This window comes from Martinezella lusitana (assembly GCF_016901135.1).
Lineage (GTDB): Bacteria > Pseudomonadota > Alphaproteobacteria > Rhizobiales > Rhizobiaceae > Rhizobium > Rhizobium lusitanum_D.
Genome location: NZ_JAFEVL010000025.1, coordinates 57672 through 115342, shown reverse-complemented (window position 1 = coordinate 115342; position 57671 = coordinate 57672). Strand labels below are relative to the sequence as shown.

41 protein-coding genes and 2 pseudogenes (1 of these 43 only partly in view) are annotated in these 57671 nt (G+C 60.0%); 31 read left to right on the top strand and 12 right to left on the bottom strand.

Annotated elements, in window-relative coordinates; translation table 11 throughout:
- Positions 1–4953, top strand: partial view of a helicase-related protein gene (locus JTP94_RS10895; RefSeq protein WP_204850504.1) — the 3' portion only. 135 nt of this gene lie to the left of the window's left edge; only the last 4953 of its 5088 coding nucleotides appear in the window; its start codon lies beyond the left edge, outside the window; its stop codon occupies positions 4951–4953.
- Between the two features lie 152 nt (positions 4954–5105).
- On the opposite strand, the gene JTP94_RS10890 is transcribed toward JTP94_RS10895, so the two are convergent.
- Positions 5106–6560: an ATP-binding protein gene (locus JTP94_RS10890; protein WP_204850503.1), complete on the bottom strand. Its 1455-nt coding sequence runs from the start codon at positions 6558–6560 to the stop codon at positions 5106–5108.
- A 542-nt stretch (positions 6561–7102) separates the two neighbouring features.
- Between JTP94_RS10890 and JTP94_RS10885 the strand changes: the two genes are divergently transcribed.
- From JTP94_RS10885 to JTP94_RS10875, 3 genes are all read left to right on the top strand, one after another.
- Positions 7103–8818, top strand: coding sequence for a ParB N-terminal domain-containing protein (locus tag JTP94_RS10885; RefSeq protein ID WP_204850502.1), 1716 nt, complete (start codon positions 7103–7105; stop codon positions 8816–8818).
- A 230-nt stretch (positions 8819–9048) separates the two neighbouring features.
- Complete coding sequence (locus JTP94_RS36030) at positions 9049–9552, top strand: DUF7007 domain-containing protein (RefSeq protein WP_409456601.1); 504 nt, start codon at positions 9049–9051, stop codon at positions 9550–9552.
- A 691-nt stretch (positions 9553–10243) separates the two neighbouring features.
- On the top strand, positions 10244–10828 hold the full coding sequence (locus JTP94_RS10875) for a hypothetical protein (RefSeq protein ID WP_204850501.1): 585 nt from the start codon (positions 10244–10246) through the stop codon (positions 10826–10828).
- A 64-nt stretch (positions 10829–10892) separates the two neighbouring features.
- Here JTP94_RS10875 and JTP94_RS10870 read toward each other — a convergent pair.
- Positions 10893–11328 (bottom strand): annotated as a pseudogene (locus JTP94_RS10870) (VOC family protein).
- Between the two features lie 783 nt (positions 11329–12111).
- Between JTP94_RS10870 and JTP94_RS10865 the strand changes: the two are divergent.
- The gene (locus tag JTP94_RS10865) at positions 12112–12420 is read left to right on the top strand and encodes a DUF736 domain-containing protein (RefSeq protein ID WP_204850500.1); all 309 of its coding nucleotides are present in this window, start codon (positions 12112–12114) and stop codon (positions 12418–12420) included.
- A gap of 46 nt (positions 12421–12466) precedes the next feature.
- On the opposite strand, the gene JTP94_RS10860 is transcribed toward JTP94_RS10865, so the two are convergent.
- Positions 12467–12745 (bottom strand): HU family DNA-binding protein, encoded by a 279-nt coding sequence (locus tag JTP94_RS10860; RefSeq protein ID WP_204850499.1) that lies wholly within the window; start codon positions 12743–12745, stop codon positions 12467–12469.
- 38 nt (positions 12746–12783) lie between these two features.
- Positions 12784–13095, bottom strand: a complete 312-nt coding sequence (locus JTP94_RS10855; RefSeq protein WP_204850498.1) for a WGR domain-containing protein — start codon at positions 13093–13095, stop codon at positions 12784–12786.
- Positions 13096–13349: 254 nt separating this feature from the next.
- Here JTP94_RS10855 and JTP94_RS10850 point away from each other — a divergent pair, with 254 nt between their 5' ends.
- Positions 13350–13775: a hypothetical protein gene (locus JTP94_RS10850; protein ID WP_204850497.1), complete on the top strand. Its 426-nt coding sequence runs from the start codon at positions 13350–13352 to the stop codon at positions 13773–13775.
- A 190-nt stretch (positions 13776–13965) separates the two neighbouring features.
- Positions 13966–14310 (top strand): hypothetical protein, encoded by a 345-nt coding sequence (locus tag JTP94_RS10845; protein ID WP_204850496.1) that lies wholly within the window; start codon positions 13966–13968, stop codon positions 14308–14310.
- A gap of 403 nt (positions 14311–14713) precedes the next feature.
- Here JTP94_RS10845 and JTP94_RS10840 read toward each other — a convergent pair whose 3' ends face one another.
- Genes JTP94_RS10840 through traC form a run of 4 tightly spaced genes read right to left on the bottom strand, consistent with a single transcriptional unit; the run spans position 14714 to position 17599 of the window.
- Positions 14714–15115: a hypothetical protein gene (locus tag JTP94_RS10840; RefSeq protein ID WP_204850495.1), complete on the bottom strand. Its 402-nt coding sequence runs from the start codon at positions 15113–15115 to the stop codon at positions 14714–14716.
- 19 nt (positions 15116–15134) lie between these two features.
- Positions 15135–17096 (bottom strand): Ti-type conjugative transfer system protein TraG, encoded by a 1962-nt coding sequence (gene traG, locus JTP94_RS10835; RefSeq protein WP_204850494.1) that lies wholly within the window; start codon positions 17094–17096, stop codon positions 15135–15137.
- Entirely contained in the window at positions 17083–17298 is a 216-nt protein-coding gene (traD, locus tag JTP94_RS10830) for a type IV conjugative transfer system coupling protein TraD (protein WP_204850493.1), read from the bottom strand. Before traD ends, traG begins: the two co-directional genes overlap by 14 nt.
- 4 nt (positions 17299–17302) lie before the next feature.
- Positions 17303–17599 carry a conjugal transfer protein TraC gene (traC, locus tag JTP94_RS10825; protein ID WP_204850492.1) on the bottom strand — a complete coding sequence of 99 codons (297 nt, stop codon included), beginning with the start codon at positions 17597–17599 and terminating at the stop codon, positions 17303–17305.
- Positions 17600–17844: 245 nt separating this feature from the next.
- Between traC and traA the strand changes: the two genes are divergently transcribed.
- The 19 genes from traA (at position 17845) to JTP94_RS10720 (ending at position 48918) form a co-directional block, all read left to right on the top strand.
- The gene (gene traA, locus JTP94_RS10820; protein ID WP_204850491.1) at positions 17845–21147 is read left to right on the top strand and encodes a Ti-type conjugative transfer relaxase TraA; all 3303 of its coding nucleotides are present in this window, start codon (positions 17845–17847) and stop codon (positions 21145–21147) included.
- Positions 21144–21674 carry a conjugative transfer signal peptidase TraF gene (traF, locus tag JTP94_RS10815; protein WP_204850490.1) on the top strand — a complete coding sequence of 177 codons (531 nt, stop codon included), beginning with the start codon at positions 21144–21146 and terminating at the stop codon, positions 21672–21674. Before traA ends, traF begins: the two co-directional genes overlap by 4 nt.
- Positions 21595–22842, top strand: coding sequence for a conjugal transfer protein TraB (locus JTP94_RS10810; protein WP_204850489.1), 1248 nt, complete (start codon positions 21595–21597; stop codon positions 22840–22842). Before traF ends, JTP94_RS10810 begins: the two co-directional genes overlap by 80 nt.
- Before the next feature lie 5 nt (positions 22843–22847).
- On the top strand, positions 22848–23465 hold the full coding sequence (locus JTP94_RS10805) for a TraH family protein (RefSeq protein WP_204850488.1): 618 nt from the start codon (positions 22848–22850) through the stop codon (positions 23463–23465).
- 201 nt (positions 23466–23666) lie between these two features.
- Positions 23667–24332 (top strand): LuxR family transcriptional regulator, encoded by a 666-nt coding sequence (locus JTP94_RS10800; protein WP_246754805.1) that lies wholly within the window; start codon positions 23667–23669, stop codon positions 24330–24332.
- A gap of 182 nt (positions 24333–24514) precedes the next feature.
- The gene (locus JTP94_RS10795; protein ID WP_204850486.1) at positions 24515–24814 is read left to right on the top strand and encodes a DUF1778 domain-containing protein; all 300 of its coding nucleotides are present in this window, start codon (positions 24515–24517) and stop codon (positions 24812–24814) included.
- A 3-nt stretch (positions 24815–24817) separates the two neighbouring features.
- On the top strand, positions 24818–25321 hold the full coding sequence (locus JTP94_RS10790) for a GNAT family N-acetyltransferase (RefSeq protein WP_204850485.1): 504 nt from the start codon (positions 24818–24820) through the stop codon (positions 25319–25321).
- A 332-nt stretch (positions 25322–25653) separates the two neighbouring features.
- On the top strand, positions 25654–26703 hold the full coding sequence (locus JTP94_RS10785; protein WP_204850484.1) for a class I SAM-dependent methyltransferase: 1050 nt from the start codon (positions 25654–25656) through the stop codon (positions 26701–26703).
- Positions 26704–26734: 31 nt separating this feature from the next.
- Positions 26735–28141 carry a hypothetical protein gene (locus JTP94_RS10780; protein WP_204850483.1) on the top strand — a complete coding sequence of 469 codons (1407 nt, stop codon included), beginning with the start codon at positions 26735–26737 and terminating at the stop codon, positions 28139–28141.
- Between the two features lie 128 nt (positions 28142–28269).
- Positions 28270–28776 carry a GNAT family N-acetyltransferase gene (locus JTP94_RS10775; protein WP_204850482.1) on the top strand — a complete coding sequence of 169 codons (507 nt, stop codon included), beginning with the start codon at positions 28270–28272 and terminating at the stop codon, positions 28774–28776.
- Positions 28777–28916: 140 nt separating this feature from the next.
- Positions 28917–29294, top strand: coding sequence for a helix-turn-helix domain-containing protein (locus JTP94_RS10770; RefSeq protein ID WP_204850481.1), 378 nt, complete (start codon positions 28917–28919; stop codon positions 29292–29294).
- Positions 29294–30526: a type II toxin-antitoxin system HipA family toxin gene (locus JTP94_RS10765; RefSeq protein ID WP_204850480.1), complete on the top strand. Its 1233-nt coding sequence runs from the start codon at positions 29294–29296 to the stop codon at positions 30524–30526. The genes JTP94_RS10770 and JTP94_RS10765 overlap by 1 nt, the downstream gene beginning before the upstream one ends.
- A gap of 424 nt (positions 30527–30950) precedes the next feature.
- Complete coding sequence (locus JTP94_RS10760) at positions 30951–31616, top strand: invasion associated locus B family protein (protein ID WP_204850479.1); 666 nt, start codon at positions 30951–30953, stop codon at positions 31614–31616.
- A 19-nt stretch (positions 31617–31635) separates the two neighbouring features.
- Complete coding sequence (locus JTP94_RS10755; RefSeq protein WP_204850478.1) at positions 31636–33384, top strand: ShlB/FhaC/HecB family hemolysin secretion/activation protein; 1749 nt, start codon at positions 31636–31638, stop codon at positions 33382–33384.
- Positions 33381–34001, top strand: a complete 621-nt coding sequence (locus tag JTP94_RS10750; RefSeq protein WP_312038149.1) for a hypothetical protein — start codon at positions 33381–33383, stop codon at positions 33999–34001. Before JTP94_RS10755 ends, JTP94_RS10750 begins: the two co-directional genes overlap by 4 nt.
- Before the next feature lie 309 nt (positions 34002–34310).
- The gene (locus JTP94_RS35440; RefSeq protein ID WP_246754814.1) at positions 34311–47966 is read left to right on the top strand and encodes a hemagglutinin repeat-containing protein; all 13656 of its coding nucleotides are present in this window, start codon (positions 34311–34313) and stop codon (positions 47964–47966) included.
- Between the two features lie 10 nt (positions 47967–47976).
- Positions 47977–48264: a barstar family protein gene (locus JTP94_RS10730; protein WP_204850477.1), complete on the top strand. Its 288-nt coding sequence runs from the start codon at positions 47977–47979 to the stop codon at positions 48262–48264.
- Between the two features lie 22 nt (positions 48265–48286).
- Positions 48287–48649 (top strand): hypothetical protein, encoded by a 363-nt coding sequence (locus JTP94_RS10725; protein WP_246754804.1) that lies wholly within the window; start codon positions 48287–48289, stop codon positions 48647–48649.
- Positions 48650–48714: 65 nt separating this feature from the next.
- Positions 48715–48918 carry a hypothetical protein gene (locus JTP94_RS10720; RefSeq protein WP_204850476.1) on the top strand — a complete coding sequence of 68 codons (204 nt, stop codon included), beginning with the start codon at positions 48715–48717 and terminating at the stop codon, positions 48916–48918.
- Between the two features lie 137 nt (positions 48919–49055).
- Here the strand turns inward: JTP94_RS10720 and JTP94_RS35435 are convergent.
- From JTP94_RS35435 to JTP94_RS10700, 4 genes and pseudogenes are all read right to left on the bottom strand, one after another.
- Positions 49056–49421: pseudogene (locus tag JTP94_RS35435) on the bottom strand (transposase); the annotation flags it as partial.
- Between the two features lie 115 nt (positions 49422–49536).
- On the bottom strand, positions 49537–49845 hold the full coding sequence (locus JTP94_RS10710; RefSeq protein ID WP_204850475.1) for a helix-turn-helix transcriptional regulator: 309 nt from the start codon (positions 49843–49845) through the stop codon (positions 49537–49539).
- 21 nt (positions 49846–49866) lie between these two features.
- Positions 49867–51189: a type II toxin-antitoxin system HipA family toxin gene (locus JTP94_RS10705; protein ID WP_204850474.1), complete on the bottom strand. Its 1323-nt coding sequence runs from the start codon at positions 51187–51189 to the stop codon at positions 49867–49869.
- Positions 51190–51412: 223 nt separating this feature from the next.
- A complete protein-coding gene (locus tag JTP94_RS10700; RefSeq protein WP_204850473.1) occupies positions 51413–51658 on the bottom strand; it encodes a helix-turn-helix domain-containing protein in 246 nt (81 codons plus the stop codon).
- Positions 51659–51781: 123 nt separating this feature from the next.
- On the opposite strand from JTP94_RS10700, the gene JTP94_RS10695 reads away from it, so the two are divergent.
- The 5 genes from JTP94_RS10695 to JTP94_RS10675 all read left to right on the top strand — a co-directional run bounded on the left by JTP94_RS10695 (position 51782) and on the right by JTP94_RS10675 (position 57609).
- Positions 51782–52321, top strand: a complete 540-nt coding sequence (locus JTP94_RS10695) for a hypothetical protein (RefSeq protein ID WP_204850472.1) — start codon at positions 51782–51784, stop codon at positions 52319–52321.
- A gap of 163 nt (positions 52322–52484) precedes the next feature.
- Complete coding sequence (locus tag JTP94_RS10690; protein WP_204850471.1) at positions 52485–54077, top strand: ABC transporter substrate-binding protein; 1593 nt, start codon at positions 52485–52487, stop codon at positions 54075–54077.
- 6 nt (positions 54078–54083) lie between these two features.
- A complete protein-coding gene (locus JTP94_RS10685; RefSeq protein ID WP_204850470.1) occupies positions 54084–55061 on the top strand; it encodes an ABC transporter permease in 978 nt (325 codons plus the stop codon).
- An 11-nt stretch (positions 55062–55072) separates the two neighbouring features.
- Positions 55073–55948 (top strand): ABC transporter permease, encoded by an 876-nt coding sequence (locus tag JTP94_RS10680; RefSeq protein ID WP_204850469.1) that lies wholly within the window; start codon positions 55073–55075, stop codon positions 55946–55948.
- A complete protein-coding gene (locus tag JTP94_RS10675; protein WP_204850468.1) occupies positions 55945–57609 on the top strand; it encodes an ABC transporter ATP-binding protein in 1665 nt (554 codons plus the stop codon). The genes JTP94_RS10680 and JTP94_RS10675 overlap by 4 nt, the downstream gene beginning before the upstream one ends.
- Positions 57610–57671: the final 62 nt, after the last annotated feature.

Genomic DNA, 57671 nt, shown 5'->3' with positions numbered 1-57671 from the left:
GCGCCGGCCGTCCCTGTTTTGAAGATCCCAGAGGCCAAACCGCAGATGCGCGCGAAGGTCGATTTCCGACTGCAGGGTTCACGCGGTCTCGCCAAATCCTGGCGCGACCGGGCACGAGACAATATCGCCGCCATCCTGCTTGCAAACGAGATCGAGCGTCATGGTCTGGCGGCCCGGCCTGACCAGCAGGCCAAGCTGATCCGCTTTACCGGCTTCGGCGCGTCCGATCTGGCCAACGGCATATTCCGGCGTCCCGGCGACGAGACGTTTCGCAAGGGCTGGGAGGATCTCGGCGGCAATCTCGAGAGCGCCGTCGCGCCGGGTGACTACGCGTCTCTGGCACGTTGCACGCAATATGCCCACTTCACGCCGGAGTTTATCGTTCGTGCCATTTGGGCAGGATTGGTCCGCATGGGCTTCAAGGGCGGACGGATCCTGGAGCCGGGGATCGGCACGGGCATGTTTCCGGCACTAATGCCGGATGCGCTCTCCCGCACCAGCCACGTCACCGGCGTCGAGCTCGATCCGGTCACCGCCCGCATTGTCCGGTTGCTGCAACCACGGGCCAAGATCATCAACGGCGATTTCGCGCGGACAGAGTTGCCTGATCATTTCGACCTGGCGATTGGCAACCCGCCGTTTTCGGATCGCACAGTGCGCAGCGATCCGGCTTTCCGCTCTTTCGGTTTTAGGCTGCATGACTATTTCATCGCCAAGTCCATTGACCGGTTGAAGCCCGGCGGGCTTGCCGCCTTTGTCACCTCGTCCGGCACGATGAACAAGGCCGACGCCCGTGCCCGCGAGCACATCGCCGGCATGGCCGATCTCATTGATGCCATCCGGTTGCCCGAAGGCAGCTTTCGCGCTGACGCAGGCACGGATGTCGTCGTCGATATCCTCTTCTTCCGGAAGCGCCATGCCGACGAGCAGGCTGGCAACGACAGCTGGCTCGATCTCGCGGATGTTCAGGCCGAAGGCGAGGACAGTAGCGTCCGTATCAACAGGTGGTTCGTTGATCACCCGGACACAGTGCTGGGACGCCATGCAATCATGTCCGGTCCATTCGGCGAGACCTATACCTGCCTCCCGATCGGTGCCGACCTCGATGAGGTTTTGAGCGTGGCGATCAGTCAGCTACCCACTGATATCTACGACGGCGAAGCCACGCCGATCGATTTGGAACTTGAAAATGAGGTTGCGGAAGCCGCTGTCGATCGGCCCGACGATCCGAAGTTGCGCGAGGGCAGCTATTTCATCGGCAAGGGTACGGCGCTGATGCAGGTGGTGGGCGGCGTTGCTGTTTCGGTAGGTGTCAGGAAGAACAAGAGCACCGATGGCATCTTTGCCAAGCACGCCCTGATTATCCGCAAGCTCATCCCGATCCGAGATGCGGTGCGTCTGGTGCTAGCTTTCCAAGAGCGCGATCAGCCGTGGACCCAGGCGCAGGTGTCGCTGCGCATCGCCTGGTCGAGCTTCGTGCGCGAGTTCGGCCCGATCAACTTCACCACCGTCTTCACATCGGATGATCCGGAAACCGGTGAGGTCAGGGAGGTCCATCGTCGACCGAACCTCGCGCCTTTTCTTGACGATCCCGATTGCTGGCTGGTCGCTTCGATCGAGGACTACGATCTTGAGACCAACACCGCCAAGCCCGGGCCGATCTTTACCGAACGGGTGATCGCGCCGCCGCCGGCACCCATCATAACCTCGGCATCAGACACGCTCGCCGTCGTCTTGAATGAACGCGGGCATGTCGATCCCGATCATATCGCCGAGCTGCTGCACCACGATGTCGATGGTGTGGTTGATGAACTGGGTGAGGCTATCTTCCGCGATCCATCAAACGGCTCCTGGCAGATGGCCGATGCCTATCTGTCCGGTCCAGTCCGGTCGAAGCTGCTGACCGCGCGCGCGGCGGCGGACCTCGACCCCGCTTTTCAGCGCAACGTCGCGGCGCTGGAGCGTGTCCAGCCGGCAGATCTCCGGCCCTCGGACATCACCGCGCGCCTCGGGGCGCCGTGGATCCCGGCCGATGATGTCGTCGCCTTTGTCAAGGAGAGCATGGACGCGGAAATCTCAATCCACCATCTGCCGGAACTGGCGACCTGGACGGTCATTGCCCGGCAGCTGGAATGGTCGGCTGCCGGCACCACCGAATGGGGCACCCATCGCCGCCATGCCGGCCAGCTGCTGTCCGACGCCCTGAACTCGTCCGTGCCGCAAATCTTCGACACGGTCCGCGATGGCGAAACCGAGCGCCGGGTCCTGAATACCGTGGAAACTGAAGCCGCCAAGGAGAAACTGTCCAAGATCAAGACCGCCTTCCAGTCCTGGATCTGGTCGGATCCGGATCGCACCGACCGCCTGGCGCGGGTCTATAACGACACCTTCAACAACATCGCGCCACGAGCCTTCAATGGCGATCATCTCCAGCTCCCCGGCGCCTCTGGCGCCTTTTCTTTGTATGGGCACCAGAAGCGCGGCATCTGGAGGATCATCTCAGCCGGCGCCACCTATCTGGCCCATGCCGTCGGCGCTGGAAAGACGCTGACGATGGCCGCTGCCATCATGGAACAGCGCAGGCTCGGGCTGATCAACAAGGCGATGCTCGTCGTGCCCGGCCATTGCCTGGCCCAGGCAGCGCGTGAGTTTCTGGCGCTCTATCCCAATGCCCGCATCCTGGTTGCCGACGAGACCAATTTCGTCAAGGAGAAACGCCACCGCTTTCTGTCTCGGGCGGCGACTGCCAACTGGGACGCGATCATCATTACCCATTCGGCCTTCCGCTTCATCTCCGTGCCCTCTGCTTTCGAAGCGCAGATGATCCAGGACGAGCTCGAACTCTATGAAGACCTGCTCGTCAAGGTCGAGCGCGACGACCGGCTGTCACGCAAGCGCATCGAGCGCATGAAGGAGGGCCACAAGGAACGGCTCGAAGCACTGGCGACGCGAAAGGACGATCTGCTCACCATCTCCGAGCTTGGCATCGACCAGATCATCGTCGATGAGGCGCAGGAGTTCCGCAAGCTGTCCTTTGCCACCAACATGTCGACGCTGCGCGGTGTCGATCCGAACGGTTCGCAGCGTGCCTGGGACCTGTTCGTCAAATCCCGCTTCATCGAGACGAAGAACCCGGGCAGGGCGCTGGTGCTGGCTTCGGGCACGCCGATCACCAACACGCTCGGCGAGATGTTTTCCGTTCAGCGCATGATGGGCCCAGTGGCCCTGTCTGAGCGCGGTCTGCACGAGTTCGACGCCTGGGCCTCGACCTTCGGCGACACCTCGACCGAACTCGAACTACAGCCATCCGGCAAGTACAAGCCGGTCACGCGGTTCTCGCAATTCGTCAACGTCCCGGAACTGATCGCCATGTTCCGGTCGTTTGCCGATGTCGTGCTGCCGGTCGATCTGAGAACCTATGTGAAGGTTCCCGAGATATCCGGCGGCAAGCGCCAGATCGTCACCGCGGAGCCAACGCCGGCCTTCAAGACCTATCAAAAGTGGCTGGACGCTCGGATCAAGGCGATCGAGACGCGCGAGGGGCCGGCAAAGTCCGGTGACGACATTCTGCTCTCCGTCATCACCGACGGCCGCCACGCCGCGATCGATCTGCGGCTGGTCGATCAGGCTATGGAGAATGAGGCGGCCAACAAGTTGAATGCGCTGGTCGCCAACGCCTATCGGATCTGGAAAGAGACCGGCGGTACCGGATATCGCCGCAAGGATGGCAAACCGTTCGACCGGCCGGGCGCAGGCCAGCTGATCTTTTCCGATCTCGGCACGATCTCGGTGGAAGCCACGCGCGGCTTTTCCGCCTATCGCTGGATCCGCGATGAGCTGGTCCGAATGGGTGTGCCGGCTTCCGAAATCGCCTTCATGCAGGACTACAAGAAGTCGGACGCCAAGCAGCGGCTGTTCAACGACTTCAATGCCGGCAAGGTCCGCGTGCTGATCGGCTCGTCCGAGACCATGGGCACCGGCGTCAATGTCCAGGCGCGCCTCAAAGCCCTGCATCACCTCGATGTGCCTTGGTTGCCATCACAGATCGAGCAGCGCGAAGGCCGGATTATCCGCCAGGGCAACCAGCATGACGAGGTCGATGTCTTCGCCTATGCGACGCTTGGTAGTCTCGATGCCACCATGTGGCAGAACAACGAGCGCAAGGCCCGGTTCATCGCAGCCGCCCTGTCAGGCGACACCAGCGTCAGGCGGCTGGAGGATATGGGCGAAGGGCAGGCGAACCAGTTCGCGATGGCCAAGGCGATCGCGTCAGGCGACGAGCGGCTGATGCAGAAGGCGGGGCTCGAGGCCGAGATCGCCCGTCTCGATCGCCTGCGTGCCGCCCATATTGACGATCAGCATGCGATCCGGCGGCAGATCCGTGACGCCGAACGGGATATCGAGTTCTCCAGCCGCCGGATCGAGGATGTAGGCAAGGACATCGACCGTCTGGTCCCGACCATGGGGGACGCATTCTCGATGCAGGTCGGAAGCGCGGAGTTCGATGAGCGCAAGCTCGCCGGCCGAGCGCTGATGAAGGAGATCCTGACGCTCGTGCAATTGCAGCAGGAAAAAGAGGTGATCATCGCCACGATCGGGGGCTTCGATCTCGCCTATCAGGGTGAACGGTTCGGCAAGGATGGCTACCGCTACGACACGCTGCTTCAGCGCAAAGGTGGCGACTACGAGATCGACTTAGCCGTGACCACGACGCCGATCGGCGCCATCTCCCGGCTCGAGCATGCGCTCGGCGGTTTTGAACAGGAACGAGAGAACCATCGCATTCGGCTAGTCGACGCGAAACGCCGCCTCGCCTCATATACGCCGCGTCTCGGAGAACGCTTCTCTTTGGAAGCCGAGCTCGAACTCAAGCTGAGCCAACTGGACGAGATCGAAAGGGATCTAGCGGCGACCGCCGATGAACCGCCTGAAGATCGCCAGGAAGCGGCGTGAATGGCAGAACTTCTCCGCTCATTTGAAACGGGGTCGGGATACACATCTACCGGTCATCCCCGTTTCGATGGCTCCCCGCGATGGCGATCGTCGCGCGTAGCTGTCCGGGTCGGAAAGGGCGCTCCCCGAAAGGGTCGAGCGCCCTTTCGTTTTCAGACGGCCCAGTATGGCACGTAGCGGGCATTTCTCTTTCCCTGATCGGGGTCGGCCGGCGCGATCCGACCGAGCTTGATGGATTCCGCAATAATGGCGGAGACGGCCTGATACTCCTCAGGCGCCAGCGAAAAGCGCTCCCGCAGGGTGGCGTTGCTCATATAGTCATGCGTCAACCAGCGAAGCACGCAGTGGAAAAAGCAGGCTCGCATCTTTTCGGCCTTCGACATCTGGCCAAACGCTCGCGGTGCAAACAGAACCACCCGCATCGAGTTTTCCGAGGAGAGAAAGTCCGGCGCCGGCAGGTGATCAGCCTCGATTTCGATCAGGGTCTTGTCCAGGCCGCCGCCGCGCTCTTCACAAAGACCGAACGCGCGCATGGTCGATGCGAGCTTCTCGTTGCGCGATCGTCTTTCATCGAGGATCCGATCCGTGCTGATCAGTGAGTTTCCGGGGTTCGTCACTTCAATCCGGTTCTCATAGATTTCGACCACCGGCCCGACGCCGCCCACGATGAAATCCTGGTGGATCAAGGCATTCGCAATCACTTCCCGGATCGCGGTTTCGGGGAAATGTGGCACCATCCGCCGAACGCCGCCGATGTATCGTTCTTCCTTTGGCAGCCGATCCATCAGGAATTTCATTATGCTGGTGAAGCCGACGGCGTATCCTTCCTTGGCCTCCTGCTCGAAGTCCGACTTTGACTTGTCTCGCCCTGCATATTTGACGATGCGGACAGCTTTGCCGGCGATCGACGGAAACATCGTGACATCGCGTGCAAGCAGTATCGCGCCGAGATTGGTGATGTCATAGCGTCCTTCGAGATTGTCGAGCAGGAAGCCGTACTCAATCATCTTGCGAATGATCTCATCGGGGTTTTTCGGGCGGGGATCACCGGTCAGTTGGAAAAGAGGGTCCGGATCGAGTTTGGCGAACACATCGTCGGTGGTGACGTTCGAAACCGCAACCGCGCTTTCGAAACGCCTGTGCCCTGTCGCGATCCACAGGGACCTTTCGTGTTCGGGGAAGTCGGCAAGCTTCTTCTTGTTTTCGCCAATACGGATGAATTCCGAACCGCTGAATTTTACGGGTCGCTCATAGGATGGCTCGACGGCGATGATGGAATAGGCCAATCCGCCACATTCGAAATCGAGCACATCCAGCATGATCCGCGGCTCGATCATACGACTTAGCCAGTTGGTGAAATCTTCATTGCCGTTCTTGAGCTGCTGCAGGCGCACATCGGTGCCCACGCGATCCCTTGTCCCGTCCCTGACGCCGAAGACCATGAAGGCCCTGTCGCGACCCGCCAGCATTGCCGCATTTGCAAGCGCGGAGATATATTCGCCGATCTCGCGCGGATCCTTGTTGTTGACCTTGAATTCGAGCCATGTGCTTTCATTCGGCTCCTGCAACAAGCGGTCAAGCAGGGCACAAGGATTGTGGATCGGCATTCAAGATCTCCTTTTATCCCCCTTATATCAGATTCGTCGTGCTTTGCAGCTTCTATGGTCGTGATGGATCCGAATTATGAAGCAAAAACAGTGGCATCAGAGAGCGGTTGCTCGCCCGTGTTTTATCACGGTTTTATCCGGCGGCAGGTTGCGGGTCGTCGAATTCGACCGTTCATAGGAGCCGGATTTTATATCCCCTTTTTGTCGGAAAGATAAATACTAGAGGGGCGAAACTAGAAGAAAAATAAGTAGAAACAATGGATTAAAAAATGGAATGAACAGGGGTTTATATCAAGGCTCTTTAAAAAATTGCGAAAAACTAGTCGCAGGACGGTCCAACGGCCGCCGGTTCCCTCAATCGCGCCGGTCGCCAGACCGGGCCAGCTTGGCTCGCAAGGCAGGTGTGCTTCGCTCTCCCGCAAGCCAGGTCTGCTCCGGCGCAATTGCAGCCGCCGGCCCGTCCTGCGGTTCGGAAGGTGTCTTCGAAAAGAAGATGAGGAGGCAAGGACAGTCCGTCCGCCCGAAACCGAAAGGTCATTCCCATGCAGTTGATTACAGCCGATCCGCGCAGCCTGAAGGACAATCCCGACCGGTCCCGCCAGTCTAAATCCTCACCTCAGTCCGACGCGCTGTTGTGCGCATCGATCAGGGCCATCGGCGTCGTACAGCCGCCCGTCGTCAAACTCGATCCAAAGGGCGGCAACTGCTACATCATCGTCTTCGGTCATCGCCGCGCCGCACAGGCGGTCGCCGCGGACCTTCCGGAAATCCCGCTCTTGCTGGCCGATCCCTCCGACGATCTGGGCGCCATGCAGTCCTTTGCGGAAAACATCGCCCGTGAACCGCTCAACCCGGTCGACCAGTGGCGAGCTATCGAGCGTCTGGTGGCTCTGGGATGGACCGAAGAGTCAATCGCCATGGCGTTGGCGCTCCCGAGCCGGCAGATCCGCAAGCTGCGGCTGCTTGCCAACATCCTGCCATCCATGCTCGACCAGATGGCGCGTGGCGATATGCCGAACGAGCAGCAGCTGCGCACGATCGCCGCCGCGGGTCAGGACGAGCAGGCCGAAGTCTGGAAAAAGTACAAGCCGAAGAAGCAGGACCCGCAGGTGTCATGGTGGGAGGTTGCCCGCGCACTGACCACGACCCGGATGCTGGCCAAGCATGCAAGCTTCGGTGACGAGCTAGCGCAGGCTTATGGCATCATCTGGGTTGAGGACCTGTTTGCACCCGCTGACGAGGACAGCCGCTACACCACGGATGTCGAGGCGTTTCTCGGGGCGCAACAGGAGTGGTTGGCCAACAACCTGCCGAAGCGCGGCTCGATCATCGAGGCCAATGAATATGGCCAGGCAAAGCTACCGTCCAAGGCACAACAGGTCTACGGCAAGCCGGGCAAGGGTGACCTGACCGGCTGGTACATCAACGCGCGCGACGGCTCGGTGCAGTCGGTTGCCTATCGCATGCCTGAAGTGAAGAAGCCGAAACTGGTCAAGGATGCCGATGGTGTCGAAACCCTCGTCGAGGAGGTCGAGGCACCGAAAGTGCGGCCCGATGTGACTCAGAAGGGTCTCGACATGATCGGTGATCTGCGCACCGATGCTTTGCATGAGGCGCTTGGCCGTGCGCCGATCGAGGGCGACACGCTGATGGCTCTGCTCATTCTGGCCTTCACCGGCACGAACGTGACGGTCGCCAGCGGCGCATCGGACAATCCCTATGGTCACGCCAAATGCGGCCCGCACGCCGCCCGCTTGATCGGCGAGGACGGTAAGCTCTCATTCGATCGCGAGACGCTGATGCAGGCTGCGCGGTCGGTTCTGATCGAAGTCCTGTCTCTTCGGCGCAATCGCTCCGATAGCGGTTTTATCGCCCGCATCGCCGGCGACGCCATCGGCGCTGATCAATTCCTGCCCAACATGGCGACGGAAGACTTCCTCTCATGCCTGTCGCGCAATGCGCTGGAGGCTGCAGCCGAAACAGCAGGCGTGCCCGGCCGGATCAAGGTGAAGGATACCCGTGCGGCTCTGGTCGAGCATTTTGCCGAGGGCAAACTGGTGCATCCGGCAGCGCTGCTCGCGCCCTCCGCCGAGGACGTGCGGTCGTGGGTAGGACGCTACACCAGCGCCGATAGCGGATTGGAGGATACCGCCGATCAGCCGGCCCGACGGGAGGAGGGGCACTCCGATGGAGACCTTGGCGACCATTCCGCCGCTGATGACGAAACCGGCGAGGAATTCCGCGAGGCCGCCGAATAACGCCAAACGACAGGAAACTGAACCGACGCCGCTGGCTCATGCCGGCGGCGTCTTTGTTTCGAGCAATCAGAAGGAGTTTGTCATGGCAGAAATCCATGATGAGATGACTGCCAAAAAAGCGGCGCATGAGACTGAACTTCGGGCGTTGTCCCGGCCGACGGTACGAGCTGGAGCGACAACCCCCTTGGGGCGAGGCACAGATCTCGTGGTAGTATGCTGATGGGGTCGTTCTGCATTCGACCGCCGCCCACGGCGGTTTCCATCTCGATGAGAACGCCAATGCGGCCGTCCACGCTCTTTTCCGAAATGACCACGGATTCTACGAGGAAGATTGTGAATGGGCGAAGGTCGCCCAGGCCTTTTCGCAGTTGTTCACCGTCCATGAGCGCCGGTTAGCTGATCGCACACTTCGCGACTATGACCCGGACACCTACGAGCGCGTCATGGGCGTCGCTCTCCTGGAGGGCCAGTCCCATGCCCGTGACCGACAGGAATTCGAAAGGCGACATCGCAACGACTGGGTGGTCATCGCAGCCCTCAATTCCGATCACAAGCCCGGTTTCGTCGAGTGCATCGCGACGCTGGGTGGGATCCGGAGCGAGAGCGGCGAACGGCGGTTTCTGGTTCCAGGCTCCGACTACGTGATCGGCCGCCATGGCTTCGTCATCGATCCAGTCAAGCACGAGTCACATGATGGTCCGTCCAGCTTTGAGACCTGGGCGGTGCGGCGATGACTGTCGCGTTCACTGACAGCGACCCTCCCCGAAATCAGGCAGTCGATCTCATCGAGCTCTATCGCAGGATCTCGGTATGGCAGCAGGATTGCCGCTCCCGGCGGGCAAAGCAGACACGACAAACGAAGGCGCGGTGGAAGTGCAAATTACAGCATAGCCCACCTACCAGTCGCACCCCGCATATCAATGGAGCAGCGTGAGAGCGGAACGCCTGGCCAAGGCGAGGGTGCGGTAAAGCGTTGAACGAATTGTGGAAGCTAGGGCACGGAGGCAACCGGCTTGCACTGGAGTGTGATGGAATCGAGATTTGTCAGTGCCCTCTGTGGGTGAAGCGGCGATACCAGGATCGGATTCCGATCGGCGACTGCATCATGCTGCCGAAACAGTTTGTCCGCCCGGCACAGCACCTCGGTTTTGCTGCGGTCTGACATGGGCGCATCCCGGTCAAAGGCCGCTTTCGCGCCGCGTTGCGGCGGGATCATCGCCTCGTCGCAAGGCAGGCCCGCGTCTGTCGCAGCCCGCTGAAGCGGACAGCACCATCCGCAAACCTTCCTCTCTCCTCCTGGCAATGCCCTGACCTTGGGCCGGGCCGCTGACGCCCATGTCCTTTTGCCCGCACCCGAGGGGATGAGCCGGACGAACAACCGGCACCCCGGGCTTCGCTGAAACATCGCTTTAAAAGGATCCGATCATGGCATCGCTCAACCGCTCCACCCAGAAGAACCGTCCTGCAAAATCCCAACGCGCTACCACCCTCGAAATGGTCAGGCACGCCTGCCCCGACAGTCCCCAAGCGCTGCGCATCTCCGAAAGCTTCGGCCTTGCCATCATCGACAGTGACGGGATCCGCGATCTCCACCGCAGCCAGTTGATCGAAAGCGCAGAGGCGCTCAAAGATGGCCTCGCCGAAAAGGCCATGCAGATCCACATGCAGCGCATCGTCGGCTCCTTCGTCGGATCTGCCTACGGGGCTGGGCAATTCTACAGCCGCGCGGTCACCGAGGCCCGCGATCTCACCACGAAGCTCTCCAACGATGCTAGAGACGAAGATCTCGACGGCCCGGTTGGCTTCGATAGCCGCGCCCAGCGCAAGCGCGAGTTCGCAGCCGACATGGGCCTGCAGGCCCACGTGCTTCGCATGGCAGCCGAAGGCGCCGTCTCGGCCTATGAGGACATCACCGGCGAAACCTGGAAGCCATACGAGCGCGCGGTCGAACAGCCTTCCAACTCCGTCGATAGACAAGCCGCGACTGCCCAGATGTCAGCCTTCGAATAGTATCACTGCGGGGCTTCGGCCCCGCTTTTTCATTCTCAACTGAAGCGGTCTGCCCCTATTGCGCTCATCCAAGTTCTTGGGCGAGTCCGATGAGAATCCCTTCGGGCCCGCGGATGTAGCAAAGTCGATATGCGTCCTTGTACTGAACTACTTCGCCCACAAGCTCCGCGCCGCGCGCGGAGCTTTTCAAGAGTCTCGTCGATGTCATCAACAGTGAACATGACGCGGAGGTAGCCGAGCGCGTTGACCGGAGCGTTCCGGTGATCGGCGACGACAGGCGGCGTGAGAAAGCGGGAGAGCTCGAGCCGGCTGTGGCCGTCCGGTGTGCGCATCATGGCAATCTCGACATGCTGATCGCCCAGTCCAGTGACACGTCCGGCCCATTCTCCTTCGATCGTGGCCCGTCCTTCAAGCTCAAGGCCGAGTTCGCGAAAGAAATCAATCGCCCCGCCGAGGTCTTCGACGACGATACCTACATTGTCCATCCGCTTGAGCGCCATGTTTTCAAACTCCAAGGTGTTGTTTCAATCTACAAGGTGTCGCCTCGTCTAACAAAGGACGTTTGAGGCACCTCAATGCCGACAAGTCCTCCGGGCTCGGTACGCTGCTATCCACATCAGAGGCTTGAAGAAGGACGGCAAGGCGCTCAAGCTAAAACCCACCTCGCTCGCCCGGTGAACCCCGTGCTGGGACCGTGACTATAAGTATCCAGGCATAATCAAGGACCGTGAGTTCTTTTCTCCTTGAGCCAAGTGGCCCCGGGCTTCCTTCAGTCGGGCGCGAGGTTTTGGAAGGTTGATCGAAACGGACTATTCCCTGGCCGTCTGCGGCAGCGGCCAGGCATTGCCGGCATACGTTGCCACTCCTGTCGGCTACCCAGGCTCCTTCTCCCTGGAATCATCGCGTCAATTGACGATGTGCCATATGCGTAACCTCAGGTTCGCGGGAAACCCGGCGGGGCGTTCCCAACCTGTCGCCGCCAGATGACGCCATTGTCCTATTCCTTCCAATTTGCGAACTGGCACGTCCACTGCGGTCTCGATGGGGCATGTCTGACCGAAGACCGCCTCGCCATGCTCGGCTCGACCGGCATCCGCAACGGCCGGATCGTTTTCTTCCCCTGCGCGCAAGCGCCCATTCCTTGCGAGCCAAGAAAGCCTCTCCTTTGGCCGTCCTCCACTGGCGTTTCGGCCTTTCAGGTGCGGGCCGATCGTCTCCAGTCCTATCGACTGCCATCGAGGCCGCGATGGACGCGGCCCGAACAACCGAAAAGGAATACGACAATGGCAACCATCGGCTCTTTCACCGCTTCCGGCAACGGCTTCTCCGGCACCATCAAGACCCTCAACCTCAACGTCAAGGCAACCGTCCGCGCAGTCGAGCGCGCCACCGGAAAGGGTCCGGACTTCCGCATCCTCTCAGGTAATGTCGAGTTCGGCGCAGCCTGGAAGAAGACCTCGAATGAAGGCCGCGACTACCTCTCGGTCAAGCTCGACGACCCGAGCTTCCCGGCTCCGATCTACGCAACCCTGATCGAGGTCGAAGGCGAAGAAGGCCTCTCCCTCATCTGGTCCCGGTCGAACCGGGACTGATAGCAACGAAGGCCCCGCCGAAAGGCGGGGCTCTCCACCATCGGAATCACTTGTTCAGTACATCCTTGAGCGCCTTTGCAGGCGCAAATGTCAGCTTCTTCGAAGCAGCGATTTTCACGGTCGCGCCGGTGGACGGGTTGCGGCCCTCGCGCTCTGGCGACGCCTTGACCTTGAATCTCCCGAAGCCTGGGATGGAGCTTTCAGCGCCGGAGCCGGCGGCATCAGCGATCGCCTTGAACACGGCCTCGACGATACCTTTGGCCTGGACCTTCGTCAGGCTGTTGTCGGCCGCGATCTTGTCGGCAATTTCATTTGTGGTGGTCATTGAATTCCCTCGCATCATCTAAGAAGACGCAATTCCTGTCAGCTTGCGATGAGCTTGTCATTGACGCGGTGCGGCGAGGAATGCCGGATAGCCGGGATTTCCACAGGTGGTTTCGGTCTATAGCCTCTATTTCGCTTTTGGCGGAGGAGTTCGAGGAACAGACCGATGGCCTGCTTCTCTTCATTGAAGATGTGCACCTTCTGCTGGCCGTGTGTCCCAATCCTTCCCCAGCGACGCACCAGCGACACTTCCCCGAACAATGTCGGCTGGACAGCGAGCACGTAGAACCGTGCCATGTTCTTCTCAGGCTCGATACGCTCGACATAGAGGTGATAGGGCTGAACGATCATCCAACGAGAATCGCGCGTTCAGATTCTGGCGTCCAATGAGAGTTTTGAATCGGATAGGCAACATCGATTCACAACAGTGATCCGTCCGCGCTCGGATCATTCTTACCAACTCCGGCGCGATCGTTGCCACTTCCGGCCAACTCTTCGCCGATGAGGACACCACCGACCGAACGCCGATCGCGGTAGACGATACGGAGCTTCCGACCGAAGCGATCTTCATCTCTGGCAGCCACTTTAAACGATAGAGGACCCGAATGGAGGACGTCGAGCAGATGTTGTTTCGCCGCAAGGCCCAGGTCGCGTTCGCGGCGGCATCTCGGCGGGCTGAGCTCGGGCGCGTCGATGTCGGCGATCCTGATTTTCCCGCCTCGGAACCAGAAGGTATCGCCATCCACCACGCAGGTAATCCTTTCCCGCTTCCGCAAACAGAAAACGCTCCGCTGCTGCTATTTGATGGCTGGGCTGACACCCCGGACGTGAAGTGGCAGACGGCCACGGCGGCGATGGCCGACGAAACTCTCAATCTCATTCCTCCTCAGCTCCTGGTGTCGGAGCGGCCTTATGGCTTTTGGCACCTTCTGTGGCTTGCCTATGAAAATGGCGGAGAGAGCACATGGAGCCGGCTTGTCGCCGGGCACGGACGCGGCCCCCGACCGGGGCCGCGGGCTATCTCTCTCTGACGTCGAATTTTGCACCCGCCACTCCGGCGTCAAGGACGAGCGGTGCCCCCAATTTTCAGCCGCCGCCCCGCAGGGCGCCGCCAGAAAATCGGCACCCCCACTCGCCGCCCTGCGGCCGCGTTCCGCGGTCCCTGACCCCTCGCGCCTACGGTGCAGACCCCTTCCGTCAGAAAGACGAAAGGAGACTTCCATGACAAATCGGAAAATCATCACTATCGATGGCGGCAGCGCCGAATATTGGAGGCAGCGCAAGGAGGGCTTTCGCCTCATCTACGCGGCGGAACGTGCCGCAAAGCGGCTGGAAACCGCGCCGATGTACCTTCACGGCGGCTACGACGAAGATGGCGACGTCATCGCCATCGAGAACCTCGGACCCTACGACGACATGGACGATGCGATCCGGGCAATCAAGGGCAACGAGACAGCGGTGAGCATCCTCGTCGCGCAACGTTGCACGCAGATCGGCAACTATCCGATCAACGCGGTCATCGACGCGCTGCTGCCGGAGCACGGAGGTTTCGAGGACCCTGACTGAAATCCGGTCCGGGAACCCGACACCGATTGAGGTCAAGACGGGAGGCGGTCACGGCCGCCTCTCGTTTTTGCTTCGACGTCGGGAGCCAGGCCAGCCGGATCGACCGGCCGTCCTGACTGTTGAAAGATGGCGAGCCCCCTCTCAACACTCACCCCATGAAGGAAGGGCAAGCCCCTCCTTCAAACATCCTCCCATGGGGAAAGGGGACGGTTCCCTCCACCCTTTCCCCAAACCCCTATCCCTCTCCCGGACGGCGGCCTTCGGCCAGCTTTGAAGAGTGCAAACTCGCCATCGCCCATTCGCGATGTCCCGTGCGAGTGTCATTCGCGCGACCCGATCCGGCAGATCTGCCGAGTGGGTGGCTGCAAGTCCAGTCCGGTATCCCAGGAAGCCGTCATGGGCATCAGGCAGTGGACGATTTCGCATCGCTGTCTGTCGCGCTTTCCGTCCATTCCTGCCGCTTTCGTTTTCCGGTCGTGGACCGAATGCGGTTCAGGACCGGTGGCAGAAACGGAACATCTTTCCAGGTGACTTCTCCTTCGAAGAGCATCTTGCTGTTTCTATTGCGCCAGTTCACCTCGCGCCTTGTGACAAAGGGCGGTGCGATTTCGGCAAGAGCTCCGAGCGAGCCGAGCACCAACGTGCAGAAGATGCCAGCGGTTTTGATTACGGCGTCACCAAGAGGCGGCAGCACCTGTAGGCTGACGATCGTAATCGCTCCCAGAAACGGTGTGACGACGATGAAGACAACCCAAATCATCAAGGGGCCGATGAGTGGGTACCAGGCTCTTCGCCAATGGTGCATCTGTATTCCTCTCGTTTAGTTACGGCTGCGACGGCGATTCTTCCGTCGATGCGGTGCGAATTTCTGATTTCGATCGGTGGAACCGATTCACGCCGACGCACGCCTTCATGTCGTCGCGCCGGAACCAGATTGCCCGGCCGCAGCGCAAAGGCGCGTTGCCGGCGGTAAAGACGATCTGCTCGTCGGCTCGCATGCGCATGACCTCATGCGGCAGGATCAGACGCCGGCTCGAAAGCTGCTTCGACCGCGAGCGCGACGACCCCTTCATTCCGGTCGACCGGTTCGTCTGGTCGACCTCGATCGTGGTGTCGCCACAGCGCTTCGAGATGTAGTCGGCTGTATCAGGATCGTTGATCGCCGCAAACGAGATCCATGATGCCGACTCGAACCATTTCGATGTGGCGTCCCGACCGCCATAGGCCTCACGCATCTGCCCGAGACTCTGGAAGATCAGCGTCAGCGAGATGCCGTATTTGCGACCGGCATCTCGCGCGGTTTCAAGGATGCGCAGATAGCCGAGACGAGCGACCTCATCGAGCAGAAACAGCGTCCTGCCGGACACCTCACCATTGCGATTATAGATCGCATTCAGTAACGCGCCGATCACGACGCGGGCAAGGCCCGGATGGGCCTCCAGCACCTTCAGGTCGAGCGCAATGAAGATGTCAGTATCACCCCTGGCGAGATCGTCGGTCGAGAAGCTGTCACCCGATACCAGAGCGGCATAGTTCGGATAGGAAAGCCAGTGCGTTTCCTTCACGGCGTTGGCATAGACGCCGGAGAAAGTCTCCGGCGTCATGTTGACGAAGACGGCGACGTTTTCGCGAACGAAATCTGATTCCGACTGTTCGTAAATCCGTGTCAGCCGCTCGCGCAGCTTTGGTTCCGGCTCGGAGAGGTTGGCCCGGACGCGGCGCAGCGTCTGATCCTTATCTTCCGTATGCCCTGACAGGCAGACGTCGGCGATCAAAGCGGTCAGGAGCTGCATGGCGGAAGCCCGGAAAAAGTCGTCACGGGCGGACGCAGCCCGCGCGTTGTCGGTCATGATCCATGTCGCGACCGCGACGATGTCCTCCTCCTTCGTGCCGCCGAAGCGGCCGATCCAATCGAGCGCGTTGAAGCCGATGGCGGGCGTGGCGGGATCGAGCACGATGACCTTGCGGCCCGCCTTGCGCCTGTGCTTGACGACCATCGGCGCGACCTCGCTCGACGGATCGAGCACGATCAGGCCGCCGCCCCATTTGAGCGCGGTCGGGATCGTCACCGACGTTGTCTTGAAACCGCCGGAGCCGGCAAAAATGATGCCATGCGACGAGCCGAACGAGCCGTCGAAGCACAGCAGCGGAGACTTGCCGCCCACCCCCCATGTCTCGCGCCGATCGGCCCGGAAGGACATGGCCGCAACGCTGTCCCGGTCGACGCGGTAGCGCTCGCCGACGACGATGCCGCCCGCATCCGGAAACAGTCTTCCGGCCTCGGCCACGCCCATCCAGTCCGCCTCGCCATGGACGGCCCGCTTGCCGCGAATACGCCGCGGCGCCGGACTGGCAAAAGCCGCGTTGCCGCGAAGCCCGACGCGCAGCGCGAAGACGCCGGCGAGGACGGTGACGGACGCGCCAAGCATCGTCGCCGGGTCCGCGTAAGCAAGTACGGATTGTCCGCACGGCACGTTGGCTGCGATGTCGGAAAGGCGGAGCGCCTCGCGGATCACCGCGACGATGACAGCCGCCACGCTTCCGCTGACGACGCTCCATCCGGCCAGCTTGATGTTGGCAGTGCCATTGGCCGCGAACAGGAAGATCGTGCCGATCGCAGCTGCCGTCGCATAGGGCAGTGCGAGGCCGGTCCGCCCCAGCATCAGCTTTGCCTGCGCCGTCTTTCCGAACGCAGCCAACCACTGCTCGATCCCAGGCATGAGGATCACCGCGACGATCATGATCGTCACCGGGACGACGGCGAGGAGAACTCTATTCGCCGTCACGACCGAAAACCTCCGCACCGATCGCGGCCAGACGCGATCGCTCCGTATCGTCGCCCTTGATGCGGCGACTTGCGTCGATCAGCAAGCCGAGCAGCAGCGCCCTTTTCTCGTAGCGCAGTCCGGCCTTGACGATCAGGCCGCCGAGCTCGATTTTCTCGCGGGTGTCCTTCTTTCGGGCGTCGGTCGTTGAGGTCCGGCGCATTCGCTCAAGCCTCACTACTGTTGCCCGTAATCGCGCAAGACGCGAGCGTTGCGGCCATCTCGCCGGCGGTCCTGCCGTCACCGGCATTTTTCCTTCCGGAAGTGCTTCCCTTGCTTCCGCGAAAGCGTCCGGCAATGTTCTCGAATGCCGCCTGAAGTTCTGCCTCCTCGATCTCGATTTCGCCGAGACCCGCTTTCAGCGCGATCCGGCCGATCCGCTCGGCCTCGCGGGTCTCGGCCTGCCTGAGTTGGTCCTGCAGGCGGGCGATTTCTTCGCGTATCTTCGATGACGGTTTTTTCATTCCGGTCGCATCTCCGTGAAGTCTTGCGGCGTAGTTGTCGCTGCAAGACTTCCTCAAAAGCACGGCCGAAGGAACGTGCAGATTTGCACGTCGGCAAAGCCGACACTTTGGAAGATGATCCCGCCGTTCCGAAGGAGCGGATCCAAGCGCGCAATTATACGTCGCTGACGCGACGCCTTGCTCAGAGGCCGACCATGGCCTAACCGCTCCCGCCGAACGACGTTCAAACGGGAGCTTTTACCGCCGTGGCCATCGCCCACTTCTCAGCCAGTATCGTCAGCCGCGGCGACGGCCGCAGCGTGGTGCTGTCCGCGGCCTACCGGCACTGCGCCAAGATGGAATACGAGCGCGAGGCCCGCACCATCGACTACACCCGGAAAGAGGGGCTCCTGCACGAGGAGTTCGTCCTCCCCGCAGTTGCGCCGCAATGGGTGAAAGCGCTCATTGCGGACCGTGCGGTTTCGGGCGCCGTCGAAGCCTTCTGGAACAAGGTGGAGGCTTTCGAGAAGCGCGCCGACGCGCAGCTTGCCCGGGATTTGACCATTGCACTTCCGCTGGAGCTTTCGCCCGATCAGAACATCGCACTCGTGCGGGATTTCGTCGAAAAACACATCCTCGCAAAAGGCATGGTCGCCGATTGGGTCTATCACGACAATCCGGGCAATCCGCATATCCATCTGATGACGACTTTACGGCCGCTGACCGAAGACGGTTTCGGGGCCAAGAAGGTGGCGGTCATCGGCGAGGACGGCCAGCCGGTTCGCACGAAATCAGGAAAAATCCTCTATGAGCTCTGGGCCGGTTCGACTGATGATTTCAACGTCCTGCGCGATGGATGGTTCGAACGCCTGAACCATCATCTGGCGCTGAACGGTGTCGATCTGCGCATCGATGGCCGGTCGTACGAAAAGCAGGGCATCGACCTGGAGCCGACGATCCATCTCGGCGTCGGCGCGAAAGCGATCGAGCGAAAGGCGGAGAAGCAAGGCGTTCGGCCGGAGCTCGAGCGGCTCGAACTCAACGAGGAGCGGCGCGGGGAAAACACGCGCCGGATTTTGCGCCGGCCAGAGATAGTGCTCGACCTCGTGACCCGCGAGAAGAGCGTCTTCGATGAACGCGATGTCGCTAGGGTGCTGTACCGCTATGTCGACGATCCTGCTCTCTTCCAGCAGCTTCTGGCGCGCATCATCCAGAGTCCGGAAGCACTTCGCCTGCAGCGCGAGGCGATCGCGTTCGCGACCGGGGAGAGGGTGCCTGCCCGCTACACCACGCGCGAGCTGATCCGGCTCGAAGCCGGGATGGCGCGGCGGTCGGTCTGGCTCTCCGGCCGTGAAACGCATGGCGTCGACGACAAGGTGCTTGCGGCGACGTTTGCGCGCCATTCGCGCCTGTCGGAAGAACAGCGAACCGCCATCGAGCATGTCGCGGGTCCGGCGCGCATCGCCGCTGTCGTCGGCCGCGCCGGTGCGGGCAAGACCACGATGATGAAGGCGGCTCGCGAGGCATGGGAACTCGCCGGTTACCGCGTCGTCGGTGGCGCTCTTGCCGGCAAGGCGGCGGAGGGCTTGGAGAAGGAAGCCGCTATTCTCAGCCGTACGCTGGCATCCTGGGAGCTGAGCTGGAAGCAAGGTCGCGACACGCTCGACGCAAAGACCGTCTTCGTTATGGACGAGGCGGGCATGGTCGCCTCCAGGCAGATGGCCGGCTTCGTCGAGGCCGTGGTCAGGGCCGGCGCCAAGCTGGTGCTCGTCGGCGACCCGGAACAGCTGCAGCCGATCGAGGCGGGTGCTGCCTTCCGCGCGATCGCCGACCGCATCGGATATGCCGAGCTTGAGACGATCTATCGCCAGCGTGAGGACTGGATGCGCAAGGCCTCGCTTGACCTTGCACGCGGCAAGGTCACTGACGCGGTTTCAGCCTATCGCGCCAACGGCAAGGTGATCGGACTGACGCTCAAGTCCGAGGCGATCGAGAGCCTGATCGCCGACTGGAACCACGACTACGATCCCGCGAAGTCCATGCTGATGCTCGCGCATCTGCGCCGTGACGTGCGTATGCTCAACGAGCTTGCGCGCGAGAAACTGGTCGAGCGTGGGATCGTCGGAGAGGGCCATGTCTTCAGAACCGCCGAGGGTGTCCGACGTTTCGACGCCGGCGACCAGATCGTTTTCCTGAAGAACGAGGGCTCGCTTGGCGTGAAAAACGGCACGATCGGCCGTGTCGTCGAGGCGGCGTCCAACCTGATCGTCGCGGTTGTCGGCGAAGGCGATCATCGCAGGCAGGTGACGGTCGAGGGCCGTTTCTACAACAACCTCGATCATGGCTATGCCACCACGATCCACAAGAGCCAAGGCGCTACGGTCGACAGGGTGAAGGTGCTGGCTTCCCTCTCGCTCGACCGGCACCTCACCTATGTGGCGATGACGCGACATCGCGAGGATCTGAAGCTCTATTACGGCCGTCGCTCATTTGCCTTCAATGGTGGTTTGACGAAGATCCTGTCTCGGCGGAACGCCAAGGAAACCACGCTTGATTACGAGCGCGCCCAGCTCTACCGGCACGCGCTGGCTTTCGCCGACAACCGCGGCCTGCACATTGTTCAGGTGGCGCGCACGCTGCTGCGCGACAGGCTCGACTGGACGCTGCGGCAGAAGAGCAGGATCGCCGATCTGGCGGTGCGGTTGGCCGCAGCCGTCGAGCGTCTCGGCCTGCTGCAATTCCCTCACAAACAAACGAGAAAGGAGGCCCGTCCCATGGTCGCCGGCGTCACGCAATTCCCCAGCTCCGTTGCCGATCGCGTCGGGCAGAAACTTGGATCCGATCCCGCTCTGAAGAAGCAATGGGAAGAGGTCTCGGCTCGCTTCCGCTACGTGTTCGCCGACCCGGAAGCGGCCTTCCGGGCGATGAACTTCGATGCGATCCTGACCGACAAGGATATGGCCCGGCAGGCACTGCAGAAGCTTGACTCCGATCCAGTTTCCATCGGTCCATTGAAAGGCAAAACCGGCCTTCTCGCCTCGAAGTCGGACCGCCAAGCCCGTCGCGTCGCTGACGTCAACGTGTCGGCGCTGAAGCGCGATATCGAGCGCTATCTCCAGATGCGAGAAAGCGCGGTGCAGCGCATCGAGAGCGATGAGAAGACACTGCGTGAGCGCGTGTCGATCGATATCCCGGCGCTGTCGCCCGCCGCGCAGAGCGTGCTGGAGCGGGTGCGCGATGCAATCGACCGCAACGATTTGCCCTCGGCGCTCGGATACGCGCTCAGCAACCGCGAAACCAAGGCTGAGATCGATGGTTTTGGCAAGGCGGTGACCGAGCGGTTCGGCGAGCGGACCCTGCTGACCAACGCCGCGCGCGCTCCCCAAGGCCAGCTGTTCGACAAGCTCTCAGAGGGGCTGGCACCTCAGGAGAAGGAGCGGCTGAAAGACGCTTGGCCGGTCATGCGGACGGCGCAGCAACTATCGGCCCATGAGCGCATGGTGGCAACGCTGAAGCAGGTGGAAGACCTGAAGCTCGCTCAGCGTCAGACGCCGGTGATCAAGCAATGAGCAGGCGAGGGGTGATTGTGTTCGTCACTGCGAGCGCGAGCGTCATGGCAGCTCTCGCAGGGACCGGGTTTATAGGCAGCGTCAGGCTGAACCTGACGCCGAGCGAACCGCTTGGTATCTGGCACATCGAGCATTTTGGTCGAGACCCCCTCGTTGGTGATCTCGTGTTTATCTGCCCTCCGCCCACGCCGCAGTTTGAGGAGGCTTGGCAGCGCGGTTATCTCCGGCGCGGGCTGTGTGCCGGCGGCTTTGCTCCCGTCATCAAGAGCGTTGCAGCGCTTTCCGGCCAGAGCATTGCGATCGGCGACACTGTCAAGATAGACGGCGCTGTTCTCAGCGCATCACGCGTCCGCAAAAGCGACGGGCAAGGTCGACCGATCGTCCCTTATTCCGGCGGCATCGTGCCACCGGGTCAGCTGTTTCTCCACTCATCCTTTGCGAGCTCCTATGACTCCCGATATTTTGGCCCGATTCCGATCAGCGGCCTCCTCGGCCTTGCCAAGCCGATCCTCACCTTCGATCCGTGACCGCTGGCACGGACCGATCCTGGTCGCGCTGTCGATCGCGGTGGGCACCGTCGGCTGGAGCGGAAACATGCTGGCCCTTCCGGTCGCCATGTTCTTTCCATTGCTCTGGGCGAAATCGCCGACGCGTGTGGTGGCGGCTAGAGTCTCGGCGGGGTATTTTCTGGCGGCCTCGCGTGGGCTGCCGCAGGGGGTCGCTAACTTCTATGCCTCCGATCTATGGCCGGGGCTGTTGCTGTGGATCGTCGCCTCGCTTGGCTTCGTGATCGTCCATACGGTGCTCTGGAAAGATCGTCCGGGAAAGGGAAGGGCGCTCCGCTATGTGCTGGCCGCGGTGCTGATGGCAGTCCCTCCGTTCGGTATCCTTGGATGGGCGCATCCGATCACTGGCGCTGGCGTGCTGTTTCCGGGATGGGGGTGGGCTGGTTTCGGCGTAGCTGCAGCCGGCCTCATCGTCATGACGACACGACGGTGGCCGGCTGCCGCCAGTGCCTTCGCAGGCTTCTGGCTCTGGTCCGCCGCAACGTGGACAGGTCCGGGTCTACCGGAAGGATGGCGAGGCGTCGACCTCGAACAGGGGGAAGCTCTTGGTCGAGACACTTCGCTCGAGCAGCAGCGTGACCTGATCGCAACAGTGAAGCGTACGGCAGCTGATGGCGCCCGTGTTGTCGTTCTTCCCGAAAGCAGCCTTGGTTTCTGGACCCCGACTGTCGAGCGTCTCTGGCAGGGAGAGCTGGCGGATAACGACGTCACCGTGATCGCCGGCGCGTCAGTCGTCGAGCGCGGCGGTTATGACAATGTCCTGGTCGCGATCTCTGGTGACAGCGGACGGATCCTCTATCACCAGCGCATGCCGGTTCCTGTGTCGATGTGGCAGCCGTGGCTTGGCTGGAGCGGGCAAGGCGGCGGCGCGCGGGCTGGCTTTTTCACCGACCCCGTCGTCGAACTCGGTGGCCAGAGGATCGCGCCGCTGATCTGCTACGAGCAGCTCATCGTCTGGCCTGTCCTGCAGTCGATGCTGCACAGGCCGGACATGATTGTCGCCGTCGGCAACGGCTGGTGGACATCGGGCACATCGATCATCGCGATCCAGAACGCCAGCACCACCGCCTGGGCACGGCTGTTCGACTTGCCCCTCGTCACCGCCTTCAACAGCCAAGCAGAGGAATAGCAACTATGGTCGATGCCGCTCTTATCCGGCAATGCGCCGATCCGACCTTGAAACCTGCCATCGTCGAAAAGTTCATCGAACAGGTCGGGTCGCCCGATCCGCTTGCTATTTCGGTTCGCTCGGGAAACCGGGTCATCCTCGTGCCGCAGGCGAAAACACCCGAGGAGGCGATGGAACTGATCGGGGAGTATGTCGGACAGGCTGTCGTACGTGCGGGGATCACGCAATATCCTGCCGGTCTGGGGATCAAGGACGCCTCGGAGTTGACCCCGGACCTTGTCGACGCTTGCAAGAATATCCGCATGGGCACGGCGCTGTTCGGCAAGGTCTACCGCATCGTCACCAAATGGTACGGCAACGCGGTCGACGAGGCGTTCGAGGACGCTATCATCTCCTGGGAGAGCGGATATTTCGAGGGAAAGGCCGTGTTCACGGCGCCTGATCCTGGCGAGGTAAAACTCGCGGAGCCGAAGCAAGACGACCCGGGCATCGAGCCGGCTGTGGATGCCAGTGCGAAGCCACAGGACCAAGGAGGCCTGGGCGCTTCGAAAGCCGACGGTGCAAGCGATCCAAACAGGGCAGGGATGCGCATCGATCTCTCCGGAATCGGGGGCTCGAGATAGACCGGATTTCCGCCGTTTCACAAATGAAACGGCGATTATTCAACGCGGAATACGCCCACACCAAGCGGGATGGCAGATCCCCCGATATGCGGGGACAGTTAACCCGACGCACTTCTCGAAAGGAAACCAATGGAAGATCGACAACCGTCGCCATTGTCATGGTCGTTGGCGATATTGCGAAGAGTAGGCAGCCCAGCGGACTTGAGTGTTGCCATCGCCCATATTCGAGACCGGTATCGTTTTGTTCATCTGGTCTTTTTGGTGGTCCGCCCCGCCAATCGAGCAGACGCCTACCCCTTCTATTGCACGACATATCCGGAGGAATGGACATCCCTTTATCTTCGAAAAAACTATTTCGAGATCGACCCTGTCATCGAGCTCAGCCGCACCGGCTTCCTGCCCGTCGATTGGTCAAATCTCGATCGGAGATCTCCAGGGACGCGCGGCTTTTTCAAAGAGGCGGAGTCATTCGACATTGGCCGGCACGGTCTGACGGTGCCAATCAGAGGCCCGAGTGGCGAACGCAGCCTGTTTTCGGTGACGTCGAATTTGCCGGGGGCTGAGTGGCGAAAATTGCGTATTTCAAGCAACCACGATCTTCAGGTTCTCTCACATTACCTGCATGAGAAGGTGCTGTCCGTGTCCGGGCTGCAGAAGAATGGCGGCTACCGGACACTATCCCGGCGGGAACAGGAATGTCTTCAACTCCTGGCGCGCGGCCTCGTTACGAAGCGCGTCGCCGCGAGACTGCAGATTTCGGAGCATACCGTACGCCTCTACCTCAAGTTAGCCAAACGCAAACTCGATGCCACGACGACGTATCAGGCCATCGCGAGGGCAAGCTTCCTTGAAATAATCGAGACCTGATAGCGCGCAAAGATCAACCGTCGACCACATCTCATCAGCCGGAGGGTTAATTTGACGATGCCCTTTGTGTTCTTGCATGTGTCATCCCAGTGGGAATTCGGATGAAAGCCGCCGCAATCAAGCAAAGTATCGTATTGCATTTTGCGATACATGGCCTTATCTTTCGCTCAAGGAGATAAGCCATGGCCACGACCTTCGAACGCAAGGAATACCCTATCGCAATGCGTCTGCCTGCTGCGGACGTTGCAATGATTGATCGTGCAGCCAGCCTACGTGGCCGTTCACGTACCGACTTTGTGCGCGACGCCGCCGTGCGCGCGGCCGAAGAGGTCGTCATGGAGCAGCGATTGATCCGCATGAGCCCTGAAGGATTCACCGAGTTCATGGAAGTCCTGTCCCGTCCCGCAATTTCGGTTCCAGAGATGGTGGAGCTTGCCAAGCGACCCGCCCCCTGGGAGCCGGGTTATGAGCCGAAGCGGTAAGCCGTGGCTTTATCGGCTCCTGAACCGCTCGCGGTCACGCACAATGTCTCCGAATTCTCCTGCGGCAAGCCGACGCTCGATCACTGGCTGACGACACGCGCCCTCTCCAATCAGCAGAAGGGCTTCACCGCCGTGCTCGTCGTTCATGAGGCGGGGCGCGTCGTCGGATATTACGGTCTGGCGCCGACTGCTATAGTGCCAGCGATCCTGCCACGCTCAATCCGCACCGGACAACCGCCTGATCCGGTTCCTTGCCTTCTCCTTGGCCAGCTTGCAACGGACGAAGCCTGGGCGGGGCAGGGGATTGGAACGGGCTTGGTCAAGCACGCGCTCCAGCGTTGCGTTCAAGCTGCCGGACTGATCGGTGGGCGGGCCCTTATGGTCAATGCCGTCGACGAGGAGGCCGCTGAATTTTGGCGGCGGCGAGGCTTCATTCCTTCAAAGGACGACACACTCGTCCTCTTTCGCTCAATCGCAGACATCGCCGCATCGCTGGCCAATTTCTAGCAACCATTTACCCGAGCAATATGGGCTTCTACCATTTCACGTAGCAGGGCGGGTGGATGTCCTGTGTGCGATGACACGGCAGAAACACCCGCTCAACCACCGAATTCGCTGTTTCCGCGCTTTTGAGCACACCGCTCGAGCAAGCAAAAGTTGCGAGTCAATCTCCCGATATCGGTAGATTGCGTCGAGGCTCCTCGGCAATCAACTCTACGCAATCACTTTTAGTCGCGAAAAACGCCCTCGGCAGGGGGCGATTGGCGGACCGGTGATGCCTGTTCCGAAAATCGAATTAGGGCGGCACCTGTCGTTCGGCTTGAAACGAGGATCGCACCATGGTGGACAGCAAGACAATAGATGCCTGGCGGAAGGCTCCGCGCCTCAATTCGTTTGCAACCTTCTTTGAACAAACAGCCAGCGGATTGGGAGGGGCACCCAACCTGGGCAGACCGGAGCCTGATATGGCCCTCCTGTCGTTCGATCTCGACTGCATGACATTCTGGGATACGCACCGGCGTTTGTGGGGACATTTCGACAGCCACTATTTTGCAAGCATTCCCTATCGGCTAGAGGAGGAGTGTCGCCTGGGTGCAGCCATTCTCTCGTTTGGGGAGAAGAGCTGGGCGCGCAACGGACGCCCTGCGACGATCTATACCCTGGGGGCCGGCGCCGGCACTCTTGCAAGAGCGCTGGCAAAGCTTGGTGACGGCCGCCTAAAAACCCTCAATTGCAGTCCCACGGACGGCAACCGCGTCTCCTTTTTCGCCCGGAGAGGCAGCGACGATGCGCAGTTTTACCACGGACCGTTCTTCGAACTGGACGATGCGCGGTACGCGACAGATGAAACGCTTCAGCCTTTCCAGGACGGATATGATGTCCTGCTCGAAGACACGACGTTCCAGATGTACGGCCGTGACAGGGACAATCAAACCGGCTTCATCGCGCCCCGCGTCCGGCCCGATGGCGTGTTGGTTCAGGTGCAAAAGCTCGCCCACGGAAACACCGAGGCCTATCTTGAACGAGAGCGCCAAAAGGACGAGGTGTTCAAGTCGAGGTTTTTTACCAAAAGGCAGATTGTCGAGAAGAAGCGCGGTGTTCTGGATACGATGTTCGACTTCCAGGTCGACCTGAAGACATCGGGATCGGCTCTCCAATCTTACTTCCGGTATGCCGTCGTCACGTGGAATAGCGGGAATTTCTACACGATCGTCTCATCCAATTCCTTGAATTCGCTGCAAGACTTTGTCACTTCGATGGTGAAACCGGCGATACCGCCAGAGTTTTGCCACGAGCAGGTGCCGCACATCCTCGTAAATGACGAGAAAAATCCGATGCTAGCAGACTGGGCATGGCGGCCGCCGCAGTCGATCAGCAGCGAAACCTGAACGGTCGCTTCCTCATGCGGGATCAGCAAAAATGAGCAAAGAGCTGTCGAGTGCCACGAGCGGTCAAAGTGCTGCGGAGGATGTAAGACAGGCGTTGTCTTCTCTTATGCCCAACCTTGCCCGGTTCTGGGCGCTTCCGCTCAAGGACTACGCATCTGCAGTTTACGCAGAAGGCCGCCGCGGCCGATGTTCGGTTCGCGACGACGCGATGATTCGGCTTCGGACATTTGTCGTTCGTATCGCGTTGAGGTCAGGGGCCAGTCAGGACGATGCAGAGGAAGCAGGCCGGCAAATAGCTGCATCGCCGGTCATACAAACCGGTCCTCACTGTCATTTGCTGATCGAGCCCGATGCTTTCTACACACACCTGTTCAGCGCACTCGGCCTTACCGCCCACGCCCACCGGTGGCACATCTGCTACAACTCTTCGACGGTGAAGTTCATAGAGAAGTCAAAAAAGGGCCCCGGATGGCTTTCGTTTGGCGGCGAGGTGGTGAACGTGTTCGGCCTGTCTCGAAGCCGGATGGATCCTTACAGTATTTGTGGCTTCAATGGGCCTTATCGCTTCACGCTGGCGGGGCAAAATGGCGGCGGATCCGCCAATCCGGCAGTTGCTCGGCTCAAGGCCATTTTGCCTGACATGGACTTTCCGTCGGCAGCCGAGGCGATCAGAGCCGCCAATCAGGTCCTATGGCGGCGATCGTTTCCGCCGTCTCTCCGGCTGCTGCAATTTGACGATATCGATGTTGCCGATCTTGTCGCGGACCATTTTGAGGATCCGGCTTCGTGGCTGTCATCTCGCTTTGCCGGCGGTGGCCTGATCGCGGAAAGCATGTTGCGGGCGCTGGAGCGGCTGAATAGCGGTCCGTGGGCAGGATGGGTCCGCCAATCAACCGATTTTTTCTGGGGATTGGAGGACGGACGGATATTCCCCTTGCGTTTGCAGGACGGCGTTCTTTCAGGAGGATCCCCTTCGTTCGATGAGGTGAGATTTGATCGGGAGAGCATCGCGGCCTCGCTGCGCCAGCGCAAATTGGTGCCGAATCTGCTTATGACGTTTCTGGTGACGTCGATCCTGCCCGGCATTCGTGTTCTCGGCGGATGTCGGCAGACCGTCTATTATCCCCTTATGCGGTACCTTGTTGCTACCGCACTCGATGTCTCCAGCGATCGGGAGCTTCTGGATGCGCTACATGCTGACGAGCAGCCCGGGATGTGGGGGCACCGCGTCTTGCGCCCAAACGACGGCTCACCGTTCAAGGAGATCGAAGAGAACGGATCTGCGTTGGAGGTGGGCGCCAGATACGGCGCCCATTCGCTAGAGGATGCCGCTGGCGACCTTGCCAGTTTCACCAGCGATCCAATCTGGGCGGAGCTATCCGCGCATATCAGGGCTGAAGCCATTCACCCTGATTCGGCGGAGTGGCAGTGGGCATAGTCCTCGCAGCCGCGGGCGCGGATGCCGACTGGAAAGCTTGGGAAGAGAATGCCCCTCCTTCGGCTTGTGATTAATTGGGTTCGATATTCTCTCCGGTCGGAACCTATTTTGTCTTTCTGGAGCGTGTCATGGACCTAGAGCGAGCATTGATAAGGCAACTGTCCCCCGACGAGATCGAAGTCTTCCGGCGTATTCGGCTGGAATCCCTTCGTTGCGAACCGGCTTCCTTCGCAAGCAGATTTGAGGATTGGGTCATGCTCCCTGATGAGGCATGGCGCAGAAGACTAGCTGATCCCGTCTTTGTCGCGTTCAGCAATAGCGAGCCTGTTGGTATTATGGGCCTACTGCCTCAACGCCCGAGAAAGATGGCCCATCGGGCCACACTTGTCATGGTTTACCTGCGTGAGAGTTTCCGTGGAACAGGTCTTGCCAGAGACCTTCTGGCCGCGGTCGTCGATTTTGCAAGGCATGAGGAAATTTTGCAGCTTGAACTTGCGGTCAGTGCCGAAACTCCCGGGGCTATTGGTTTTTATCACCGGGAAGGTTTCTCCGAAGTCGGGAGGATCCCCGGCGGGCTATTGGACGGCGGCAGGGAAATTGACGACGTCATCATGGTGAGGCGACTGAGATCGTAGCACCGACGAGACGTTAGCGACAGAGAACAGAATCCTTGATGGGCAGGCGAACCTCTAGCGATCAGCGCGCTTGCGGGTTTTTGTAATTCATCATATATGAGTTATTGTGACGCTATAATCATCGTATCTGGATTATTATCATGGGATCGCCGAAATCAAAGTCCGCTCTCGAAAGGCTTGGCCATGACATCCGCGGCGCTCGTTTGCGGCGCGGCATCGCCGTGGCAGATTTGGCGGTGCGCGCGGGCACATCGCCGAGCACCGTCGCGCGCTTGGAAAAGGGGGATCCCGGTGTCGGAATCGGAACGCTCGCCGATATCATGGTCGTGCTTGGTCTTGTCGACCGACTGGCCGACCTGATTGATATCCGCAAGGATGATCTGGGTCTGGTATTGACCATCGAACGCCAGCCGCGCCGCGGACGGTCTTTTGCGACCACACTAAGTAGGCAGAAGGCGAAGGGAAAGACGGCACAGGATGATCTGGATGTCATCGACCCGGACGGCGCGGCTTTCTGATGCCCGACTTCAACGCCCATGTCGTTCTCGGCGAGAGCCTGACACCCGTTGGTCAGCTGCGTTTCACGCAGGCCGGGCCGCGTCAGTTCTCGACCTTCGCCTATGACCCCGCCTGGATCGAGAATCCCCGCGCCTTTGCCGTGCAGCCAACCTTTCCTCTTGAAGCTGGGCCATTTCACGCATCCGGACAGGCGGAAAACAAGCGCGATGCACTGGCGGGAGCCTTCGCCGACGCCGCGCCGGACAGCTGGGGCCGCAGGCTTCTCGAGCGCGCCTATGGTAATGGCCTTTCCGAGTTCGAATATCTGACGTTGTCCGATGACACCTGCCGGCAGGGCGCGTTGCGGTTTCTGGACGATAGGGGAGAAATCATCCGAGGTGGCACGGCCGACGCCGTACCGCGTCTGGTCGATCTGGAGGCCATCACCGCCATCGCCCGGGCCTATGAGCAGGGCAAGGAAGTATCCCCCGAGGACATTCAGGCGCTCGCCGGCGCGGGCGGTTCCGGCGGTGCGCGTCCCAAGGCCAACGTCCGGGATGGCGACACGCTCTGGCTCGCCAAGTTCACCTCGGTTCATGACCAGCAGCCAATCGAATGCGTCGAAGTTGCCACGCTCCGCCTCGCGCGGGCCTGCGGGATACGCACGCCGGAGGTCAGGCTGGAACTAGCTGATACGTCATTCCCGGTGGCTCTAGTCCAGCGTTTCGATCGGCGCGGAACCGCGCGGGTTCCCTACATCTCGGCCCGCACTGCTTTGGGGAAGACGGGAACCGAACTCGGTTCCTATACGGAGATCGTCGATTTCATGCGGGCAAATGCTGCCGATCCGCAGGCCGATTTCCGCGAACTCTTTCTGCGCCTGATCTTCACCATCCTCGTGTCGAACAAGGATGACCATCTGAAGAACCACGGTTTCCTTTATGTGGGGTCTGGTCGCTGGCGACTGTCCCCGGCTTTCGACGTGAATCCTGCACCTGACCGCAATCCGCATCTCGAAACGGCAATTCTTGAGGGCGGCGCTCATGACCGGTCGATCCGTCTGGCCTTCGAAGCCTGCGAGTTCTTCGAGATCGCCGAGACAGATGCGCGTCAGATGATTCGCAAAACGGCGCAGCGCATTTCCGTGGCATGGCGAGATGCGCTTCGACAAGTGGGCGTCGCCGGTACCCTAGCGCGTGAATATGAAGCCGCCTTCGTAAACGAACAGACTGAAATAGCACTCACTTTTTGATTTTCATATATGTTCGAAAGAACGCGATAACGCGTCATATACGACATACTGCGCCTGCGCGGTGCTGACCAAGGCCGACTTAGACAAGGCGATGAAAACCATTATTTTTCATGACGGTCGCTGGGTCACGGCAAGATGGCAGACTCGGTAAATTTCGAACGGAGTTCAACATCGAGCCCCTCGACAATTTTAATTAATAAACGCACGTGTTGCATAATCTACACGCGCCTCCAAAAACGAGCATGCAGATCACCTATAGCAGTGCTACTTTTCGCTGTATTTTTCTTGAAAGGTGGTATTGAGCCGATCAGGCCCATGATCGGCCACACCTCGTGAGGTGTTTTTTCATGAATATTTGATGATCTGCCGAATGGGCAAGGGCCACCTTGCGCAAGCATACGGCTTTGACCTTGGGAAGTTTTTCATGACGACCGCCAATGCGACGTTTGCAGTCAAGACTCTGGCATCCGTAGTTTTTCTCTCCTCAATGTTGTTCGCATCACTGGCAATAGCTGAAGATCAGTCGGGGGCGACCGCGGGCGCAGGTACCCAGCAGAGTATCAATGCGACAGCAAACGAACAGCAACAGCCGGCTCCGCAGGCCCGCGTGCAAAAATTCGACGACTGGTACTATCGCTGCATCGACGGCAAGGCAGCTGACGGTGCGGCGACCACGCATTGCGAAGTGGCGCAGATCGCGACGGTGAAGCAGGGTGACCAGGACGTCAATGTGCTGACGCTCGCCATCGCCAAAGCTGATGCACCGGCCGCGCCGGACAAGAAGGCAGGCAAGCAGCCGGCGAGCGATCTGGTGCTGACCGCGCTCGTGCCGCTCAACATGTATCTGCCGGCAGGCTTGAGCATCGACGCGGCTGATAAGCCGGCCGTGCAGCTGGCCTATCGCAACTGCAACCAGGCCGGCTGCTGGTCACAGCAGAAGCTGGACACCAAGACGATCTCAGCGCTTGCCAAGGCGGCGGATGGGGTTGGTCATGTGCAGATGATGAATGGCCAGAAGGTCAACATCAAGTTCTCCCTGAAGGGTCTGTCGGCGGCACTGGATGCGCTGCAGAAGTCTGCCTCCAACTAACGCGAAGGCAGACAGGCTTATGACGTCAGCCCGGCGCCCGGTTGCTCCTCGCCACAATCTTGCTTTGACCGCCAGCGCACTGTTGGCGGTAATTTTTGCGATATCGCCTGCAGCTGCCCAAACGCCGAATGACGACTTCGCGCGCCGGCAGGCGCAGGAGGCCGAGCAGCAGCGTCTGGAGACCTTGGGCCGGATGACGCCAAAGCCTGCGCAGGCCGAGGCTCAGCAACCAGCAATACCCGGCCAGAAGGCTGGCCCGTGCTTCGCCATCACTCATGTCGAGGTCGAGGGAGTGAAGCAGTTTCCGGCCGCTGCCATCAACAAGGTCACCGCATCTTATGCGAACCGCTGCGTCGGCGTTGGCGAGATCAACGGGCTGCTGCGCGACCTGACGCATCTCTACCTCGACAAAGGCTTTGTCACCTCGCGTGTCTATGTGCCGGCCCAAGATATCGCCGGAACGAAGACGCTGCGGCTAGTCGCCGTCGAAGGCACGCTCTCCGACATCTACATCAACGGCAAGCCGGCCCCTGGCTCCGGCATGCTGGCGACTGCCTTTCCCGGCATGAAGGGCCAGATCACCAATCTGCGTGATATCGAACAGGGCCTCGACCAGATCAACCGCCTGTCATCCAACAACGCCAAGACGGCCATGCTGCCGGGCAAGACGGACGGCACATCGATCCTCAACATCGAGAACAAGCCGGACCACCCCTGGCATCTCTCCTTCGGCAACAGTAATCTCGGCCAGGAACAGACGGGATATTCCAAGTCCTCGGCCACGGTCGGCTATGACAGCCTGTTCGGCATCAACGATCAATGGAACTTTTCCTACGAGCATAGCGGCCCGGATTATCCGTGGCGCGACGATGGTCTGGGCAAGAGCAACAGCTATTCCGGCAATGTCAGCGTACCCTATGGCTACTGGACATTGTCGCTGAACGGCTCCTGGTATGGCTATGACAGCTCGGTTCCGGGCAATTTCGGAACGCTGGATACATCAGGCAATTCAAAGCAGCTGGGAATTGGTGCCGACCGGGTGCTCTTCCGCGACAAGGATTCGATCACCACTCTCAACACTGGCCTGACCTACAAGGAAACCAACAATTTCCTGCTCGGCAACCGTATCGAGGTTGGCAGTCGCAAATATACGGCAGGAGATCTCGGCCTTTCCCATTCCCGCCGCATGCTGGGAGGGCTTTGGGTCTTCGACCTCTCCTACAGCCAGGGACTTAATCTCTTCGACGCCGTTGCACCTGGCGATGCCGGGGCAGGCGACGCCGATCCTCGCTTCTCCAAGTTCAGCGGCACGATCACCGTAACGCGGCCGCTCGAGCTTGCCGAACAGCGCTTCGAGATCAATTCGATTGTCACCGGGCAATATTCCCCCGACAATCTGTTTGGAGCCGAGCAGATCTCGCTTGGCGGCTATTCCACGGTTCGCGGCACGCGCGAGACCATGCTTTACGGTAATAACGGCTTCTTCGTCCGCAACGATCTGGTCTGGCGTACGCAGCCTTTCGCCGACAACGCAGAGCTTGCCAGGATCTTCGGCGAATTCCGGCCCTATGTCGGCCTTGATTACGGACGGATCGCACGCCAAGCGCGCTATCGCATCGATGGCGGCGACATGTTCGGCTGGACGGCTGGCGCCAAGCTCGCCGGCGGCCATGTCAATTTCGATATCGGCTATTCGGACATATTGGGCGGCACGGTCGACCGGCACGACGCCGGGCTGCTGTTCGTCAGTACATCGGTGAAGTGGTGAATCAGAAGGTGATCAAGATGAAAAACAGTAATAAAAAGTTGCATCGCGGCGCGATCAGGGCTCTGCTTGTTGCTACTCTTATAGGTTCCGCTGTCGGAGCCGGATGCACGACGCAAGATCCACGCCTCACCGCAGCGCTTGCTACAGCCAGTATAGCCGATGTCCGCATAGAAGCGGCGCCCGATCTGAGGATGGGATCACCTCTATTGAACGGTGACACGCGTGAATCCCAGGTCGCACTTGTGTCGCGCGTCCTGCAGCAAAGACTTGCACAGGACCTCAAGGGCTATCCAGGGGGTAAAATTCCCGCGAGGTTGATTGTTACCCTTCATGACCTGGACGTGACGTCGGCTCCCGGCAGGATTATCGCAGGTAACAATAGTTTTATCGATGGAACCGTCCGCCTGGAGGACATGCGCACCGGAAAATTGATCGCGCAGGCTCAGGAGATACGGGCCAACGATATGACAGTCCGCGGTGATGGACTAGCTCTCATTCCTGCGATGGTCATCAATGCGGCTGTCACGCCTAATCAAACCGCAGTGGCAACCCAATTGGCCGAAACGTTCATGAAGCAGGTGAAGACGTGGCTGACGCCGCGAAAGTACCCGCGATGAATCATCCGTGATGCGTGTCTCTCCGCATTGCCGATAGCAATTGGTGTAAAATTCACGCGGCCTTTACCAAACCAACGCGAACATCCCCAAGTTTTCTCTCCGTATCCGTGTAGAGATTGACGTTGGCCGACAAGTCGATCAAGAAAATTCAATAATATGAGCCGCATGACGCGGCCTGGGCGAGGTGAGATGTAGGCTACATGTTCCGGCGAGAGCCGCGGACGTAGCCCGACCTCAAAAGGGCGAGAGCGTATTGTGGGCAAACATCTAGGGCAGTGGTCTGGCAGATCGTTCAAAGAGCGGATCGCCTTGCAGTCGCCCGCAGGCGACTTTGTTCATCGGCTAGCGCGCCTTGCTCACAAGGTGCTTGCCCTGACGCTGAGCAGCCTCCTGGTATTGCAGCCGGTGATTGCCAACGCCCAGTCCGTCTCCGCGAGCACTACAGCGCCCGCCGCCAATCAGCCGGGTGTCGGCGCTGCGCCGAATGGCGTGCCGCTGATCGACATCGTCACGCCGAATTCGTCGGGCCTGTCTCACAACAAATATGATAATTTTAATGTCGGCACGCAGGGCCTGATCCTCAACAACTTCAAAGGCGAAGTCGGCACCTCCAATCTCGGCGGCGTTACGCCTGGCAATCCGAACTTTAACAGTTCCAGCCCAGCCTCGGTTATCCTCAACGAAGTAACCAGTTCCAATCGCTCGGCACTCAACGGTCCCACCGAAGTCTTTGGTGGTCGCGCCGATGTCATCATAGCGAATCCAAGCGGAATTACCTGTAACGGTTGTGGCTTCATCAATACGCCGCATGCGACGCTGACGACTGGCGTTCCCAATATCGGCGCCGATGGCAGCCTGACCGGGTTCACCGTCAATGGCGGCGATGTCACCTTCGAAGGGGCAGGCGGCAACTTCGCAGCTGCTCCCGGCGCTGTCGATCTCTTCGACGTCGTCTCGCGCCAGATCCACGTCAATGCACCGGTCTATGGCAAAACCATCCGGCTAACGGGCGGCGCCAGCAAATACGACTATGCCACCGGCGAGGCGACAGCGCTGACCGCCACTTCCGGTACGCCGGAATATGCAATCGACGGCTCGGCACTCGGCGCCATGCAGGCCGACCGCATCAAGATCGTCGTCACCGAGAAGGGCGCCGGCGTCAAGATGAGCGGCGACATGGCCGCCAATGCCGGTGAACTGTCGCTGTCGGCAGACGGCAAGATCTCGATCGGTAATGCCTCGGGCAGCCAGGGTGTGACCATCACCTCGAAGCAGAAGGTGACAGCCGCCAAGGTCAGTTCGAAGAGACAAGTCGCCGTCCAGGCCGATCAGGGTATCACCCTGCAGTCAGTCGCGGCCGACAGCGATATCGTGCTTGCAAGCGGTAGTGGGTTGCTCAGCGTCTCCGGGGAGGTAAATAGCGGTACGAGTGTGCAGATGAACTCCGGCGGCGGGATTGCCGCCGGTAGCGTGACCGCCGGTAATGGTGCGGCGACGCTTTCGACCTCGGCGGGCGATATCCGCATTGCAGGTGCCGCCAATAGCAATGGGGCGCTGACGGTCAATGCCACGGCCGGCTCTATCGCGGCCGGCTCGCTGCTGAGCAATAGCAATATCGGACTGACCGCAGGGCTGGATGTCGCGATTGCCGGTAATGTATTGGCGCAAGGCAATGTCAGCGCTACTGGCCGATCGATCTCCACCGGCATGGTTGTTTCAGGCATCAATATCGCCGCTACCAGCGCCGATCCCAATGGCAATGTCATGCTCGGCTCCGCCGGGAATCTCAGTCTGACGGCAACCGGGGGTAATATTACCACCGGCAATCTGCTATCGGCTGGAAGCCTGAGCGCAAGTGCCACCGGCAACATGACGGCCGGGAACATCCAGTCTGCCGGCAATTTCACGGCGACCGCAACCTCGTTGACGGCCAGCAACATCACGTCGCATGGGGCGATCACCATCAGCGCATCGACCAACGCGAGCGGCCAGATCCTCGGCGCTGGCAATATCCTGATCTCCGGGGCTGCCATTCAGGCAAGCGCCATCGCCTCCGGCGTCGACTTTGCCGCCACCAATGCGGCTGGCGGCACTCTCGCTGTCGGTCCATCCGGCACGCTCGATTTGACCGCTACGACCGGCAATATCATTGTTGGTACGCTGCTGTCGGCTGGTGATCTGAATGCTCGGGCAGCACTGCTACAGGCAAACAATCTGACAGGTCACGGCAACGTCGGCATCGCTGGCGGCGTCAGTGTCGCCAACCAATTGCTCAGTGCCGGCAACATCACCATCGCTGGTAACGCCAATGGCGTGAATGCCGATCTTCTGGCTTCCGGTGTCGACTTTGCAGCGACCAAGTCGGCTGGCGGCAATATCGTACTGACGCAGAGCGGCGATCTCACTGTCAATGATGGCGCCGGTGGCATACGAGCCGGAACCGTGCTTGCGGCCGGCGCGATCAATGCCATCGGCCAGACCATCACCGCCGATACCATCACCGGCCATAAGAACATCACGCTTTCCGGCGCCACGACCGTTACGGGTCAGATCCTCGGTGCCGGCAATGTCAGCGTCTCCGGCCCGAGTATCGCGGCCGACGCCATCGTCTCGGGTGTCGATATCGCCGCCACCGATGCGGCTGGCGGGCGCATTACCCTTGGCCCGACGATAACGGGAACCGGCAATCTGACACTTGCGGCGTCGGGCTTGCTCAGCGCCGGCACGCTGTTGTCTGCAGGCAACCTTGATGCCAGGGGTGCGACCGTCACCGCCGGCAATGTCTCGTCGCATGGTGATCTGACGCTTAAGGGCGCCTCCAGCACGACGACCGCGAGCGGTCGCGTGGATGTAAGCGGCCAGATCCTTGGCGCCGGCAATGTCCTGATCACCGGCCAGAGCCTGTCGGCCAAGACGGTCGTCGCCGGCCTCGATTTCGATGCGACGAATGGGGCAGGGGGCAATATCGTTCTTGGCCAGGCCGGTGACCTGACGGTATCGGTCAACGGCGCCCTCGCTGCGCCGACCATCCAGGCAGCTGGTTCCATCGATGTAAAGGCCGGGAATATCTCTGCCGGCACCATTTCCGGCCACAAGAATATTGCTCTTTCCGGGACCACTGAAGTTGACGGTCAGATTCTCGGTGCAAATGACGTCAGCATCTCCGGCTCCAGCATCAAGGCCGGCGCCATCGTCTCAGGTGTCGACTTTGCCCGAACAGCCGCGGCCAACGGCAACATTGTCCTGACGACAAGCGGCAATCTCTCGCTGATCTCGGCGGGTAGCCTGACGGCCGGTACGCTTCTGTCGGCTGGTCAACTCAACGCCAATGGTGCAACCATCACCGCCGGCAACGTTACGGCCCACGGCGCTGTAACGCTCAATGGCGCAACCACTGTTAGCGGTCAGATCCTCGGCGCCGGCAATGTGCTGATCACCGGTCAGAGCCTTTCAGCCCAGACCCTCGTCGCCGGCATCGATTTTGACGCTACCAATGCTTCCGGTGGTAATATTGTTCTCGGCCAGGCCGGTGATTTGACTGTGTCGGTCAACGGTGCGGTCGCGGCGCCGACCATACAGGCAGCCGGCGTCATTGATATCAGTGGCGCGTCGGTCGCCGCCGATGCGATCACCGGCCATAAGGACGTTACTCTTTCCGGCACGGCTGCCGCCGGCGTGGATGTTACTCGTCAAGTGCTTGGTGGCGGTAACATCGGCATCTCCGGCGCGAGCATCAAGGCTGGGACCGTCGTCTCCGGCGTCGATTTCGTCGGCACCGCCGCCGCCAATGGCAGCATCGTTCAGACGGCTGGCGGCGATGTTTCGTTGACCTCTTCGGGCAATATCGATGCTGGCACGCTGCTCTCGGCTGGCGATCTTAGTGCTGCGGGTTCGACCGTCAGCGCCGACAGCGCCACGGCACATGGTGATATCACGCTCGATGGCGCGATCGGCATCAGTGGCCAGATTCTTGGCGCCGGCAATGTGCTGATTACGGGCCAGAGCCTGTCTGCGCAAACCGTCGTCTCCGGCATTGACTTCGACGCCACCAATACCTCGGGCGGCAATATCGTTCTCGGCCAGGCCGGTGATCTGACCGTGTCAGTGAACGGCGCCGTTTCGGCGCCGACCCTGCAGGCAGCCGGCATTATCGACGTCAGCGGCGCGTCCATCACCGCCGACGCGATCACCGGCCATGAGGATATCACCCTTTCCGGTGCCACGACCGTTAATCGCCAGATCCTGGGTGGAGGCGATGTCAACATCTCCGGGCCAAGTATCAAGGCTGGGACCATCGTCTCCGGTGTCGATTTCGCGGCAACCGCGGCGGCCAACGGAAACATCGTCCAGTCGACAAGCGGGAATCTGACGCTCGCTTCGACCGGTTCAGTCGACACCGGTACGCTGCTGTCGGCCGGCACGCTTTCGGCCAGGGGCACGACTATGACCGCCGATGCCGTCACGGCGCACGGCGCCATCACGCTCGATGGCGCGACCACCGTTGCCGGTCAAATTCTCGGCGCCGGCAATGTGCTGATCACCGGTCAAAGCCTGTCTGCGCAGACGGTCGTCTCTGGCATCGACTTCGACGCCACCAATTCGTCTAGCGGCAATATCGTTCTTGGCCGGGCTGGCGATTTGACAGTCTCGGTCAGCGGCGGTGCGGCGGCTTCAAAACTGCAGGCAGCCGGCGCCATCGATGTTAGCGGGACGTCGATCACCGCAGATGCGATTACCGGTCACAAGGACATCACCCTTTCCAGCACGGCTGCCGGCGGCGTTGATGTCAGCGGCCAGATTCTCGGTGGCAACGATGTTGCCATTTCGGGCCAGAGCATGACGGCCGGCACCATCGTCTCCGGTGTCGACTTTGCCAGAACAGCGGCCGCCAATGGCAACATCGTCCAGACAACAAGCGGTGACGTTTCGCTGATCTCCACGGGCGATATCACCGTCGGCACGCTGCTGTCGGCCGGCGATCTCAGTGCCGAGGGCGCCAATCTCAAGGCGGCCAGCTTGACCGCCCATGGCGACACTGACCTCAAGGCCAGCGGCACTGGCGCAAGCGGTCGCGTTGACATCAGCGGCCAGGTGCTATCGGCCGGCGATCTCGCGATCAACGCAAACAGCCTCAACGCCGGCCTCCTCGTTTCCGGCGTCGATTTTGACGCGACCGAGGCGAACGGCGGCAATATCAAGCTTGCCAATTCCGGCGCCACGGACCTCACCGTCTCCGGTAACATCGCTGCCGGCACGATCCTGTCGGCCGGCGATGTCACGGCGAAGGCGGCCAATCTCACGGCCGATAGCATCACCAGTCACGGCAAAGTCGGTATTGTTGGTAATGTCGATGTGAACAATCAGATCCTTGCGGGCGACAATCTCACCATCAGTAGCGGCAACATCACCGCGCCCATTCTGATCTCCGGCATCGACTTTGCCGCTACCAACGCTGCTGGCGGCAATATCGTGCTGGGTTCGTCCGGCAGCACGAATCTGACCGCCTCCGGCAATATCGCCGGAGGAACGATCCTTTCTGCCGGTGATCTCACGGCAAAGGCGGCGGATCTCACCGCCGACAGCATCACGAGCCATGGAAAGGTCGGCATCACCGGAGACGTCGCTGTCTCCAATCAGATCCTCTCCGCGAGCAACCTCACCATTAACGGCGGTAGCATCAGCGCACCAACGCTGATCTCCGGCATCGACTTTGCCGCCACCAATGCCGCCGGTGGCAGCATCGTGCTGGGGCGGACCGGCGACATGACGCTTGCAGCGTCCACGAAGCTATCCGCGCAGACCATGCTGGTGGCAGGCTCGATCGATGCGCAAGCCGCGACCATAACAGCCAACGCCGTTACAGCGCATGGCGACATCACCCTTGCCGGCACGAGCAGCGTCAATGTCACGGGCCTGCTCCTCGGCGGCAGCGACGTCTCGCTCTCCGGCCCGACCGTCCAGCTTGGCCAGGCCATCAGCGGTGTGGACTTCGCCGCCACCGCTCAATCGTCAAACGGCGCCATCGCGCTCAAAGCAAGCGGCGATCTCGACATCAATGCAGGAAGCGCCACCTCCGGTACGCTGATTGTTGCCGGTAATCTCAATGCAGCGGCAAGTGCGTTCACTGCGAGCAACATCACAAGCCACGGCGCAGTCTCGATCGGTTCGTCTACCAGTCCTGGCGCGGTCAAGATCAACGGCCAGCTCCTTGGTGCAAGCGGTGTCTCGATCACCGGCTCTGCTATCAGCGGCAATGTCATCGCGGCGGGGGTCGATTTTGCGGCGACGGACCAATCGGGGACCGGTAATGTCATCCTTGGCCAGACTGGCAACCTCTCGCTCAGCGCCACGGCCGGCGATATCGCGTTTAACAGCCTGCTCGCTGCGGGGACCATCACCGCCAACGCAGCAAACAATGTCAGTGCCAATGCCGTCGCCCATGGCGACCTGGCCATCAGCGCCGGCAACGCCATTACGCTCAAGGGTCAATCGCTCGGTACCGGCAACGTCAACCTCAACGCCCGGTCGATCAATATCGATACGCTGGTATCCGGCGTAGATTTCGCCGCCACCAAGGCTTCATCGACCGGCGGCCTGATGCTGCGGCGTGCGGGCACGATGACATTGTCGGCCTCGAACGGCAGCATCAATGCCAATTCTCTGCTCTCAGGCGGCAATCTTTCCGCCACGGCCACGCAAAACATCGGCTATTCCAGCCTGCAGAGCCTAGGCAACGCCGCCCTCACGGCGCCCGGCAGCATCGCCTATACCAGCACCACCCGTGTCGGCGGCAATTTTACGCTTAACACCGGTGCGCTGGATCTGTCCGGCGCCAGAGGCAGCAATCTCGCCGGCGGTGGCACGCTGATCGTCAACGCATCATCGGCCAACCTCTCGGGCAGCACTCTCATCTTCGGCGGCCTGGCCCTCAATCTCTCCGGTAGCGCCGATCTCTCCAACGCGCAAATCAGCACCGTCACCAATGCCGGTGGCTCCGGCGATATCGCCATCTCGGCCGCCGGTGGTCTCACGACGAACGCCAATACCGAGCTGCTCGCGGCGCATGACCTGACACTGACCTTGCCGTCGTTCATCAATGCCGGCCAGCTCGCCGCCGGCAATGATCTCGTTTTGCGCACCACAGGCGACCTGAACAACACCTCTTCCGGCCTCGTCTTCACCCGCAATAACGCAAATCTATTCGTCGGCGGTGTCCTTACCAATGACCGGGGTGCCATCTTCGCGCAGAACGATCTCTCCATCCAGGGAGCCGCAGCGGGACAGCGCAACGGCGGCGTCACCAACATCTCCGGTCTCATCCAGGCCGGCGGGGATATGTCGATCCTGACCAGCAATCTGACCAACAGGCGGTCAACCACGCCGACATGGACAACCGGCGTACTGGTATCCTCCGGCGGTGTCGTCGGCACCTTCGTGCTCAATCCCGCCGTGGCAGGTCAACCGTTCGCCTATATGGAAACGAGCGACCAGAACATGTTCCAGCTTTATCCCGGCATCGATCCGCCGTTGTGGCAGGACTACCAGCCCCTGCTTTGGTCTACGGCGACGCTCGCGGACGGCACTTCCTACCATGCCTGGACCTGGACCTCCGCCAACGGACCGACAGCAGTCCGGCCGATCTATGACTGGATCCTGGCGAGAGTGCCGAAGGACGGCAACGGCACTCCAGTCCTCGACCCCAACAATCCGTCGAAGTATTTCATCGTTGATGAGGTGAGAAGAGGCGGCATCGCGGACACCAGCACGACGTACACATGGGATCCGACCGCCAATATCAGCCAGTCGATCTATGACGACCAGTTCACCAGCGCGCTCAGCCCGGAAGCGGTCATCCGTGCCGGCGGCACTGTCAATATCGATGCCACCAACCTCAACAATTCCTACAGCTCGATCGAAGCCGGCGGCAATGCCACGCTGAAGGGCGGGGTGTTGAACAATGAAGGTGTCGCGCTGCGCCGCACGACCATGCTGACCTGCAATGCCCAAAGCGCCTGCACGGCTTACAATGCCGACGGCACGGCCGATCCGTCACGCGACATGGCCAATGGAACCTCGATCGTCTCGAGCTCGCAGGTGATCGGCGGCGCGGCAGGCAACATCAAGGCTGCCGGCGCACTCACTCTCGGGTTCGGTACGATCAATAATACGTCCGCCTCCGGATCCGTGTCGGGAGGGACCGGCGTTGCGTCCTTGAGCAATCCTGGGAACCCACTCTCGGCACTTGGCAGCATGACGGCGGGCGGCGCCCTGTTCGATGTCAACGCAACACTTGCGGGTGTAGCCGCCAACGGCGGCGCAAACGTTGGCAGCGGCCCGTCAATTGGCGGTGGTAGCCCGACGCTTGGTGGTGGTCCGGCAATCAGCGGCAACGGCCTGACGGCCGCAGGTGGCGCCTCCGTCAATGGCAACGGCCTGACAGTGGCCGGCGGCACCGTGGTCGGCGGCAATGGCTTGACCGCAGATGGCGGGGCGTCGATCAATGGTGGCAGTCTGGCGGCAGCCGGCGGTGCCTCGGTCAATCCGAACAGCCTTATCGGCAAACTCATTATCGCCATCGGCAACAGCGGCAATCTTGCCCTGGTTCTGCAAGTGAACGGCGCTCAACTCGCCTCGCTTGCCAAGCCGCAATCGGGTGGCGTCGGCGGCACGATCCCCGGCCAGGTCTTACTGTTGGAGACCCGAGCTGCCTTCCTCGACGTCTCCAAATTCTATGGTTCGGGATATTTCATCGACAGGGTCGGCTATACGCCCGAGACCAAGGTTCCCTTCCTGGGCGACGCCTATTTCGACAATCAGCTCGTCGATACGCAATTGCGCCAGCTCGTCGGCGATGGTCTGGGCAGTGGTTCGTTCATCCCCGGCAACAATGCTACCGATCAGATGAAGACGCTGCTCGACAATGGCGTTGCCTATGCGCAAGCACACGGTCTTGCCCTCGGTCAGGCACTCACACCGGAACAGGCGGCGTCGCTCACCGAGTCCATCGTGATCTACCAGAGCCAGACCATCGATGGCGCGCAAGTGCTGGTGCCGGCCGTCTATCTCTCGGCTGCGGACCGGGCGAAGATCAACAGTGCCGGCGCCTTGATTGCGGGTAACACGGTCAGTGTGGATGTTGGCAGCCTCAACAACTCCGGCGCCATCGCCGCAGCTGGCGGCATGACCATCAACGCCACCGACATCAAGGCCAACGGCGGCACATTCCTTGCCGGCGGCAACATGAACCTGAATGCCTCGAACGGCATCACGCTCGCCGCGCAGACGATGAACATCGGCGGCCAGTCGGTCGTCGCCTCCAGCGGTGGAATAACAGCCGGTGGTGGCCTGAAGGTCGATGCCGGCGCCGGCAGCTTGACGCTTGCCGGCTCGAAGATTGCCGCGGGCGGCTCGGCACAGCTCTCCGGCCAGACCATCACCCTTGCAACAGCAAAGGTCGACAATGGTGGTGCGACCACGGCGGGCGGCCAGCAAAATGCCACGGGAACGCGCATCACGGCTGGCGGCAATCTTGCCATCACCGGCAACACCGACGTCAATATCATAGGCTCCTCCGCCAAATCGGGCGGCGTCCTCAACGTCACAGCCACGAGCGGTGCGGTCAACATCGTCTCCACGGACGTCGCCCGGCGGACCGACGATGGCTACACCAAGACCACAGGCACCGACCAGCAAGCCTCACAGCTGACAGCCGGCGGCAATCTGCTCGTCAATGGCAATACCGGTGTCCTGATCTCGGGTTCGGATCTGTCGGCCAAGGGCGATGTCGGCCTGACCTCGAACGGTGACATCAACATCACCACGTCGCAAAGCCAGTCGAATTCGACATTCGGCAAGGGCTCCTCGTCTTCAACAACCCATACCGGCTCCGATATCACCGCGGGTGGCGATATCGTCGCCAAGTCTGGCGCTGACATCAACGTCATCGGCAGCAGCATGGCGGCCGATGGTTCGGTTGGCCTGCAGGCGAAGGACGATGTCACGATCGCCCAAGCGACCGACGCCTATACGCTCAACACCAACAGCAGCACCAAGAAGAGCGGCTTCTTTGGCTCGACAAAGACGAACGCCTCCGGCCATCTGGAGACCACCACAGCGGCCGGCTCGTCGATCTCCGGCAAGGATGGCGTAACCATCATCTCCGGCGGCGACACCACCGTTTCCGCCTCAAGCGTCGCGGCCGGCGACGCCACGCATACATCCGATCTCAACATCCAGACCGGCGGCAACCTGATTGCTACCGCCGGCAAGGACACCGAGACAGAGCATGACAGCTCGAAGAGCAAGGGCTTTCTGCGCAGCGGTACTTACAGCTATGACGGTTACAATGAGACCACCGCCGGTTCGACGCTTTCCGCCTCGGGCGACGTCAATCTCGATGCCGGCAAGGCGGCCGTCATTGCCGGTTCGAAGGTGGATGCTGATGGCTCCATCAACGTCTCCGGTGACAGCGTCGCTGTGATCGGAGCGCAGGAGGATCACCAGTCCGACAGCAAGCGCAAGGATTCCGGCCTGTTCGTTGGCTCCGGCGGCGGTTTCATCTCGCTCGTCGGTAAGAACGAAAAGCAGGGCCAGCAAGCCTCGACGGACAATGTCGGCTCTTCGCTTTCAGCGGGCGAGGACGTCAATCTGACGGCCCGCAAGACCGACCTCAACATCATGGGCTCTACGGTCACAGCTGACCGCGATATCAACCTGTCGGTCGAACGCGATGTCAACGTCACGCCGGGGGCGGAAAGCTCGTCGCAATCCGAGCAGCAGAAGAAGTCCGGCTTCGGCCTGGCCCTCTCCGTTGGCAATGGCGGCTTCTCCGTCGGCATCGGCGCGCAGTCGACCAAGGACAGCACGGCGCAGCAGTCCGATACCAACGCTGTGTCGACACTGTCCGCCGGACGTGATCTCAACATCTCGGCAGGCAACAATGTCAACCTGCAGGCGACCAGCGCTTCGGCCGAGCGCGACGTCAATCTCTTCGCCAAGAATGACATCAATCTCCTGTCGGCCAACGACGTCACCAACTACCAGGAGGTACATGAAAAGACCTTTACCGGCGTGACCTTCGCGGCCTCGAGCAAGGCGGTGGCCGCCGGCGAAAGCATCATGAACTCGGCTGAGCGGCTGTCGGATGCCGGCGGGGTCAATGCGGTGACCAACACCGCCATTGCCGGCCTCGGCTTTTATCAAGGCTACAAGGACCTGAAGGAGGCTTATAATCAACTCACCAGCACGGATCCCTCCAACAAGACGGGCCTCGGCTTCTCGCTATCGCTGACGGCGGGCGTCAACCATCAGGAAAGCCAATCGTCGTCGTCCTCCTCGTCGCCTGTCGTTACCGACATCCGCGCTGGCCGCTCCATCACCATGGAGGCTCAGAATGGCAGCATCACCAGCGACGGCGCGCAGATCAGCGCCGGTTACGACAAATACGGCCTGCCGGTCATCTCCAACGACCCGTTGACCGGTGATATTTTCCTGTCGGCCGAAAACGGCAACATCAACCTGAATGCCGCGACCGGTTCCTCGAATACGTCGAGTGAGAACTCCTCCTATAGCGTCGGCGTCGGTTTGAGCTGGGATTGCGGCACGAAATCGGGCTGTGGTGCGCCCGGCGTTACCGCCAGCGCCTCCTATGGCGATGGCAGTGCCGGCACAACGGGGGTCACGCACTATAACACTCACGTCAACGGCACCGGCGATGTCACCATCGTCACCAACGACTTGGCCCTGAAGGGTGCGACTGTCACCGGCAACTCTGTCACCGCCGACGTCAAGAATCTGACGATCGAGAGCCTGGTGGATACGGCAACCGCCAAGGCCAATCAGCTCAATGTCTCGGGTTCGGTGGGCACGAATGGCTTCAGCGTTTCCGGCGTGACCCAGAAAGCGACCGGCGATGCTGTCGTCGTCTCGGAACAATCCGGCATTCATGCCGGCAGTGGCGGCCTTGACCTGACGGTCGACAAGCAGACATCGCTCATCGGTGGCCTGATCACCAGCGAGGCGACGGCGGACAAGAACCATTTTGAAACCGGCACGCTGACGGTCGCCGACATCGATACCCATTCGACCTGGAAGGCCGACACCTATGGCGGCTCGATCGGCACCAGCGGCCTTTCCATCGCTCCGCCGGTCAAGGCCGGCGAGAACAAGACCGGCCAGGCGCTCTCGGCCATCGGTGGCAACATCGGCATCACCATCACCGATCCGGCGCACCAGCTTCAGGACATCGGCACGATCCGCCGCGATACGGAGAACACCAACACCTCGCTGCCCAGCTTGCCGGACCTGCAGAACATCCTGCGCGAGCAATACAAGACGCAGGCTGATCTGCAGGCTGCTCAAGCCACCATGGCGGGGCTGGTGGCGGATATTGCCAATAATCTGATGTTGAATGCCACGACGCAGGCTCAGAAGGACTTCTGGGGCGAGGGTGGAGCTGGCCGCGCGGTATTGCATGCGATTGGCGGTGGCATCCTTGGCGGCGTCAACGATCTGTCTGGCGCCATCCGGGGAGCGCTTGGCGGCGCTACCTCGACACTACTATCCCCTGCCATCGCCGAACTCGTTGATGGCATGCTCAAGGGCACCAAGTACGAAGGAACCGAAGAGGGTAAACAACTTGCCGACCTGATCGGCCAAAGTCTATCAGCGGCGGCGGCCGGGGCTGTCGGCGGCGGCGAAGGCGCAGCTTACGGAGCGGCCAACTACAAATACAATTATCTAGCCGACGAGGATCTTTTTAAAGCGGTCAAAGCTCTGAAGAAGGCCGAAGCATGCCAGTCGGATTGTGCGGAGGAGTGGGCGGCGGTCAGAAGCTTCCAAGAAAAATCACTGCAGAACGACATAACTTTGGTGGCGGTCTGCAAGGCCAACTCCGCATCGGATGCCTGCCAATCGATGGTGAAGGACCTTCTGGCATACGCCGCGCGGCTTGATCGGGCGGGTATCGATGTTTTCCCCGAGATCGATCCAGGACAAAACCCAGTTGATCTGAACTTCGATGCCGAAACTCTTTCGCAGATGACTGCGGGCAAAGGGTCGGTCTATCTAGATGTGATCCTCGCCCGTTATCTAGCGGATGCCACCAAAACCGGAGCATCCATTCCCGATGCGATTGATGGTGCGATGGCGCAGGTTAATCGCACCAACGCGGGTCAAGCAGCCATGCTCGAAATGGCTGCCATGGTTGGAGTGAGGGCCATATGTAACCTCGGCGCCCCGGCCTGCTGGGCGGCAGTGGCGGCCGCGGTGAATAGCGCCAACCATCTTGTGGGCTATACGGAAACGCTCATCACTGGCAAGGAGGCCCAAACACTCCTCGTCTCCGCTCTGACCATGCTCAATGTTTCCGAGAAAGACGCCCAAAAGTATCAGGCCGCTCTCGATGCAGGGCTCATCGTGGCCAACTTTGTTACTGCTGGCAGCAAAGTGGTGGGTATCCGCTTCGCTGTCAGGAACGGAGCCGATGATAGTATCCGGGCTGCGTTCGAGGGGCTTCAGATTGACGCGGATACCGGGAAGCTCATGAAAGAGATTATCCCAGTCACGTCAGAAGGAACTGCTAATGCCGCTACTGGTGCTAGATTAAGTCTGGATTTGCAAACAACCCAGAAAGCAAACGAGGTTGTTGAAAGCTTGAAAACTACCGGCCAACTACCAAGCAATTATGTTACCAAGACTCAAGCCGAGCAGCTTGGCTGGGCACGAGGTAAGGCACTAAACAACTACCTTCCTGATGGTCAAATCGGGGGGGATATTTTTGAGAACACGTCGAATGTTCTTCCTTCCGCACCAGGAAGAGCTTGGTACGAGGCAGACATCGGGGTGGACAGCACAATGAGCCGCAAGAACAGCGCTGGGACCAGACTTGTATATTCTAGTGATGGACTGCTGTATGTAACGAACGACCACTACGATACTGTAACTCCTATCGGAACCTGGAAATAGGAATAGAGAAATGATTGTAGAGATTGATGGTGATGACATGAAAACCGAGAAAGATTTTCATAGAAAAATAGCCATTGCTCTGGATGTTGCGAGTATGTATGGAAATAATACTGATGCTTTGTGGGATTTATTGAGTGGATTGGTGGGTGGTCAAATTATACTTATATGGAAAAACTCGGATTTGTCAAAAAAACGATTCGGAGACGCGTTCGATAGAATTGTTAGCGTGTTAGATAGGGCCCAGAAGCACGATCAAAAGAGCTCATCATCTGATAAATTTACATACATTTTGCGATAATTTAGGCGCGTTGGGCGGTGCGATGAAAATCTCGCTAACAATCGCAAAAAACCTGCTGACTCAAACGTTACTTGAGCAGAAGGAGATACCCTGTTTAAGCCGCATCAGCGGTCGTGAATTCGAAATCAGCTTTATCGACCCGTTGCCTGTGGCTTGCGGTAAAGTCAGCGACTGGGACGGCAGGAAGATAAATGAACGCGCGCCAGCTTATGGCGGTGGAAGCTATACACATGACTGCTTCGGTAAAGTAAGTCTCGCGCCGATTGACGGCGGTAAGTATGAAATTGTTGATCTGTCTTTTTTTAATCGCGCCGTCGGTTGGTGCCCGATTATCATCAACGGAGAATACGGGCCGATTGGCTCTTTCTGGGACGAAGAAGAGTAGTGCGGATGCGGTAGGCCTTGCTAGGGCGACAATGGTGCAGAGGTCGTCGTACCAAGGAGCCCATAATGGAAATCGAACTGACAATTGCCAATAATCTTGTTACCCGCGCATTCTTGGGGCAAAAGGACATCCCGTGTGTGTGCCGTGTCGGCCTCGGCCACGATTTCGAAATTGATTTCATTCCCCCTCTGCCGGAAGCACATGGCATTGTTAGCAATTGGGATCGAAAGAAAATAGAAGAGCGAGCGCCTGCTGGAGCTGGGTGTTGATTTCCGCCAGAGAATAATCCAGTTGCGCATTTTGCGGTGACCCATATAGATATCCCTAATTTGTTGGAATACTTCGCTTTTTTTGCTCACGTAGGGGCGTGCGAAAGTGGAAAAAAGGGTCAAATCGCGGCGGAATTCAACACAGCGTCATCAGGCTGAATGCTGCGGTATCGCACGCTCGACCGATCAACGGACAAAACCTCGCACGCCCGACGCTGGCTCACACCATGCTGTTCGCAGACATGAGCCACAGCGTCCCGCTTCACATCGGGCGTCACCATTTTTTTGAAGCGACATCCTTCAAAATGGCATTATCCCGCATGGTCTCGGCCAGTAGCTTCTTCAGCTTGGCGTTCTCGTCTTCCAGAGCCTTCAGTTTGCGGGCATCGGAAACCTCCATGCCGCCAAACTTTGCCTTGTATTTGTAGAAGGTCGCTTCGGATATCCCGTGCTTGCGGCAGACATCGGATGATCTGCTCGTCCGTGAACCGTGAATGCTTCATGCTGTCCGTCTCCTCAGAGTGACGGACTCTACCAAAATTTGGAGGAAGATCAGGGACTCAGGTCATTGAAGCAAAATTACTCTGCCAGCTTTTGTATTTCTGAAACTTGTTATTGTCAGTCGAACGGCGACTTTGTGGTGTCCTCGCGGGCAGTTCTTGGTACAAAACCCACGGTGAATCCGAACAGCCGGCCGATCTTGTCCAGCGTTTCAAATGTCGGATTTGCTGTGCCGGCTTCGATTTCTGCGATTTGCCGTCGTGTCAGGCCGAGGGTTTTAGAGAACTCCTCTTGTGTCATTCCAAAGCTCTTGCGAATTTCAACCACGGCGCTAGGTAGGCGCAGTGCACCCTGTCGTGCTCGCTCGGCCAGATTTCGGCGGTGCTCTAGAACTTCTTCTTTCGTGGGCTTTTTCCAGCGAGCCATTTTATCCGTTCCTTTCCGGCGTTACGCGCAGACCACTGCAACGCTGTCCGCAATCTCGATGCAGCGGCTCATGGCCCGCTCGAGAATTTCGGGCGGCGCGCCAATGTCTTTCGCCATTTGAGGCGCCTGCCTCAGACGCTCGGCAAATTGGCTGAGCGCGATCGTGAGGCGCGCCTGTTCATCCGGGTCGGGCATAAGCGCGGCGCAGATCAGTTTCCAATCGGGAAGGTGATCACGGCCTGCCTCGCGCATGGAAGCCCAGCGTGTGGAGCGAATAATTCCTTCCTTGGCGAGACGCATGGGTGCGAAATCGAATAGCGGCGACAGCCGGATCCTTCCGTCAGGAAGCTTGCTCAATGCGGAGTTCCCGCCATGATTGTCGGGATTGCCGAGCGCCAGGTTGGCGATGTCGCGCTCTAGGTATTCGACTATGTCGCGGAACGGATCGGACGAATATCGCTTTAGAATGTCGATATAGATTTCGTGCGCGCCGATATGGCCGAAATCGGCAACACCAATGGCGGATACCAGGCTTTCCTGCCCAAGGCGTATCGTCTGGCCATTCTTCCCCTTTTGCCGATCGAAACGAGGAATAATCAGCACGCCTTCCGCATACGTTGAGACTTCACTGACATTCAGGCCGATTTCAACAGCAATACGGGAATACAGTGCTTCGCCTTCGAGAATAAGACGATCTACTGGCTCGGTGCTACGCACCAGTTTAACGATGACATGACGCATTGCCTCGTCGTCGTCGACGAAGCTGTCAGGGTAGTATAGTCCGTCTCTTGCTTGGGTCATCGACACTTTCGGCCACTCGCCCTGCAGGCCGCTTGAGCCGGAGGCGAGCATTCCAAAACGATCGGCGACTTCCATGAAGCGGTCCGAGCGCGCCAGAATATCCGTCTCAGTAACGCCTCGGCGCTGCACGCCGTACAAACGTTCCGCTTCCGCTTCCGCCGCTTGCCTGATCCGAATGTTTCCTATTCCCCCCGTCGCCGATCGAAGAAGCAGGGGAAGATCGGATGCGCGGGCCGCCTCGACGAGCCCAAGATGTTCTGCGAGCTTCCGCCTTGCGTGCCCTTGCGGCATCAGGTCTAGAAGAAAGGGAGGCCAATGGCGGCTATATCGGTTTTCGAGGTCTACCGGATAGCGGACAGACAGCGCGCGAAGATCGCAGACCGCTTTGCCTAGCGCGAATTCCTGAGATGCTGCCGCAATGAAATAGTCGAGGTCATAGTCAACGATCGATGCGCCCTGATAGCCCGCGTCGTCATCGTTTATCTCGAGTGTAGCAGCTTGATGCCACTCATTTTGAAAATGGATTTGAAGTGCTAGTCGCATTTATTGACCCCTTATGATGGATCAATTAATGCTATTCTTCTAAAAAATCAACCCAATATAGTGGATCAATAATTTTATGCCGACTGTCCCTTCCAGTTCCCGACGCGGCCCTGGGCGCCCTTTCCGGGCTTTATGTGCTGCTTTCGCGAGCTCAGCTTGGTCCCAGCCCAACATAGCTCGCGCCCCTCGGCATTGCTCCATCGTATAAACAGGCCACTGTTCGTCATTCCGGCTTCTTGAATCGCACGCCGACCCCACCGCCATTGCGTGCAATGAATTCAATGCCGGCATCCTCCAGAGTTATCCTGATCAGTTTCAAGTTTGCTGCTGTAATCGACGGCTGCCCGTCTTCAGCTTCCGCGCGACGTACCGTCATGACACCAATACCAGTGGACTTCGCGAGATCTTCCGCAGTCCATCTGAGCAGCGCTCTCGCCGCTCGAATTTGAGCTCCGGTTATTCCATTCATTTTTTCTTATTTCTCATTGTAAACTATATTACCACATGGTACTAAAAGCATCACTCGGCTGCACCCGGCGCTTGCAACACCGGATACAGCCTAACCACAACCAAGCTGTCAGGAGCTCGGATCATGACTGATTCCGACAATAGCAGAACTTTGCCTCCGGTCACCCGGAGAGACTTCCATTCCTTCGTGGCGACGTCTTTACCCACATATCCGGAGCTTGCAGCCTCGCTCACCGCGCCGTTGGACGTTTGCAATGACGATCTCGCGTTCACGATCTGGCGCGAATGGTGTGCGGCCCGGCAACATGTGATCGAATCATGCCTGCGACAGCAGGGGCTCGAAACCAAGCTCTTCTCGATGGTCGGATCACCGCTGCACGCAGCCGACGCAGGGAAGCCTGCCGACGAAGACCTCGGATACAGCGACGCGCTCCAAGAAGAACGGCGTGCATTTACCCTCGAAGACGAGGTCGCGGAAACCTTGTGGGATACGCCGGCGGAATCGATCATCGGCGCAACCGCGAAACTCCATGCCGTTGTCACCAAGTGGCAACCCTCGCTCATCAGCGATGATTATCCGTGGCCGCAAATCCGTTCCGTCATTGCCGATCTGCTGAAGATCGATGTGGAAATGTCCTTCTCGCATTCCGGCGTAGCGACGTAGGAGCGATCAGCACCAGCCTGCAGTCCAAGTCGCGCTTGGGCCAAGTGGCGGCTGCGATGCCGGATCTCTGAGGACATCGCTCCAGTGATGAATACGTGGTGGAACCTCTTCCGCCGCGCCGGTGCTGGCTGCGCCAAAAATTCAAAAAAATGGGAACTCGATAATGAAACAAGGGAATTCATTTTGTTCGCTTCTGTTGTCCGCGTTGCTGATCTCGCTTGCGGCCTGGAGCGTTCTCTCGGGGCCGGCACAGGCACAGGAGCTTCGAATCGCGACTTCGTACAAGTTGATGACGCTCGATCCGCATTACGCAAATCTCAACGAGAATACCTCGCTGCTCTCCCATATTTATGAGCGGCTTGTCTATCAGGACGAGCATCTCGATCTGAAGCCCGGCCTTTCCGTCTCCTGGCGTGCGACGTCAGACACGCAATGGGAATTCAAGCTGCGGCAGAATGTCCGCTTCCATGATGGCTCGCCTTTCACCGCGGACGACGTCGTCTACACGATCGAGCGCATTCGGGACTTCCTGAATTCGCCAACCGGCGGCTTTCGCTCCTATGTAAGCGGGATCAAGGCGGTTTCGGCGCCCGATCCTCTTACCGTCGTCATCGACACGAACGGCAATGTCCCGAACCTGCCGCTATCGCTCTCCTCAATCTTCGTCATGCACCGGCCGGGGCCGGGGTTCCAGACCACGGAGGAGCTCAACTCTGGTAGTCCTCCCGTCGGCACAGGACCTTACAGGTTCGAGAGCTGGAGTTCCGGCGAGATGCTGAAGCTCACGCGGAACGACGACTATTGGGGCGGAAAACCCGCTTGGTCAGCAGTGACGTTCCGGATTATCGAAAACCCTGCCGCGCGCGTGGCGGCATTGACCACCGGGGATGTCGACATCGCAGACGCCATTCCGGCACGCGACGTAGCGTCGCTGAAACAGCGTGGTGCCAGGATCGCGAGCATCAGTGCGGCGCGCATCAATTTCCTGCAATTCGACGTGGAAAGAGCGACGCTCCCCGGCGTGACGAGCAAATCGGGTGAGCAGATCGCCAATCCCTTCAAGGACCCCTCGGTGAGGCGCGCGCTTGCGATGGCAACGGATCGCGGAATTCTCGTCGACAAGATCCTTGCCGGTTACGGCACAGCCGCCGCGCAGGCTTTCCCGGGCGGACTGCCGGGCACTTCGGTAAATCTGAAGCCTGAATCTCCGCATTATGACAAAGCAAAAGCGCTTCTCGCAAAGGCCGGCTTTCCAAACGGCTTCAACGTCGTTCTCGCCGGACCTACTGGCCGTTATCCCGGCGATAGCGAAAGCCTCCAGGCCATCGCGCAAAGCTGGGCACGCATCGGCGTCGCCGTCCAGCCTGCTGTCTTTCCGTTCTCGGTGTTCAATACCAAGCGAGCTAGCGGCGACTATGGCGTCTGGTACGGCGGCACCTCAGGCGAGGCAGTCGATATCATTCTCCATGCTCTGCTGGCGTCGCCAAATACCGAACGTGGAACCGGAGCCTTGAATTTTGGGCATTATCGGAACGACGCTTTCGACGCGATGCTCGCAAAGGCGGAAAGCATCCAGGAAGGCCCGGAGCGGAACAAGGCGCTCGCCGACGCGACGGATGTCGTGATGGCCGACCAGCCGATCATTCCCCTCTACCACTTCCATCATATCGTCGGTTACGGCCCGCGGGTTGGCTCCTATGCGATGCACCCCCGCGGCTGGACGACCGCGATGCAGACGCTTCCAGCGACGGAGTGAACGATCATGGCCTTGATTTCAGCTGCGTTGGGAAGGCTGGGCCAAGCCTTCCTTCTTCTCCTCACCATGTCGTTGATCGGCTTCATCGGCATTCACAGCATCGGCAATCCAGTCTTCAATATCGTCAACATCGAAACCGCCACGCCTGAGGACATCCGGCGCGCGACGGTCGCGCTCGGACTGGATCAGCCAATCTGGCGCCAGTACTTCCTCTTCATTAGCAATGTCGTCCATGGGAACTTCGGAACCTCCTATATCTATCATCTGCCAGCCCTCCAGCTGGTCATGAGCAAGCTTCCCGCGACGCTTGAGCTCGCATGTATCGCGATGCTCATCGCGGCTCCGGCCGGAACAGGAGTGGGGCTCCTGGCCGGCCGGAGGAGAGGAACGCTGCTCGACCGGAGCGTCCTGAGATCGAGCGTGTTCGCATTGAGCGTCCCATCATTCTGGCTGAGCATGATGCTGATCCTCACCGGCGCCATCCTGACGGGCTGGTTTCCATCCGGGGGCAGGGGCGCGACGGCTAGTTTCCTCGGGCAGGAGTGGAGCGTCCTGACCAAGGACGGCGCCTGGCACATGGTTCTTCCGGCACTTGCACTGGCGATACCGAACATCGCGCTCATCGCGCGGCTTTCGCGATCCGGCACGATCGAGGTCGAGAGCCTGGACTTTACGCGGTTTTGCCGTGCGAAGGGGCTTTCCTCACGAACGATCCTGCTTCGCCACACCCTGCCGAATATCAGCGTGCCGATCGTGACGATCATCGGCCTGCAATTCGGCGGCATGCTCGCTTTCGCGGTGGTGGTGGAATCGATTTTCTCGTGGCCGGGCGTCGGAAAGCTTCTGATCGACTCCATCCAGCTTCTCGATAGGCCGGTGGTCATGGCGACACTGACCTTCATCTCGGTCGCGTTTGTGGCCCTGAATGCCTTTGTCGACCTCTTCCATGCCGTGCTCGACCCGCGCGTGCGCCTGGCCTCATAAAGGGAACTGCCATGAAAGCTCATATTCTCCGGGCGTTGAACCGGCGTCCTCAGCGGCAGGTGCTAACTCCGTCCAAGATCCTGCTTGCAACCTATGTCCTGCTCGCCCTTACTGCCCCAGCGATCGCGCCGCAAAACCCATACGATCCCCTGCAAATCTATGGATGGGAGGCATCCTCTCCTCCAGGCACCTGGGGGAGCGGCGGCTATCTCTACCTGCTCGGGACGGACGGGCTCGGCAGGGACATCGTCAGCTGTATCCTCTATGGCTTGCGCATCAGCCTGGTCGTGTCTGTCACGAGTGCGGCTGCTGCTGCCCTGATCGGGCTGACGGCCGGCGTCAGCGCCTCTTATTTCGGCAAATGGATCGACATCGTGATCATGCGGTTGGTCGACCTTCAGCTCAGCCTGCCGACGATCCTCGTCGCCCTGATCGCGATCGTTACGCTCGGGCCAGGAATAGACCGGATCATTCTGGCGCTGATCATCGCCCAATGGGCAAGCTATGCGAGATTGGCGCGAAGCGTGGCGCTCAGCGAGACGAATAAGTCCTACATGGACGCGGCCCGGCTGATGCGGTTGCCGACATCCAGGATCATCTTCCGCCACCTGCTCCCGAACAGCATCGCGCCGGCCGTGACCTTGATACCGATCGAGGTCGGCCACGCCATCGCGCTCGAGGCAACCTTGTCCTTTCTCGGCCTTGGCGTTCCGATCGACAAGCCGTCGCTCGGCTCCACGGTTGCAAACGGGTTCCAGTACCTTCTGACCGGTCAATACTGGATCAGCCTTTTCCCCGGCCTCGCCCTCTTCGGCCTGATCGCAAGCATCAATCTCGTCGGTGAAGACGTTCGCCGTCGTCTCGATCCAAGGAGCCGTCCGGTATGACTTACGAAACTGGAACAATGCCTCTGCTTCAGGTGAAGAACCTCGGCCTTCGCCATCTCTCCGCATCCGGACCGGTTACGATCCTGTCTGACGTCAGCTTCGAGCTTCGGCGCGGAGAGATCCTCGGCATCATAGGCGAGTCGGGTGCTGGAAAATCGACGTTGGGCAATGCCGTCCTAGGCTTGCTTGCGGCTGAGTTCCAGCGGACGTCCGGCACGATCGAATTCGACGGCAAGCCGATCGGCGCCATGGGAGGGGAGGGGCACGCCATCCGAGGGCGGAGGATATCCGCCATCTTCCAGGATCATACCGCCTCGCTTGATCCCTTGATGAGCGTCGGTGCGCAGATCGAGGAGACAATTCTTGCGTTCGACGGCTCTCTATCGCGGCGTACCGCGCGTCAACGTGCCCTTGATCTCCTGGACCGCGTCGGAATTGCGGAGCCGCAGCAGCGATACGGCAACTATCCTCACCAATTCTCCGGAGGGCAAAGGCAACGGGTGGTCATTGCCATCGCGCTGGCGGGATCTCCCCACATCATCATCGCCGACGAGCCGACATCGGCGCTGGATGCAACGGTTCAGAAGCAGATTCTGAAGCTTCTCCGTACTCTCGTCGACGAGACGAGCGTCTCCATCATTCTGGTCACCCATGACATGGGGGTGGTGTCCGAGATTACCGACCGGGTTCTCGTCATGAAAAAGGGCCAGGTGGTCGAGCAGGATCACACCGCGACCATTCTGGATGCGCCCAGGAACGACTATACGCGCAGCCTGCTTGCAGCGGTCCCGCGGTTGAGGACTTTGGCAACAGCGGCGAAGGCCAATGGCAGCCGGACCATTTCGTTCGGGAGAGGGGAGGGCGACGACATATTGCTCGCCGCCGCCGGTGTTTCGAAGACCTTCGCACCACAAGGGTTCTCGTGGCGTCCTGGCCGGAACATGGCGAAGTTCGCCCTCCGCGATGTGAGCATCGCGCTGCCACGTGGTGCGATCATCGGCATTGTCGGCGAGAGCGGAAGCGGAAAGACGACGCTCGGCCGGATTATCGCCGGACTGGACACGGCCTCAGTGGGACGCGTGACAATCGGCGGAAACGAGTTCGATGTTTCGAAGAGCGGCCGCCGCAACCGCCTGCTCGGCCGCGCGCAGATGATCTTCCAGGATCCCGCGGTGTCGCTCAATCCCAGGATGACCATCAGCGAGACACTGCGCGAAAGCATCCGGTTTGGTGCCGGCATGCATCCCAGTGATGAGTTGGGAGAGGCGGCACGGATGATGGACCGGCTCGGTCTCGCCCGGAACATGCTCACCCGGTATCCGCATCAGCTGTCGGGTGGCCAGAAGCAGCGCGTTTGCATTGCCCGGGCGCTGCTGGCAAGGCCTGAGATCATCATTGCGGACGAACCCACGTCGGCTCTCGATGTGTCGGTACAGGCCGAAATCGTCAGGCTCCTGAAGGAGATCATTGCCGAGCAGGGAATGACGATGATCTTCATCTCCCATGATCTCGCCGTCGTGCAGCAGCTCTGCAGTTCCGTCTACATCTTCAAAGACGGCCGGGTCGAGGATTTTGGGCCTTCCGATTTCATCTTCTCACAATCGCAAAATCCCTACACGCGCGCCCTCATCGACGCCCGGCCCGGCCGGTTCACCTGTTGAGGCCCAATTAGGCCGCCGGCGCGCCGGGCTCGGCCTTGAATACCAACTTTCCAGACATTGGT

What these genes read in the sequence shown, in the direction of transcription:
- JTP94_RS10690 (WP_204850471.1), top strand. Translation starts at nt 52,485, where the DNA reads ATGAAACAAGGGAATTCATTTTGTTCGCTTCTGTTGTCCGCGTTGCTG.
- JTP94_RS10675 (WP_204850468.1), top strand. Translation starts at nt 55,945, where the DNA reads ATGACTTACGAAACTGGAACAATGCCTCTGCTTCAGGTGAAGAACCTC.
- JTP94_RS10805 (WP_204850488.1), top strand. Translation starts at nt 22,848, where the DNA reads ATGGTCGATGCCGCTCTTATCCGGCAATGCGCCGATCCGACCTTGAAA.
- JTP94_RS10860 (WP_204850499.1), bottom strand. Translation starts at nt 12,745, where the DNA reads ATGACCACCACAAATGAAATTGCCGACAAGATCGCGGCCGACAACAGC.
- JTP94_RS10705 (WP_204850474.1), bottom strand. Translation starts at nt 51,189, where the DNA reads ATGCGACTAGCACTTCAAATCCATTTTCAAAATGAGTGGCATCAAGCT.
- JTP94_RS10770 (WP_204850481.1), top strand. Translation starts at nt 28,917, where the DNA reads ATGGGATCGCCGAAATCAAAGTCCGCTCTCGAAAGGCTTGGCCATGAC.
- JTP94_RS10890 (WP_204850503.1), bottom strand. Translation starts at nt 6,560, where the DNA reads ATGCCGATCCACAATCCTTGTGCCCTGCTTGACCGCTTGTTGCAGGAG.
- JTP94_RS10875 (WP_204850501.1), top strand. Translation starts at nt 10,244, where the DNA reads ATGGCATCGCTCAACCGCTCCACCCAGAAGAACCGTCCTGCAAAATCC.
- JTP94_RS10730 (WP_204850477.1), top strand. Translation starts at nt 47,977, where the DNA reads ATGATTGTAGAGATTGATGGTGATGACATGAAAACCGAGAAAGATTTT.
- JTP94_RS10850 (WP_204850497.1), top strand. Translation starts at nt 13,350, where the DNA reads ATGGAGGACGTCGAGCAGATGTTGTTTCGCCGCAAGGCCCAGGTCGCG.
- JTP94_RS10865 (WP_204850500.1), top strand. Translation starts at nt 12,112, where the DNA reads ATGGCAACCATCGGCTCTTTCACCGCTTCCGGCAACGGCTTCTCCGGC.
- JTP94_RS10685 (WP_204850470.1), top strand. Translation starts at nt 54,084, where the DNA reads ATGGCCTTGATTTCAGCTGCGTTGGGAAGGCTGGGCCAAGCCTTCCTT.
- traF (WP_204850490.1), top strand. Translation starts at nt 21,144, where the DNA reads ATGAGCAGGCGAGGGGTGATTGTGTTCGTCACTGCGAGCGCGAGCGTC.
- JTP94_RS10695 (WP_204850472.1), top strand. Translation starts at nt 51,782, where the DNA reads ATGACTGATTCCGACAATAGCAGAACTTTGCCTCCGGTCACCCGGAGA.
- JTP94_RS10780 (WP_204850483.1), top strand. Translation starts at nt 26,735, where the DNA reads ATGAGCAAAGAGCTGTCGAGTGCCACGAGCGGTCAAAGTGCTGCGGAG.
- JTP94_RS10760 (WP_204850479.1), top strand. Translation starts at nt 30,951, where the DNA reads ATGACGACCGCCAATGCGACGTTTGCAGTCAAGACTCTGGCATCCGTA.
- JTP94_RS10765 (WP_204850480.1), top strand. Translation starts at nt 29,294, where the DNA reads ATGCCCGACTTCAACGCCCATGTCGTTCTCGGCGAGAGCCTGACACCC.
- JTP94_RS10720 (WP_204850476.1), top strand. Translation starts at nt 48,715, where the DNA reads ATGGAAATCGAACTGACAATTGCCAATAATCTTGTTACCCGCGCATTC.
- JTP94_RS10700 (WP_204850473.1), bottom strand. Translation starts at nt 51,658, where the DNA reads ATGAATGGAATAACCGGAGCTCAAATTCGAGCGGCGAGAGCGCTGCTC.
- JTP94_RS10845 (WP_204850496.1), top strand. Translation starts at nt 13,966, where the DNA reads ATGACAAATCGGAAAATCATCACTATCGATGGCGGCAGCGCCGAATAT.
- JTP94_RS10840 (WP_204850495.1), bottom strand. Translation starts at nt 15,115, where the DNA reads ATGCACCATTGGCGAAGAGCCTGGTACCCACTCATCGGCCCCTTGATG.
- JTP94_RS10795 (WP_204850486.1), top strand. Translation starts at nt 24,515, where the DNA reads ATGGCCACGACCTTCGAACGCAAGGAATACCCTATCGCAATGCGTCTG.
- JTP94_RS10885 (WP_204850502.1), top strand. Translation starts at nt 7,103, where the DNA reads ATGCAGTTGATTACAGCCGATCCGCGCAGCCTGAAGGACAATCCCGAC.
- JTP94_RS10855 (WP_204850498.1), bottom strand. Translation starts at nt 13,095, where the DNA reads ATGATCGTTCAGCCCTATCACCTCTATGTCGAGCGTATCGAGCCTGAG.
- traC (WP_204850492.1), bottom strand. Translation starts at nt 17,599, where the DNA reads ATGAAAAAACCGTCATCGAAGATACGCGAAGAAATCGCCCGCCTGCAG.
- JTP94_RS10755 (WP_204850478.1), top strand. Translation starts at nt 31,636, where the DNA reads ATGACGTCAGCCCGGCGCCCGGTTGCTCCTCGCCACAATCTTGCTTTG.
- JTP94_RS10725 (WP_246754804.1), top strand. Translation starts at nt 48,287, where the DNA reads ATGAAAATCTCGCTAACAATCGCAAAAAACCTGCTGACTCAAACGTTA.
- traD (WP_204850493.1), bottom strand. Translation starts at nt 17,298, where the DNA reads ATGCGCCGGACCTCAACGACCGACGCCCGAAAGAAGGACACCCGCGAG.
- JTP94_RS10680 (WP_204850469.1), top strand. Translation starts at nt 55,073, where the DNA reads ATGAAAGCTCATATTCTCCGGGCGTTGAACCGGCGTCCTCAGCGGCAG.
- JTP94_RS10775 (WP_204850482.1), top strand. Translation starts at nt 28,270, where the DNA reads ATGGACCTAGAGCGAGCATTGATAAGGCAACTGTCCCCCGACGAGATC.
- JTP94_RS10785 (WP_204850484.1), top strand. Translation starts at nt 25,654, where the DNA reads ATGGTGGACAGCAAGACAATAGATGCCTGGCGGAAGGCTCCGCGCCTC.
- JTP94_RS10810 (WP_204850489.1), top strand. Translation starts at nt 21,595, where the DNA reads ATGACTCCCGATATTTTGGCCCGATTCCGATCAGCGGCCTCCTCGGCC.
- JTP94_RS10710 (WP_204850475.1), bottom strand. Translation starts at nt 49,845, where the DNA reads ATGGCTCGCTGGAAAAAGCCCACGAAAGAAGAAGTTCTAGAGCACCGC.